Origin of the sequence: Roseomonas aeriglobus (assembly GCA_016937575.1) — a bacterium.
Taxonomy (GTDB): domain Bacteria; phylum Pseudomonadota; class Alphaproteobacteria; order Sphingomonadales; family Sphingomonadaceae; genus Sphingomonas; species Sphingomonas aerigloba.
On record JAFHKN010000002.1, the window covers coordinates 1245648 to 1302625 of the forward strand.

General features: G+C 66.5%; 52 protein-coding genes and 1 tRNA gene (2 of these 53 cut by a window edge). 19 read left to right on the top strand and 34 right to left on the bottom strand.

The window, feature by feature from the left end; genetic code table 11:
- The 3 genes from addA to JW805_06450 all read left to right on the top strand — a co-directional run.
- Positions 1 to 1941, top strand: partial view of a double-strand break repair helicase AddA gene (gene addA, locus JW805_06440; GenBank protein ID MBN2971653.1) — the 3' portion only. The gene continues 1464 nt to the left of window position 1, outside the view; only the last 1941 of its 3405 coding nucleotides appear in the window; its start codon lies off the left edge, out of view; its stop codon occupies positions 1939 to 1941.
- Positions 1942 to 2007: 66 nt separating this feature from the next.
- Positions 2008 to 2331, top strand: coding sequence for a thioredoxin (gene trxA, locus JW805_06445; protein ID MBN2971654.1), 324 nt, complete (start codon positions 2008 to 2010; stop codon positions 2329 to 2331).
- A gap of 61 nt (positions 2332 to 2392) precedes the next feature.
- The gene (locus JW805_06450; GenBank protein MBN2971655.1) at positions 2393 to 3979 is read left to right on the top strand and encodes a hypothetical protein; all 1587 of its coding nucleotides are present in this window, start codon (positions 2393 to 2395) and stop codon (positions 3977 to 3979) included.
- A 5-nt stretch (positions 3980 to 3984) separates the two neighbouring features.
- Here the strand turns inward: JW805_06450 and argJ are convergent, their stop codons facing one another.
- Positions 3985 to 5214, bottom strand: a complete 1230-nt coding sequence (gene argJ, locus JW805_06455) for a bifunctional glutamate N-acetyltransferase/amino-acid acetyltransferase ArgJ (protein ID MBN2971656.1) — start codon at positions 5212 to 5214, stop codon at positions 3985 to 3987.
- 154 nt (positions 5215 to 5368) lie between these two features.
- Between argJ and JW805_06460 the strand changes: the two genes are divergently transcribed.
- The 3 genes from JW805_06460 (at position 5369) to secA (ending at position 9353) form a co-directional block, all read left to right on the top strand.
- A complete protein-coding gene (locus JW805_06460; protein MBN2971657.1) occupies positions 5369 to 6151 on the top strand; it encodes an energy transducer TonB in 783 nt (260 codons plus the stop codon).
- An 88-nt stretch (positions 6152 to 6239) separates the two neighbouring features.
- Positions 6240 to 6491: a hypothetical protein gene (locus JW805_06465; GenBank protein MBN2971658.1), complete on the top strand. Its 252-nt coding sequence runs from the start codon at positions 6240 to 6242 to the stop codon at positions 6489 to 6491.
- Positions 6492 to 6596: 105 nt separating this feature from the next.
- Positions 6597 to 9353 (top strand): preprotein translocase subunit SecA, encoded by a 2757-nt coding sequence (secA, locus tag JW805_06470; GenBank protein ID MBN2971659.1) that lies wholly within the window; start codon positions 6597 to 6599, stop codon positions 9351 to 9353.
- Positions 9354 to 9632: 279 nt separating this feature from the next.
- Here the strand turns inward: secA and JW805_06475 are convergent, their stop codons facing one another.
- The 6 genes from JW805_06475 to moaA all read right to left on the bottom strand — a co-directional run bounded on the left by JW805_06475 (position 9633) and on the right by moaA (position 13983).
- The gene (locus tag JW805_06475) at positions 9633 to 10250 is read right to left on the bottom strand and encodes a hypothetical protein (protein ID MBN2971660.1); all 618 of its coding nucleotides are present in this window, start codon (positions 10248 to 10250) and stop codon (positions 9633 to 9635) included.
- Between the two features lie 145 nt (positions 10251 to 10395).
- Positions 10396 to 10917 carry a hypothetical protein gene (locus JW805_06480; protein MBN2971661.1) on the bottom strand — a complete coding sequence of 174 codons (522 nt, stop codon included), beginning with the start codon at positions 10915 to 10917 and terminating at the stop codon, positions 10396 to 10398.
- On the bottom strand, positions 10914 to 11930 hold the full coding sequence (locus JW805_06485) for an adenosine deaminase (protein ID MBN2971662.1): 1017 nt from the start codon (positions 11928 to 11930) through the stop codon (positions 10914 to 10916). Before JW805_06485 ends, JW805_06480 begins: the two co-directional genes overlap by 4 nt.
- Positions 11931 to 11992: 62 nt before the next feature.
- Positions 11993 to 12067 (bottom strand) — tRNA-Asn (locus JW805_06490).
- Between the two features lie 150 nt (positions 12068 to 12217).
- Positions 12218 to 12994, bottom strand: coding sequence for an NAD kinase (locus JW805_06495; protein MBN2971663.1), 777 nt, complete (start codon positions 12992 to 12994; stop codon positions 12218 to 12220).
- Positions 12991 to 13983: a GTP 3',8-cyclase MoaA gene (moaA, locus tag JW805_06500; protein MBN2971664.1), complete on the bottom strand. Its 993-nt coding sequence runs from the start codon at positions 13981 to 13983 to the stop codon at positions 12991 to 12993. The genes JW805_06495 and moaA overlap by 4 nt, the downstream gene beginning before the upstream one ends.
- A gap of 241 nt (positions 13984 to 14224) precedes the next feature.
- Between moaA and JW805_06505 the strand changes: the two genes are divergently transcribed.
- Complete coding sequence (locus JW805_06505) at positions 14225 to 15739, top strand: EAL domain-containing protein (GenBank protein MBN2971665.1); 1515 nt, start codon at positions 14225 to 14227, stop codon at positions 15737 to 15739.
- On the opposite strand, the gene JW805_06510 is transcribed toward JW805_06505, so the two are convergent.
- The 3 genes from JW805_06510 to JW805_06520 form a co-directional block, all read right to left on the bottom strand.
- A complete protein-coding gene (locus JW805_06510; GenBank protein MBN2971666.1) occupies positions 15727 to 16278 on the bottom strand; it encodes a GAF domain-containing protein in 552 nt (183 codons plus the stop codon). The two genes, JW805_06505 and JW805_06510, sit on opposite strands and share 13 nt — an antisense overlap.
- Positions 16279 to 16375: 97 nt before the next feature.
- Positions 16376 to 19825 carry a transcription-repair coupling factor gene (mfd, locus tag JW805_06515; GenBank protein ID MBN2971667.1) on the bottom strand — a complete coding sequence of 1150 codons (3450 nt, stop codon included), beginning with the start codon at positions 19823 to 19825 and terminating at the stop codon, positions 16376 to 16378.
- A gap of 123 nt (positions 19826 to 19948) precedes the next feature.
- Positions 19949 to 20215 carry a succinate dehydrogenase assembly factor 2 gene (locus JW805_06520; GenBank protein ID MBN2971668.1) on the bottom strand — a complete coding sequence of 89 codons (267 nt, stop codon included), beginning with the start codon at positions 20213 to 20215 and terminating at the stop codon, positions 19949 to 19951.
- A gap of 73 nt (positions 20216 to 20288) precedes the next feature.
- Here JW805_06520 and recG point away from each other — a divergent pair, with 73 nt between their 5' ends.
- Positions 20289 to 22349 (top strand): ATP-dependent DNA helicase RecG, encoded by a 2061-nt coding sequence (recG, locus tag JW805_06525; GenBank protein ID MBN2971669.1) that lies wholly within the window; start codon positions 20289 to 20291, stop codon positions 22347 to 22349.
- A 48-nt stretch (positions 22350 to 22397) separates the two neighbouring features.
- Positions 22398 to 22835: a DMT family transporter gene (locus JW805_06530; GenBank protein MBN2971670.1), complete on the top strand. Its 438-nt coding sequence runs from the start codon at positions 22398 to 22400 to the stop codon at positions 22833 to 22835.
- Here the strand turns inward: JW805_06530 and JW805_06535 are convergent.
- Both JW805_06535 and JW805_06540 read right to left on the bottom strand, forming a co-directional pair.
- Complete coding sequence (locus tag JW805_06535) at positions 22832 to 23143, bottom strand: PilZ domain-containing protein (protein ID MBN2971671.1); 312 nt, start codon at positions 23141 to 23143, stop codon at positions 22832 to 22834. The genes JW805_06530 and JW805_06535 overlap by 4 nt on opposite strands.
- Positions 23144 to 23244: 101 nt before the next feature.
- Positions 23245 to 24474 carry a tyrosine--tRNA ligase gene (locus JW805_06540; protein ID MBN2971672.1) on the bottom strand — a complete coding sequence of 410 codons (1230 nt, stop codon included), beginning with the start codon at positions 24472 to 24474 and terminating at the stop codon, positions 23245 to 23247.
- 117 nt (positions 24475 to 24591) lie between these two features.
- On the opposite strand from JW805_06540, the gene JW805_06545 reads away from it, so the two are divergent.
- The 5 genes from JW805_06545 (at position 24592) to JW805_06565 (ending at position 30150) form a co-directional block, all read left to right on the top strand.
- Complete coding sequence (locus JW805_06545) at positions 24592 to 25119, top strand: DOMON-like domain-containing protein (GenBank protein MBN2971673.1); 528 nt, start codon at positions 24592 to 24594, stop codon at positions 25117 to 25119.
- Positions 25116 to 26312: a DUF1343 domain-containing protein gene (locus tag JW805_06550; GenBank protein ID MBN2971674.1), complete on the top strand. Its 1197-nt coding sequence runs from the start codon at positions 25116 to 25118 to the stop codon at positions 26310 to 26312. Before JW805_06545 ends, JW805_06550 begins: the two co-directional genes overlap by 4 nt.
- Positions 26313 to 26454: 142 nt before the next feature.
- Positions 26455 to 27630 carry a hypothetical protein gene (locus JW805_06555; protein ID MBN2971675.1) on the top strand — a complete coding sequence of 392 codons (1176 nt, stop codon included), beginning with the start codon at positions 26455 to 26457 and terminating at the stop codon, positions 27628 to 27630.
- A 37-nt stretch (positions 27631 to 27667) separates the two neighbouring features.
- Positions 27668 to 28783: a DUF2336 domain-containing protein gene (locus JW805_06560; protein MBN2971676.1), complete on the top strand. Its 1116-nt coding sequence runs from the start codon at positions 27668 to 27670 to the stop codon at positions 28781 to 28783.
- On the top strand, positions 28780 to 30150 hold the full coding sequence (locus JW805_06565; GenBank protein ID MBN2971677.1) for a HAMP domain-containing histidine kinase: 1371 nt from the start codon (positions 28780 to 28782) through the stop codon (positions 30148 to 30150). Before JW805_06560 ends, JW805_06565 begins: the two co-directional genes overlap by 4 nt.
- A gap of 107 nt (positions 30151 to 30257) precedes the next feature.
- On the opposite strand, the gene JW805_06570 is transcribed toward JW805_06565, so the two are convergent.
- From JW805_06570 to JW805_06580, 3 genes are read right to left on the bottom strand one after another with little or no spacing between them, the layout of a single operon-like run.
- Complete coding sequence (locus JW805_06570) at positions 30258 to 30461, bottom strand: hypothetical protein (protein ID MBN2971678.1); 204 nt, start codon at positions 30459 to 30461, stop codon at positions 30258 to 30260.
- Position 30462: 1 nt separating this feature from the next.
- Positions 30463 to 31743 (bottom strand): citrate synthase, encoded by a 1281-nt coding sequence (locus JW805_06575; GenBank protein ID MBN2971679.1) that lies wholly within the window; start codon positions 31741 to 31743, stop codon positions 30463 to 30465.
- Positions 31744 to 31770: 27 nt separating this feature from the next.
- Positions 31771 to 33279: a glutamate--tRNA ligase gene (locus JW805_06580; GenBank protein MBN2971680.1), complete on the bottom strand. Its 1509-nt coding sequence runs from the start codon at positions 33277 to 33279 to the stop codon at positions 31771 to 31773.
- On the opposite strand from JW805_06580, the gene JW805_06585 reads away from it, so the two are divergent.
- On the top strand, positions 33278 to 35398 hold the full coding sequence (locus tag JW805_06585) for a ComEC/Rec2 family competence protein (protein MBN2971681.1): 2121 nt from the start codon (positions 33278 to 33280) through the stop codon (positions 35396 to 35398). The two genes, JW805_06580 and JW805_06585, sit on opposite strands and share 2 nt — an antisense overlap.
- Positions 35399 to 35778: 380 nt before the next feature.
- Here the strand turns inward: JW805_06585 and lexA are convergent, their stop codons facing one another.
- From lexA to JW805_06620, 7 genes are all read right to left on the bottom strand, one after another.
- Entirely contained in the window at positions 35779 to 36462 is a 684-nt protein-coding gene (gene lexA / locus JW805_06590) for a transcriptional repressor LexA (GenBank protein MBN2971682.1), read from the bottom strand.
- 54 nt (positions 36463 to 36516) lie between these two features.
- Positions 36517 to 37698, bottom strand: a complete 1182-nt coding sequence (locus JW805_06595) for a molybdopterin molybdotransferase MoeA (protein ID MBN2971683.1) — start codon at positions 37696 to 37698, stop codon at positions 36517 to 36519.
- A 3-nt stretch (positions 37699 to 37701) separates the two neighbouring features.
- Positions 37702 to 38637 carry a DUF91 domain-containing protein gene (locus tag JW805_06600; GenBank protein MBN2971684.1) on the bottom strand — a complete coding sequence of 312 codons (936 nt, stop codon included), beginning with the start codon at positions 38635 to 38637 and terminating at the stop codon, positions 37702 to 37704.
- Positions 38634 to 39110 carry a cyclic pyranopterin monophosphate synthase MoaC gene (gene moaC / locus JW805_06605; protein ID MBN2971685.1) on the bottom strand — a complete coding sequence of 159 codons (477 nt, stop codon included), beginning with the start codon at positions 39108 to 39110 and terminating at the stop codon, positions 38634 to 38636. Before moaC ends, JW805_06600 begins: the two co-directional genes overlap by 4 nt.
- Before the next feature lie 83 nt (positions 39111 to 39193).
- Entirely contained in the window at positions 39194 to 39997 is an 804-nt protein-coding gene (gene trpC, locus JW805_06610; GenBank protein MBN2971686.1) for an indole-3-glycerol phosphate synthase TrpC, read from the bottom strand.
- Positions 39994 to 40989: an anthranilate phosphoribosyltransferase gene (trpD, locus tag JW805_06615; GenBank protein MBN2971687.1), complete on the bottom strand. Its 996-nt coding sequence runs from the start codon at positions 40987 to 40989 to the stop codon at positions 39994 to 39996. The genes trpC and trpD overlap by 4 nt, the downstream gene beginning before the upstream one ends.
- Entirely contained in the window at positions 40986 to 41582 is a 597-nt protein-coding gene (locus tag JW805_06620) for an aminodeoxychorismate/anthranilate synthase component II (GenBank protein ID MBN2971688.1), read from the bottom strand. The genes trpD and JW805_06620 overlap by 4 nt, the downstream gene beginning before the upstream one ends.
- 131 nt (positions 41583 to 41713) lie before the next feature.
- On the opposite strand from JW805_06620, the gene JW805_06625 reads away from it, so the two are divergent.
- Together JW805_06625 and JW805_06630 are read left to right on the top strand one after the other, a co-directional pair.
- Positions 41714 to 42097, top strand: a complete 384-nt coding sequence (locus JW805_06625) for a hypothetical protein (protein ID MBN2971689.1) — start codon at positions 41714 to 41716, stop codon at positions 42095 to 42097.
- An 8-nt stretch (positions 42098 to 42105) separates the two neighbouring features.
- On the top strand, positions 42106 to 42345 hold the full coding sequence (locus JW805_06630) for a hypothetical protein (protein ID MBN2971690.1): 240 nt from the start codon (positions 42106 to 42108) through the stop codon (positions 42343 to 42345).
- Between the two features lie 43 nt (positions 42346 to 42388).
- Here JW805_06630 and JW805_06635 read toward each other — a convergent pair whose 3' ends face one another.
- The 11 genes from JW805_06635 to serS form a co-directional block, all read right to left on the bottom strand.
- The gene (locus JW805_06635) at positions 42389 to 43774 is read right to left on the bottom strand and encodes a leucyl aminopeptidase family protein (protein MBN2971691.1); all 1386 of its coding nucleotides are present in this window, start codon (positions 43772 to 43774) and stop codon (positions 42389 to 42391) included.
- Positions 43771 to 45168 carry a beta-lactamase family protein gene (locus tag JW805_06640; GenBank protein ID MBN2971692.1) on the bottom strand — a complete coding sequence of 466 codons (1398 nt, stop codon included), beginning with the start codon at positions 45166 to 45168 and terminating at the stop codon, positions 43771 to 43773. Before JW805_06640 ends, JW805_06635 begins: the two co-directional genes overlap by 4 nt.
- Positions 45169 to 45206: 38 nt before the next feature.
- Positions 45207 to 46148: a hypothetical protein gene (locus JW805_06645; GenBank protein MBN2971693.1), complete on the bottom strand. Its 942-nt coding sequence runs from the start codon at positions 46146 to 46148 to the stop codon at positions 45207 to 45209.
- Positions 46149 to 46268: 120 nt separating this feature from the next.
- On the bottom strand, positions 46269 to 47606 hold the full coding sequence (gene rimO / locus JW805_06650) for a 30S ribosomal protein S12 methylthiotransferase RimO (protein ID MBN2971694.1): 1338 nt from the start codon (positions 47604 to 47606) through the stop codon (positions 46269 to 46271).
- A 64-nt stretch (positions 47607 to 47670) separates the two neighbouring features.
- On the bottom strand, positions 47671 to 47952 hold the full coding sequence (locus JW805_06655) for a hypothetical protein (GenBank protein ID MBN2971695.1): 282 nt from the start codon (positions 47950 to 47952) through the stop codon (positions 47671 to 47673).
- Positions 47953 to 47964: 12 nt separating this feature from the next.
- Entirely contained in the window at positions 47965 to 49437 is a 1473-nt protein-coding gene (locus JW805_06660) for a sel1 repeat family protein (GenBank protein ID MBN2971696.1), read from the bottom strand.
- A gap of 104 nt (positions 49438 to 49541) precedes the next feature.
- The gene (locus JW805_06665) at positions 49542 to 49880 is read right to left on the bottom strand and encodes a DMT family protein (protein ID MBN2971697.1); all 339 of its coding nucleotides are present in this window, start codon (positions 49878 to 49880) and stop codon (positions 49542 to 49544) included.
- A gap of 16 nt (positions 49881 to 49896) precedes the next feature.
- Positions 49897 to 50907: a potassium channel family protein gene (locus JW805_06670; protein ID MBN2971698.1), complete on the bottom strand. Its 1011-nt coding sequence runs from the start codon at positions 50905 to 50907 to the stop codon at positions 49897 to 49899.
- A 100-nt stretch (positions 50908 to 51007) separates the two neighbouring features.
- Positions 51008 to 52099: a M23 family metallopeptidase gene (locus tag JW805_06675; GenBank protein MBN2971699.1), complete on the bottom strand. Its 1092-nt coding sequence runs from the start codon at positions 52097 to 52099 to the stop codon at positions 51008 to 51010.
- A 13-nt stretch (positions 52100 to 52112) separates the two neighbouring features.
- On the bottom strand, positions 52113 to 52880 hold the full coding sequence (gene surE / locus JW805_06680) for a 5'/3'-nucleotidase SurE (GenBank protein ID MBN2971700.1): 768 nt from the start codon (positions 52878 to 52880) through the stop codon (positions 52113 to 52115).
- A 129-nt stretch (positions 52881 to 53009) separates the two neighbouring features.
- Positions 53010 to 54284 carry a serine--tRNA ligase gene (gene serS / locus JW805_06685; protein ID MBN2971701.1) on the bottom strand — a complete coding sequence of 425 codons (1275 nt, stop codon included), beginning with the start codon at positions 54282 to 54284 and terminating at the stop codon, positions 53010 to 53012.
- 85 nt (positions 54285 to 54369) lie between these two features.
- Between serS and JW805_06690 the strand changes: the two genes are divergently transcribed.
- On the top strand, positions 54370 to 54825 hold the full coding sequence (locus tag JW805_06690; protein MBN2971702.1) for a host attachment protein: 456 nt from the start codon (positions 54370 to 54372) through the stop codon (positions 54823 to 54825).
- 104 nt (positions 54826 to 54929) lie between these two features.
- Here the strand turns inward: JW805_06690 and JW805_06695 are convergent, their stop codons facing one another.
- Positions 54930 to 56201, bottom strand: a complete 1272-nt coding sequence (locus tag JW805_06695; GenBank protein ID MBN2971703.1) for a hypothetical protein — start codon at positions 56199 to 56201, stop codon at positions 54930 to 54932.
- 417 nt (positions 56202 to 56618) lie between these two features.
- On the opposite strand from JW805_06695, the gene dksA reads away from it, so the two are divergent.
- A protein-coding gene (gene dksA / locus JW805_06700; protein ID MBN2971704.1) for an RNA polymerase-binding protein DksA crosses the window boundary here: on the top strand, positions 56619 to 56978 show its 5' portion. Its footprint extends 96 nt past the window's final position; only the first 360 of its 456 coding nucleotides appear in the window; the start codon lies at positions 56619 to 56621; its stop codon lies beyond the right edge, outside the window.

A 56978-nucleotide genomic window follows, 5' to 3' on the forward strand; every position in this document is an offset into this window, starting at 1 on the left:
AGTTTCCGATCGACCCGCCCGGTGCTCGAATTCGTCGACGCCGCGATCGATACACTGCCCCCGCCGGCGCTGGGGACGGCGACCGAGCGGCATGAAAGCGAAGTGCCCGGCCCCGGCACCGTGACACTGTGGCCGCTCGTTGCCGCGGGCGCGACTGAGGGGGACGAGGCTGGCGAGGAAGGCTGGATCGACGACGCGACCCGCGCACTCGCGGGCCGGATCGCGAAGGCGATCAAGGGGTGGATCGGGAACCTGCGGCTCGACAGCAAGGGACGGACGCTGCGCCCCGAGGACGTCATGGTCCTGGTCAAGCGTCGCGGCGAGCTCGCTTCACTGATCGTCGCCCGCCTCTACGCGGAGGGCGTGCCGGTAGCGGGCGTGGACCGGCTTCGGCTGAACGCACCGCTGGCGGTGCAGGATCTCCTCGCCGCGATACGCTTTGCCCTTCAGCCCGACGATGATCTGACACTGGCGTCTCTGCTCGTTTCGCCACTGATCGGCTGGAGCCAGGATGAGCTGATGGCCGCCGCGTTGCGCGAGGGGCGGCGGAGCCTGTGGCGGCATCTGCGCGATACGCAGGAAGAGGCGCGGCTGGCGCCGTTGCGCGCCCTGTTGGCGCGCGCCGACCTCACCACGCCCTATCGCTTCCTCGAAGACATATTGTCGGGCGCGATGGACGGACGTCGCAAGCTGCTCGAACGGTTGGGCGAGGAAGCCCGCGATCCGATCGAGGAACTGCTCGGTGCTGCGTTGAATTTCGAGGCGACCTCGACGCCCTCGCTGCAACGCTTTCTCGACTGGTTCGATCGCGGGGATGTGGAGATCGTGCGCGATCCATCGGCGCCGCTCGATGCCGTGCGGGTGATGACCGCGCATGGTGCCAAGGGGTTGCAGGCGCCGCTCGTAATCCTGGCCGATGCGACCGCCGACCCTGCCAACGCGCGGCGCGATATCGTCAAGTGGCCGGTCGATGGTGTCGAATTGCCCGTGTTCCGTCCGCGGGCGGCGGAGCGGGCCGGGTCGCCGCTCGACCCGGTCCTCGCTGCGGCGGACGCGCGCGAGCTGGAGGAGCATTGGCGGCTGTTCTACGTCGCGGCGACGCGGGCGGAGGAACGGCTGGTCGTGGCGGGTGCGCTGGGCAGCCGGCCCTTGTCGCCGAACAGCTGGTATGCGGCGTCCTCGGCAGCGCTCGACGAACTAGGCGTGCCAGCAGCGGAGGGAGAGGAGCGTGTCTTTACCGGCGCGACGCCGGCGGAGCCGGTCGCTCTCAAGGTCGAAGCGCGCGACAGTGTCGAACCGGTGACCCTCCCGGCCTGGGCACGGCAGCCGGCGCCCGAGGAGTCCCGCCCGCCACGCCCGCTCGCGCCGTCGTCGATAGGCGAGGACGAAGTCGCCGATCCCCCACCGACGGCAGCCATGCGCGCGGCAGCCGAGCGCGGTCGACTGCTTCACGCGCTGTTCGAGCGGCTGCCGGCACTCGACCCCGACCGGCGGCATACGGCGGCGCTGCGTTGGCTCGAGGTGTCGGGCGGTGTCGAGGACGAGCGGACGCGTGAGGAAATCGCGCGGGCGGCGTGCGCGATCCTGCGCGATCCGGCACACCGCGACATTTTCGGCCCTACGGCGCTTGCCGAAGCGCCGATCGCCGCGACCGTCGGCGGCGCCGTGATTGCCGGCACGGTCGATCGGCTGGTGGTGACGGCGGACCGGGTGCGCGTGATCGACTTCAAGACCGGGCGCCGTGTGCCTGCGTCGCTGGACGACATCCCCGCGTATCACCTCCGTCAGATGGCAGCCTATGCCGCGGCGTTGCGCGTCGTTTTTCCCGGCCGCACGATCGAAGCGGCACTGCTCTACACTGCCGAGCCGCGGCTGTTCGATCTGCCCGACGACGTTCTCGATGCGTACAAGCCCCGCTTGGCCGCCACGGAGCAAAGCTAGGCGTCGCGCGCTTGAGCCGGTGAGACGCTCACCCTAGATACCATGCAACTCAAGGAGACAGGCGCAATGGCCACCAAGCAGATCACCGACGCGAGCTTCCAGGACGACGTCATCAATTCCGACAAGCCGGTGCTCGTCGACTTCTGGGCGGAATGGTGCGGGCCCTGCAAGATGATCGGCCCGAGCCTCGAAGAGATCAGCGACGAACTGGGCGAGCAGGTGACGATCGCCAAGTTGAACATCGACGACAACCCCGATGCTCCCGGCCGCTACGGCGTGCGGGGCATTCCGACCATGATCCTGTTCAAGGGCGGCGCGCCCGCAGCGACCAAGGTCGGTGCCGAGCCGAAGGGCCGGATCAAGGCATGGCTGGAGGGCGAGCTCGCCTGACACCATCGTTAACGCGCTATTAGCGGATCGGGAATAGGAACGGTTTCCCGTGAGGGGAACCGTGGCCGATCGTTATCAGTCCTTGATCCATATCCTTGGCCTTGGGCGTGGCGCCTTTGCGCTGCCCAAGGCTCTGGTCGAAGCGCAGATGCGTGCAGCGCGATCGGGATACATTGCGACTTTCGCGTCGACGATCATTGCAGCCGCGACGGTCCTATGGGCCGCGCCGCGGACCTGGCAGGTGGATTGCGCTGCGGCGGCACTGTTGCTGATTGCGCTGTTTTCGCTCGTTCGCTGGCGCGGCGAACGGCGCGTGAACTGGATATTCGACGACCCGCGTGGCGCAATTCTCGTCTACGCCAAGCTCTCATTCGTAACGGCACTCGCCTGGGGTGCGCTGATGGCGGTCGTCATCAGCGTCTCTCCCCCGAGCGAACAAATCGTTGCGGCCTTCACGCTTGTCGGCGTGATGTCCGTGGGAGCGCTGACGGCGGCGCCCGTTCCTCTGGCCAGTCTGGCGTTTCTCGCGGGGTCCTTGACCGGCGGTCTGCTGACGATGGTCGTCGCTGACATCCCGCCGACCGTCATGATCGTCCTGGCGGTCTTCATCGTCCTGCTCGGTCGATCGATCCTCAAGCAGGGTAAGCTGTTCGTCGATAATTATCAGAAGGCGAGCGATTTGGATGAAGCGGCCGAGGCACAGGCGCGTGCCGAGGACTTCGCACGGGCCGAGCGCGACCGCGCACAGCTGGCAGAAGCGCATGCCGCTCAGCTGGCGCGCGAGCGGGCGATCCAGGACCGGCAGGCCGGCATGACCGCGCTGGCCGAGCGGTTCGAACGCAGCGTCGGTCAGGCGCTCGGCTCCCTTGGCCTCGTCGCGCAGGGCGCTCGCAGCGCGGTCGATACCCTCGTGGCGATCGGCGAACGCAAGACGAGCGAAGCCGGATTGATCGGTGTATCGACGCGTCGCACCGACGAGGCGGCGAACGCCATGCACATGACCGCAGAGGCACTGGCGGAGGCCCATCGGACGATCGTGAACCGGGTCACCGAACAGGCAATGCTGACGACGACCGCTGCGTCCAACTCGCGCGAGGGCGAACGCGTTATCGGCGAGCTTGTCGAGACGGCGCAGGAAATCGGGACGATCGTCGCGACGATTGCCAATATCGCCGGCCAAACGAACCTCCTCGCTTTGAATGCGACGATCGAGGCCGCTCGGGCGGGCGATGCCGGGCGCGGCTTTGCGGTGGTCGCGACCGAAGTGAAGACGCTTGCGACTCAAACCCAACGCGCAACCGCCGACATAGAGGGGCAGATCAGCGGAATGCAGACGCAGGTCGCGCGCGTTGCCCAAGTCATCGACGCGATCCTGTCGCAACTTGGGGACATTTCGTCGCTTGCCCGCGAGATCGCGACCGTCACCGCCGATCAGACGAGCGTCACGGGTACGATAGTCGATGAAGCGCGGCTGGTGGCGACGGTCGCCGCTGAGGTTCACGCCAGCGTCGAGCGGTCGATTACCGCATCGGCCGAGATGCAGACGATCACCGACAGTGTCGCGTCGTCCAGCACTGCAGTGGCTCGACAGGTCGAGGCCTTGGCGGAGGCCGCACAGTCGTTCGTCGCGGACCTGCGCGCCGCGTAAACCGGTCAGCTACGATAATCGGCGTTGATGCTGATGTAGCCGTGGGTCAGGTCGCACGTCCAAACCTTTGCCCGGCCTTCTCCCATGTTCAGGTCGACGCCGATTTCGATCTCACGACCCTTCAGGTGCTCGGCGACGGGTGTCTCGTCGTAACCGACGACGGCTAGCCCGCCCTCTGCAACCTGCGTCGTCCCGAACCGTATCGCCAGCTTGTCGCGCTCGGCGGGCTCGCCGGCCTTGCCGACCGCCATGACGACGCGGCCCCAGTTGGCGTCCTCACCGGCGATGGCGGTCTTTACCAGCGGCGAATTGGCGATGCTCATCGCTATGCGGTGAGCGGACCGGTCGCTCTCGGCGCCCTCGACGGTCACTTCGATCAGTTTCTGCGCGCCTTCGCCGTCGCGAACGACGAGGTGGGCCAGTTGCATGCACAGGTCCGCCAGCGCCGCCACGAATGCGTCCGCGCCGTCGCCGTCCGCGCTCTCGATCGGCGTGTTCCCGGCCTGGCCGGTCGCGAAGGCAAGCACCGTGTCGCTGGTCGAGGTATCGCTGTCGACCGTAATGCACGAAAATGTCTTCGCGTTCGCCGCCGACAGCGCGTGCTGCAGAAATTCGAGCGTGACCGCCGCATCGGTGAAGATGAAGCCGAGCATCGTCGCCATGTCCGGCGCGATCATGCCCGATCCCTTGATGATCCCGACCAGCTCGACGCGGCGCCCATCGACGATTGCGGACGTCGTCGCGACCTTGGCGAAGGTGTCGGTCGTCATGATGGTCTCGGCCGCGGCGACCCAGCTGCACGGCTCGGCGATATAGGCGGCATCCAGGCCGGCCTCGGCCTTGTCGATCGGCAGGGGGACGCCGATCACGCCGGTCGAGGCGATGAACACGTCGGACGGATCGCAGCCGAGGTGCGCAGCGGTGCGCGCGGCAATCGCCTCCACCGCTTCGCGCCCTCGATTTCCCGTGAAGGCGTTGGAGTTACCCGCGTTCACCACCAGCGCCCGCGCGCGGCCGAGCACCAGCGCGCGACGGCACCATTCGACCTCGGGGGAGGGGCATTTGCTCTGTGTCGTGACGCCGGCGACCGCGGTGCCGGGGGCCAGCTCGACATAGGTCAGGTCGCACCGATCCCATGCCTTGTACCGTGCGCGTGCCACACGACGGACGACACCGAGGATCTCGGGGAGGTCGGGCAACGTGGCAGGGGCGAGGGGGGAGCGGGTTTCGGACATGGGAGGCGCTTAGATCGCTCCGCGGATCGGGCCAAGTCGAAACCTTATCCGGCTTGGCGGCCGGGCCATTGACGGTTTAGTCTCGAAGGAAGATGGGATGGGGTGGACTATGAAGACGCTGGGCGTGTTGATGATGGCGTCGCTGCTGGGTGTGATGATCTCGCCACCCGCCGATGCGCAAAAAGCCGATGCTAAGAAAGCAGGCTTGAAAGGCAATCCCGGCGAATTCTTCGGGCCCGATTCCTATCCGCCCGAGGCGCGCCGGGCCGGGCAGGAGGGGCGGGTCGCGACGCTGCTGACAATCGATGCGGCTGGCGGCGTGCGTGCGTGCACCGTCACTCAAAGCAGCGGCAGCACAGTGCTTGATGAAGCAACCTGTACCATCGCCCGAGACAAGGTGCGGTTCACGCCTGCGACGGATCGGCGCGGCAAGCCAATCGCAAGCGAATATCCGCTGGCGGTGCGTTGGGCGCTCGGCGAAATCGACCTGACCGAAAAAACCAGGGCCGTCGAAGTCGAGGTATCGACCGACGGCAATGCGGTCGCTTGCCATCAGGCCGACGACGATTCGGATCGACGCTGTACGCCGGACATCGCCGGTATCGTGGCGATGTTGCCGAAGGACGCCCGTCCGCATATTCTCGATGTCCGCGAGACTACGCGCTTCGGCGAAGTGCCGGGCAAAGATCAGCTGCCGCCGCCAGGCGCTGACGTGCTGTTTCTTCGCGCGGCAAAGGTGTTCGTGAACGAATTCGGCAAGATCATCGAATGTGCGCCGATTGATCGCAAAGGGCTGGATATGGCCCCTGACTGCCCCAGCTATGCGAACAGTGTCGGCGTTCTGCGAAACGAGACCGGTGAGCCGCGCACGACCTGGGCGGTCATGGCGTTCTACATCACCAAGCGACCGGAAGCCGCCGCGTCTCCCGCGAAATGATCGCCGGTTGGCTCGCGCGGAACACGAAAGCGTTGGACGGGTTCCCATTCGATACCTATGTCGTCGCCAATCTGACGGAAAGCCGCGCTTGAACCTGTTCCTCCTCCTGACTGCCATGTTGTCGGCGCTGACCGGTGTCGGTCGCGCGGTCGACGCGCGTGCGCGGGCAGGCGTCGAGGCGAGCCAGGTCATCGCGGCAGTGCAGGCGGTGGCGCCTGCCGCTGTCCGTTCGGTCGCGCCGCGGCCCGACGGTTATGTCGCGCCGACGCCGCTGATCCTCGATCTCACCCGTGCGCTCGCTGCCCTGCGTCCGGTCGCACCGGAGCGTCGGCGCGAATAACGCGCCCGGCCGCCTGCCATTCGTCGGTGCAGGCTGCCTCCTACCATCCCCGTCCTTCCTGCGGCCCCAGCGTGCGGCCGCGCACCTATGTTCAAGGATACAGCCATGTTCGGCGGACTTGCCAAGTCGCTCTTCGGGTCGTCCAACGACCGCTACGTCAAATCGCTGAAGTCGATCACCGACAAGATCGCCGCGCTCGAGCCGCAGATGCAGGCGATGTCGGACGCGGAATTGTCGCAGCAGACCGTCCGCTTCCGCGAGCGTCTGGCGGCGGGCGAGAAGCTCGACGCGCTGATCCCCGAAGCCTTCGCGACCGTTCGCGAGGCATCGGTCCGGACGCTCGGCATGCGCCATTTCGACGTGCAGATGGTCGGCGGCATCGTGCTTCATCGCGGAGAGATCGCGGAGATGAAGACGGGCGAGGGCAAGACGCTGGTCGCCACGCTCGCCGTCTATCTCAATGCACTGCCGGGCGAGGGCGTCCATGTCGTCACGGTCAACGACTATCTCGCCCGCCGCGACGCCGAGCAGATGGGCAAGCTCTACGGCTTCCTGGGGCTGACGACGGGCGTGATCGTGCCGAACCTGGCCGATCACGAACGCCGCGCGGCCTATCACGCCGACATCACCTACGGCACGAATAACGAATTCGGCTTCGACTATCTGCGCGACAACATGAAGTACGACCGCGCGTCGATGGTCCAGCGTCCGTTCGCCTACGCCATCGTCGACGAGGTCGATTCGATCCTGATCGACGAAGCGCGCACGCCGCTGATCATTTCGGGGCCGACCGACGACAAGTCCGAGCTGTATATCCAGGTCGACGCCGTCGTGAAGCAGCTGGGCGAGGATGATTACGAGAAGGACGAGAAGCAGAAGTCCATCATCCTGACCGAGGACGGCACCGAGCGGGTCGAGCGCATGCTGGAGGCCGCCGGGCTGTTGCAGGGCGCGAACCTCTACGACTTCGAGAACACCCAGGTCGTCCACCACACGAACCAGGCGCTGCGCGCGAACAAGATGTTCAAGCGCGACACCGATTATATCGTGAAAGACGGCAAGGTCGTCATCATCGACGAATTCACCGGCCGCATGATGGACGGCCGCCGTTGGTCGGATGGTCTGCATCAGGCGGTCGAGGCCAAGGAAGGCGTCCAGATCGAGCCCGAGAACCAGACGCTCGCGTCGATCACCTTCCAGAACTATTTCCGTATGTATCCGAAGCTGTCGGGCATGACCGGCACTGCCGCGACCGAAGCGCCGGAATTCTACGACATCTACAAGATGAACGTCGTGTCGATCCCGACAAACGTGCCGGTCCAGCGCATCGACGAGGAAGACGAGTTCTACAAGGACACGCAGGACAAGTTCCGCGCGATCGCCAAGCGCATTCGCGAACATTCGGAGAAGGGCCAACCGGTGCTGGTCGGCACCGTGTCGATCGAGAAGTCCGAACTGCTGAGCGAATTCCTGAAGCAGGAAGGCGTGGCGCACGAGGTGCTGAACGCCCGCTTCCACGAAAGCGAAGCGCATATCGTCGCGCAGGCGGGCCGCCTGGGGGCGGTGACCGTGTCCACCAACATGGCCGGTCGCGGCACCGACATCAAACTGGGTGGCAATGCCGAATTCCGCATCGAAGACGAATTGCGCGACATGCCCGAGGGGCCGGAACGCGACGCCGCGATCGCGAAGATTGAGGCCGAGGTCGAAGCGGAGCGCCAGCAGGTGATCGCCGCCGGCGGCCTGTTCGTGCTGGGCACCGAACGCCACGAAAGCCGCCGCATCGACAACCAGCTGCGCGGCCGTTCGGGCCGTCAAGGCGACCCGGGCCTCAGCCGCTTCTACCTGAGCCTGGACGACGACCTGCTGCGCATCTTCGGGCCGGACACGCTGTTCGCCAAGATGATGCGGTCGAACATCGGCGACGGCGAGGCGATCGGCAGCAAGTGGCTGACCAAGGCGATCGAGACCGCGCAGAAAAAGGTCGAGGCGCGCAACTACGACATCCGCAAGCAGGTCGTCGAGTACGATGACGTGATGAACGACCAGCGCAAGGTCATCTACGAACAGCGCGCCGACATCATGGACGCCGACACGGTCGGCGACGTCGTGGTCGACATGCGCGTGGCGACGGTCAACGCGATCGTCGGCGGCGCCATCCCGCCCGACACTTATCCCGAACAGTGGAATCTCGAAGGTCTGAAGACGCAGGCCGCCGAGATGCTGAACGTCGACGTTCCGGTCGAGGAATGGGCGAAGGAAGAAGGCATCGAGCCAGAGACGATCGAGGAGCGTCTGCTGGCCGCGGCCGACGTGGTCGTCGAGGAGAAGGCGAAGGAACTCGATACCGAAACCTGGACGGGCATCGAGAAGTCGATCCTGCTCCAGAACCTGGACCATCACTGGAAGGAGCATCTCGCGATGCTCGACGCGCTGCGCCAGGTGGTGCACCTGCGCGCCTACGCCCAGAAGACGCCGATCAACGAATATAAGCAGGAAGCGTTCGCAATGTTCGAGCGCATGCTCGACAACATTCGCGAGGACGTGACGCGCACGCTCGCCTACGCCCAGTTCCGCATGGCGCCGCAGGAGGACTTCGGCGACTTCTCGCAGCTACCCGAGCTGCCCGACTTCATCACCAGCCACATCGACCCGTTCACCGGCGAGGACAATTCCGCCGACTGGGATGCGGGCACGCGCGGTCTGATCAATTCGACCCTGCCGCCGCTGTCGATTCCGCAGCCGACCGGTGCCGAAGTCGGCGAGGACCCGGAAAGCTGGAAGGGCGTGGTCAACCGCAACGCGCCGTGTCCGTGCGGATCGGGGCTGAAATACAAGCATTGCCACGGGGCTTTGGTCTGAAGCGACACTGCCGGCGTTGTGAGCTAGCGGGCGTGTCATTAGGCGCGCCCCCCTACCGGCTCAGGGTGAACCGAGTCCCGGAACCGCTCAATCCGACGCTGGCTCGCCCTGAGCATGGAGGAGGGGCATATTACGAACCGCCCGCTCTAAGATGACGGTTCGACGAATGGTGCCGCGACGAGGTCGGCGCTAACGGGCTTCAGTTGCCTCAGGCTCGCAAAAAAAGGCCGCGCACCCCCGGGGGTACGCGGCCCTTTTGTTCTTGGCGGAGCGGCTCCGTTAGCGGCGCCGATCCTCCGGTACGCGAATGGTCGGACCGAGGCGGTCGATCACGTCGCGGGCATCGAAGGCGCGGACATTGTTCGTGGGCTTCGGGCCGCGGCCGACGATGATTTCGGCCATCGCCTCGTAGCGTTCGACGGTGCGGACGTCGACGCCGCTATCCCAGAACGGGCTGCCCCAGAACGGATCCCATGACCGCCAGCCGAAGCCACGACCATAATAGCGCCACGACGGACCCCAGTAACCGAAGCCGCCGAACCCGCCATAGGGGCCCCAGCCGCCGCCGATACCCGGCGTCGTGTAGGTGCGCGTCTGCTTATCGGTGTCGCGATCGGCCATGACGAAATAGTCGTTGCTCGACTGCAGCGTCAGTTCGGCCGCGCGGAACAGCAGGTAACGCTCGACCGTGTCACGCGAGGTATAGCTGTTGCCGGCAAACGATACGCGGAAGCGGTCGCGTTCGATCTGCTGGTCGAAATACCCCGTGCGGTTGAAGCCATAACCGGTAGCCGGTCGATACAGGGTCGGGCTGGCGCACGCCGCCAGCGTGGTCGCGCCGGCCAGCACCGCGGCCATCATCGCCCGGCGTCGAGAAAAGAACGTCTTGGTACGCATTGGAACCTCCACCGGGTCGGTCCCAGACGGACGACCCGCTTGCCTTTTGAAACGTCCCGTCCGGTCATTGGCTCCGCACGGTACGTCTTGGTGCAAACTGTACGCCAGCTTCGCTTTCGCGCGGCTGAACGTGGCGCATTCGCGATCAGGCGATGCGTTCGGGAACCTCCGCCGCGTCATCCAGGATCGCGGTCTTCGGCGCGACGGCCTCCCACGGGAATACGAACCAGTCCTTGGTCACCGTACGGTCGATTCGGCGCCAGGAATACTCGATCCGCTGGTCGGACACGGCATTGTCGACCATCACGGCAAAGCGCACATGTTCGGCATCGGCGCCCGCATCGGCCAGTTGCTGGCGGATCGCGGCGATGGTGCGGCCGGAATCGTTGATGTCTTCGACGAAGACGAGCCGTTCGCCGTCGCGCGTCCGCTTGGCCAGGGTTGCGATCAGCGCGGCGTTGAATTCGGGGATTGGTGTCGAGAAATCGATCGACACCATCGGCAGCCCCGTCGCGTGGCTCAGGAACACCGCCGGCACTAGCCCCCCACGGCCGACACCGACCAGCAACTGCGCCTGCCAGCTATCGGATCGCAACGTCCCTGCCAGCGCAGCGACCGCCGTCAGAAAGTCGTCATGGGTAATCGGCGTGAGGGTCGGCGCGCTCATGCATGCGCCTCCACATAGGCGTCGATCTTCGCCAGATGCTGCGCGACGGTTGCATCGTCTAGGAACGAGCCGAGGAAGCTGTTTCGCGCCAACGTCGCCAACTGGCGCTTGTCCAGAGCACGCCCCTGCGCAGCCGCCCGGAAATTCTCGCCGATGTAGCCGCCGAAATAGGCAGGGTCGTCCGAATTGACTGTGGCGCGCAGGCCAAGGTCCAGCATGCGGTCGATCGGGTGGACGTCGATGGACGGCACGTTGCACAGCTTGACGTTCGACAGCGGGCAGACGGTCAGCGTCATGCCCTGCCGCGCCAGGCGGGCGGTCAGCGCGGGATCTTCCAAGCTGCGGTTGCCGTGGTCGAGCCGGTCGATGTGGAGGAGGTCGAGTGCCTCGACGACATAGTCGGGCGGTCCTTCCTCGCCGGCATGGGCGACCAGTTTCAACCCCTTCGCCCTGGCCGCGGCGAAGACGCGTTCGAACTTCGCCGGTGGGTGGCCGACCTCCGACGAATCGAGCCCGACGCCGGCGATCCGGTCCAGCCAAGGTTCGGCCGCGGCCAATGTCTCGAACGCCGCCTCCTCGCTCAGGTGCCGCAGGAAGCAGAGGATCAATTTGGAGGTGATGCCATGGGTGGCTTCGGCCGCGGCCATGCCGTCGCAAAGCCCCTCGATTACGTCGGCAAAGGGGATGCCGCGATCGGTATGCGTCTGGGGATCGAAGAAAATCTCAGCATGGACGACGCCGTCCGCCGCGACGCGATCGAAATAGGCGGTGGCGAGATCGCGGAAGTCGGCGCGGGTCCGCAAGACGTCGGCGCCGGCGTAGTAGATATCGAGAAAGTCCTGCAGGTTCGAGAAGTCGTACGCCGCGCGAACGTCCTCCACCGAGGCATAGGGAATCGCGACGCCGTTGCGCTTCGCCAGCGCGAACATCAGCTCGGGCTCCAGACTGCCTTCGATATGCAGGTGGAGTTCGGCCTTGGGCAGGCCGGCGATGAAGGAATCGAGGTCGGTCATCCCACGTCCATCGCAACCGCGACGTGTCCACGCAAGTCCGACGATGTGGGGGCATCCCACGCTGGCTCCCTGAGTAGGATTCGAACCTACGGCCGCTCGATTAACAGTCGAGAGCTCTACCGCTGAGCTATCAGGGAACAGCGTGGAGGCGCGCTAATAGCAGTCGTTTCGGGCTTTGCAACCCCGGAATTTCTGCTTTTCGACTTCCGCAGAGCCTCACGTCGTCGGTCGTCGTATTCGCGACGCCAGACGCGCGCGCAAGCGCGGTGAGCATGTCACCGGCCGCGCTACGCGACGAACTGCTCCATCGTGATCCGGTCGTCGAGCGCATGTTCGGGATCGAACAGCAGCGTCAGATCGCGGTTATGGTCGATCGCGATATCGACGCTGGCGACGTCGCGGATCTCGCGCTGGTCGGCGACCGCACTGACAGGGCGCTTGTCCGCCTCCAGCACGGTGATGCTGATCCGCGCCTTTTCGGGCAGGATCGCGCCGCGCCAACGCCGCGGACGGAAGGCGCTGATCGGGGTAAGCGCGATCATCGCCGAACCGAGCGGCAGGATCGGGCCGTTGGCCGAAAGGTTATACGCGGTCGAGCCGGCCGGCGTTGCCGCCAGGATTCCGTCGCAGACCAATTCGGGCAGGACGATGCGATCGTTGACGGTGACTTCCAGCTTCGCTGTCTGACGGGTTTCGCGAAGCAGCGACACCTCGTTGATCGCCGGCAGCACCTTCGTCTGTCCGTCGATTGTCGTTGCCGTCATCGTCAGCGGGGAGACCTTGAACGGCTTGGCGCGCGCAAGACGGCGATCGAGCCCGTCGAGGCGCCATTCGTTCATCAGAAAACCGACGGTGCCAAGATTCATGCCGAACACCGGCACGCTGCGCCGCGATTCGAGCATGGTGTGAAGCGTCTGGAGCATGAAGCCGTCCCCGCCCAACGCGATGATCTGATCGGCGTCCTCGACGGCGACGAATTCATAGGCGTCGGCCAGATCGGCCGCGGCGGCCTGGGCGGGGGCGGTGGGCGACGCGACCAGCGCGCGCCGGACGGGGTCGCTCATCCGCCGGTCACGCTCATGTGGCGACCGACCGCGGGGGCGGCGGCGTCGATGCGGAAGTCATGGCGCGCCGGCTTCAGGGCAAGCGCCGAATCGATCGCCGCGTCGAGCGCATCCACACCGCCGTCACGTAGGGCGGCCTTCAGATCGACTTGGTCCTCATGCCCCAGGCACATGTAGAGTTTGCCCTCGGTGGTCAGGCGGACGCGGTTGCATCCGTCGCAGAAATTGGCCGTCAGCGGCGAAATGAGGCCCAGCCGGGTGCCCCACGGCGTCTGCCAATAGCGCGCAGGACCGCCGGTGCGGTGGTCGTCGCGGGTCAGCGGATAGCGGGTGGATAGTCCGTCGAAGACGCGGGTGAGCGGGACGAAGCGATCGGTGCGATCCTCGTCGATCACGCCCAAGGGCATCGTTTCGATCAGGCTGAGGTCGAAGCCCTGCTCCCCGCACCATTCGAGCATTGCAGGGATCTCGTCCTCGTTCAGCCCGGCGAGTGCGACCATGTTGATCTTGACCGCGATCCCTGCGGCCTTGGCCGCGGCGATGCCTCCCAAAACTTGGGTCACGTCGCCGTGCCGCGTGACGAAGCGGAAAACGTCCGAATCGCGACTGTCGAGGCTGACGTTGATTCGTCGGATGCCGGCGTGGAACAGACGCGGCGCGACGCCAGCCAGCCGGGTCGCGTTCGTCGTCATCGTCAGTTCGTCCAGGCCTGTGCCGACATGCCGCCCCAGCCGGTCGACCAGGTCGACGACGTCACGCCGCACCAGCGGCTCGCCACCGGACAGGCGGATCTTGGTCACCCCGCGCGCGATGAAGCGTTCGGCGATGATCGCGATTTCGTCAAGCGCCAGCAACGCGGGACGGGGGAGGAACGTCATCTGCTCCGCCATGCAATAGCGGCAGCGCAGGTCGCAGCGGTCCGTCACCGACACGCGCAGATAGCTGATGGCGCGACCGAAACGGTCGATCAGGGGGGCAGGGGTGGCCATCGTGGTAACGAAGCTAGGCCTTTGCGAGAGGAGCAACAAGGGGCGGATGCCGGTCGACCTCGCCGTTCGTCATCTCTGAAGGGGCAAGGGAAATTCGAGCTGCGGCAGACAGGTCGTACAGGTTTTCAGGGACGGACAGCGTCCGCGTCCGCGGCGATGACGGATCGGGGGGAGCCTTTCGGAAAATCTCGGATCGGCCGGGTGTCTTTCTTCATCAATTTCGCCGAAGAAGACGAGCGACGTGCCCGATAGTTTCGCCAAGCCCCTTTTCATCCTGTCGTTTCGCCAGCGCGACGAACTGGCGGCGATGGCCGCGCGTGCCGGTTGGCGCCCGATCGCGGCGCGACGGGACGAGGGGCTGGCTGGTCGTGTTACCGCAAGCGGTGCGCAGGTCATCGTGATCGATGCTCGCGGAGCGGCGGATGACGGACTGACGGCGGTCCGCGCGATCGGCGATGTGGCGGACGCCGCCGGCCAGGCCGTTCTGCTGCTGGTATCGCGCAACGACGTCGGGGTGCTGGACGCGGCGCGCGATGCCGGCGCGACACACTTCCTGGTGAGCCCCATCCCTGAAATCGAATTCGCCCAAGCGGTGCGGTATGCCGAGCGATTTGCCGAGCGCGTGTCCGGCGGGCGACCGGTGCGGGAGGCGCGGTGGGTGGCGCCGCTCGGGTGGCGTTATGATCACGCGCGACGCTCGTTACAGGTAACGGGCGAACTCGCCCGTGTGGCCGGCATCGCCGAAGAGGGGCCGGCATCCGCGGCATGGATGCGTCAGTCCCCTGACGTCCGCGTCCGGTTGCGCAACGCCCTCCGGCGCCTGAGATCGAGCGAGTCGACGGCCTTTGCCCACGACCTGCCGGGCCTAGGGCGTGTCGTCGCGCACCTGCAGCGCGACCCGCATACCGGGCGGCTGCACGGACTGGTCGAGCCGATCGGCGAGCCGGACGCGGGCGCCGCGATGCGCGACCTGTTCGGCCGGCGCTCGCGGTCGGTCGCAGCCCTCGCACGCGAACTCCCATCGGCGTTGGCGTCGGGGGAGATCGACGTCGTGTTCCAACCCCAGGTCGATCTGGCGAGCGGGCGGATCACCGGCGTCGAAGCTCTGGCGCGGTGGAACCACCACCGTCTGGGTGAAGTCGGCGCAGAAATCCTGCTCGCCGCAGCCGCGCGAGGTGGTCGGTCGGGCGAGGTGTCGGCTTATCTTCAGGCGCGCGCGCTCTCGGTCGCAGCTGGCTGGCCGAACGCGCTGCGCGCGATCCGGGTCGCGGTCAACGTCGCTGCTGACGATATCGCCGAGGACGGATTCGTCTCTCGCCTGCTCGAACGGATCGACGCGAGCGGTATCGCCCGCGACCGGGTGACGGTGGAGGTGACCGAAAGCGGCCTGATCGAGCGGCTGGACGTCGCTGCTGCCTTGCTGGCGGAGGTTCGGGCGGCCGGGTGCCAGGTCGCGATCGACGATTTCGGGACGGGTTATTCGAGCCTCGCCTATCTGAACGCACTGCCCGTCGACTATCTCAAGCTCGACAAGACGCTGACCGCCGGGATCACGGGCAACGCGCGCGACCGAGTCGTCGTGCGCGGCGTCATCGACATGGCGACGACGCTGGGACTCGACGTGATCGCCGAAGGGGTCGAGACGACCGAGCAGCGCGACCTGCTGGCCGAGGCCGGGTGTCGGCTGTACCAGGGCTATCTATGTGCGCCGGGCGTCGACAGCGCGACGCTGGCGTCGCTGGTTCAGGCGACCTGACGCCCCGCCGACCTGTCGGCAGTCGAATCGATGACCGTCGCGACGGCATCGGCCAGCAGCATCATCCGTTCGATCGCGATCGGGGCGATCGGCTGGGCATCGCGCCAATAGGCGCCCAGGGCATATCGGGGGTCGTCGCGGCCGATCGGTACCACCCCCATGCTGCGCACGAAGGTCGCGAGATAGGCGTTGAGCGGCACGCGCTTGTCCTCGGCGATATCGGGGATGAAGATCGGTGCCCGCGCAAGCAGCGCCTGCCCGGAGACGCAGTTGCGGATCGGAAAACACTGTCCGGCCCAAAGCGGGCTGATCGCGTCCTCGGTCACATAGGCGACCTGATCGCCGTCGCGTCGCACGATCGTGATGCCGTCGCTGCCGATGACGGCGCGGGCGGCGGCCGCCAGCCGCACCAGCGCCTCTTCAGGGCCGGATGCCGTCGCGATGCTCCGCACCGCATCGGCCAGATGCGTGTCCGTGGCGCTTGCTGCCGGTCCGGATGGCGCGGCGTTACGACGGAACGGGTTCCTCACGATCGTCACTCAGTCCCAAGCTAATCCCTTGGGCCCGAAATATATGAAATCGCGACCTTTTGTGCAGAATCATACTGATATCTGTCAGGTGTCGTCCGACGCAGGCCTAGCCGCCTGCGGCCTTCGCCAACCCGCGCGACAGTTGCAGCGCGCCGTGCAACCGCGCCTTGGGATCGGCCCAGACGCGGTTGATGACCAGCTTATGGTCCGGGCGCAGCTTCGCAACCTCGCCCAGCTTGCCGACATAGGCGAGCAGGCCGTCGATGTTCGGGAAGGTGTTTTCATGGAAGGCAACCAGAGCGCCCTTTGGCCCGACGTCGAGCTTCGCGACGCAGGCGCGCTTGGCGTTGAGCTTGATCTCCATGATCCGCAGCAGATTCTCGGTCTCGTCGGGTAGCTTGCCGAACCGGTCGATCATCTCGGCGGCGAACGCTTCCAGCCCCGCGGCCACATCGATCTCGTTGAGGCGGCGATAGAGGCCCATGCGCAGGTCGAGATCAGGGACATAGTCCTCCGGGATCAGGATCGGGGCGTCGATCGTGATCTGCGGGCTGAAGTCGGTCGGCCGCGAGAGCTTGCCGCCAGCCTTCGCCTCCAGAATCGCCTCTTCCAGCATCGACTGGTAGAGTTCGAAGCCGACCTCCTTGATATGGCCCGACTGTTCGTCGCCGAGCAGATTGCCCGCGCCACGCTGATCGAGGTCGTGGCTGGCGAGCTGGAAGCCGGCGCCCAAAGATTCGAGGTCGCTCAGGACCTTCAACCGCTTCTCCGCCGCTTCGGTCATCAGCCGCTCGGGCGGCGAGACCATATAGGCATAGGCGCGCGTCTTCGACCGGCCGACGCGGCCGCGCAGCTGGTACAGCTGAGCGAGGCCGAAGCGGTCGGCGCGGTTGACGATCATGGTGTTGGCGCTCGGAATGTCGATGCCGCTTTCGATAATGCTGGTCGAGACGAGCACTTCGAATTTCTTGTCGTAGAAGGCGGACATCCGCTCCTCGACCTCGCTTGGCGCCATCTGGCCATGGGCGATGACGTAGCGGACTTCCGGAACATGCTCGCGGAAGAATTCCTCGATATCGGGCAGGTCGGCGATGCGGGGGGTGACGAAGAAGCTCTGCCCGCCGCGATAATGTTCGCGCAGGAGGGCTTCGCGCAGCACGACCGGATCCCACGGCATGACATAGGTGCGCACCGCGAGGCGATCGACCGGCGGGGTCTGGATGACCGACAGTTCGCGCAGGCCCGACATTGCCATCTGAAGCGTGCGCGGAATTGGGGTGGCGGTCAGGGTGAGGACGTGGACGTCGGTCTTCAGCGCCTTCAGCCGTTCCTTGTGGGTCACGCCGAACCGCTGTTCCTCGTCGACGATGACCAAGCCGAGGCGCTTAAAATCGATGCCTTTGGCCAGGATCGCGTGGGTGCCGACCACCACGTCGATTTGACCGTTGGCCAGGCCTTCCTTGGTCGCCTTCGTCTCGCTGGCGGTGACAAGGCGACTGAGCCGGCCGACTTTGATCGGGAAGCCGTCGAAGCGGGCGGCGAAGTTATTGTAGTGCTGGCGTGCGAGGAGCGTCGTCGGGCAGACGACCGCGACCTGCATCCCCGCCATCGCCGCGACGAACGCGGCGCGCAGCGCCACTTCGGTCTTGCCGAAGCCGACGTCGCCGACGATCAGTCGGTCCATCGGCGATCCCTTGCCGAGATCGCCCAGCACGTCGTTGATCGCGCGGTCCTGGTCGTCGGTTTCCTCATAGGGGAAGCGATCGACGAAGGTCGCGAAGCCCGATCCATCGGGTTCGGCCACTTCGGCGGGGCGCAGCGCACGTTCGGCGGCGGTGGCGATGAGCTCACCCGCGATTTCGCGGATGCGCTCCTTCATCCGGCTCTTGCGGCGCTGCCACGCCTCGCCGCCCAGCTTGTCCAGCGTCGCGCCGTCCTCGCCAGAGCCGTAGCGGCTGAGGACTTCAAGGTTCTCTACGGGCACGTACAGCTTGTCGCCGCCCGCGTACGTCAGCGCGACGCAGTCGTGCGGGCTCTTGCCGACGGGGATCGAGGTCAGCCCCTCATACCGTCCGATGCCGTGGTCGACGTGGACGACCAGATCGCCGGGCGACAACGTCGCGAGTTCGGCGAGGAAGGCGTCGGCCGACTTGCGGCGCTTGGCGCGGCGGACGAGCCGGTCGCCGAGCATGTCCTGCTCGGTCAACAGCGTGACGTCCGGGGCGGTGAAGCCGTGATCGAGCGGCAGGACGATCAGCGCGGTTGCGCTATCGACGACGCCCAGCGCTTCCTGCCAGGTGTCGACCATGCGCGCGCCGGACAGGCCATGATCCTCGAGCAGGCCCTTCAACCGCTCGCGCGAGCCGGTCGAATAGCTGGCGAGGATGCGCTTGCCCTTCACCGTCTTCAGATGCGCGACGACAGCTTCGTAGACGTTGGCGCCGGCCGATCGCTCGGGCGCGAAGTCACGCGGGCCGTCGATGTTGAATTCCAGGACCGACGCGCTTTCGGGCTCGTGGAAGGGCGTCGTAACGTGTGCGGGCGCGTCGTGCAGTGCCTGCGCCCATTCGTCGGGCAGCAGGTAGAGCGACTTGGTCGGCAGCGGGCGGTAGCTTCCCGGCTCGGCGCCCGAAGCTTTCAGGCGGTTGGCATGATAGTCGGCGATCGCTTCGAACCGCCCCTCCGCCGCGCCCGCGACGCCGGCATCGCGGACGACGACCATGTCGCCAGGCAGATGATCGAACAGCGTTTCCAGCCGCTCCTCGAACAGCGGCAGCCAATGTTCCATGCCGGCCAGACGCCGGCCGTCACTGACCGCCTGATAGAGCGGATCACCGGTCGCGGTCGCGCCGAAGGTCTCGCGGTAGCGGGTGCGGAAGCGTTTGACGCTCTCCTCGTCGAGCAGCGCTTCGGACGCGGGCAGCAGCGTGAAGCCCTTGATGCTGCCGGTCGTCCGCTGATCATGTGGGTCGAAGGTGCGGACCGTCTCGATCTCGTCGCCGAAGAAGTCGAGGCGAAGCGCAGAGTCGGAGCCCGAGGGGAACAGGTCGACGAGCGAGCCGCGCACCGCGAATTCACCCGCATCTGCAACCGATTCGGTGCGGACATAGCCGTTGGCCTGGAGCAGCGTGGACAGCTTTTCGCGGCTGATCCGTTCGCCCGGCGCCAGCGTCGCGACGAGCTGGCGGATGCGGAAGGGCGTCAGCGTGCGCTGGGTCGCAGCATTGGCGGTGGTGACGAGCAGGCGCGGGCGGGCGGCCTTCGCCTGGAGCGCGTGGAGCGTCGCGAGGCGTTCGGACATGACGCGTAGCGTGGGCGACGCGCGATCGTAGGGCAGGCAGTCCCAGGCGGGGAAGGCGAGGACGTCCAGTTCCGGCGCGAAGAAGGTCGCGGTCGACTGCACCGCGCGCATTGCCGCTTCATCGGGCGCGATGAAGCATGCACCGTCGGTCGCCGCTCTCGCGAGGTCGGCCAGGAGCGCGGGAAGGAATCCCGTCGCGACGCCCGCGAGGGTCAGGGGGCGGGGGGCGGAAAGGATCTTGGAGAGGTCGGGCATCGGGTCTCGCTTAAGCCCTCTCCCCTTGAGGGGAGAGGGTTTGGGAGAGGGGGAGGTGTCTCACCGAGACTGGGGCTCGCGGACAGGCCCCTCTCCCAACCCTCTCCCCTGAAGGGGAGAGGGCTATTGTTGAATCGGCACGTACGTCAGCGTCTTCAGGTCATCCATCATCTGGCCCTGCCAACGCTCCGGGACGGCGGCCGCTCCCATCGCCCAAGCCATGATGTCGACGTCCTGTTCCTCCAGAAACGCCTCGAACCAGTCGATCTGCTCGTCCGACCAGCGCGCGCCGTAAGCGTCGAAGAAGCCGCCGACCATCAGGTCCGCTTCCTTGGTGCCGCGGTGCCACGCGCGGAACGCCAAGCGTTTCAGTCTCGTCTCGCGCTCCATGCCCGCGGCTCCATGCAATATTGGCCGACGGCGCTTCAATGCGCGGTCGGCTTGGGGTAGCGGGGACATAGTCATGCGTCCTGACATCCTCAACCCGCTGTTCGCCGAGGTCACCGCGCTGAAGGGCGTGGGGCCGGGGCTTGCCAAGCCGATGGAAAAGCTAGGGCTGCGCCGGGTGGTCGACATCGCCTTCCACCTGCCGACCGGCTACATCGACCGCCTGCCGCGCGAGGAACTGGACGCCGCCGACGCTGGCCGCACGATCGCGATCACGCTAACCCCGGTCGAACACCGCACGGGCAGCAGTCCGCGCAGCCCGACGCGGGTCAGTGCGGTCGACGCGAAGGGCAATTCTGTCTCCCTCGTCTATTTCGGCGGGTCGTCGGGGTGGGTGAAGAAGCTGCTTCCCTTGCACGAGCCGCGGCGGGTGTCGGGAAAGCTGGAGACGTACGGGCAGGACCTCCAGATCGTTCACCCGGACTATGCCGTGCCGCTGGACGAAGCGCCGACGGGGAACGGGCGCGAGGCGATCTATCCGCTGTCGGAAGGGCTGACGTCGCGTCGGCTGGCGGCATTGGTGGCGCAGGCAGTCGAGCGGGCACCGGACCTGCAAGAGTGGGTCGAACCGAGCGTCATCGCGAAGCACGACTGGCCCGCGTGGCGCGAGGCGCTGGCGCGGCTCCATGCCGACCCGTCGGATGCGAAGGCGCGGACGCGGCTCGCCTATGACGAGGTGTTCGCCAATCAGCTCGCGCTGCTGCTGGTCCGTGGTGATGTGCGAGCAAAGCGGGGGCGGGCGCTGGCCGGTGACGGGCGGCTGAGATCGAAGCTCGACCTGCCTTATGCCCCGACCGGTGCGCAATCCCGCACGATCCGCGAGATCGAGGGCGACATGGCGCAGGTGCGGCCGATGTTGCGGCTGCTGCAGGGCGACGTCGGCTCGGGCAAGACACTGGTCGCGCTCAATGCGCTGCTGATCGCGGTCGAGGGCGGGGCGCAGGGCGCATTGCTCGCACCGACTGAAATCCTGGCGCGCCAGCATTACGAGACCTTGTCGCGGCAATTGGCCGGCATCGCGACCGTCGCGATCCTGACCGGTCGCGACAAGGGGCGGGCACGAGAATCGACCCTGATGGGCGTCGCGTCGGGCGAGATCGACATATTGATCGGGACCCACGCAATCTTCCAGCAGGGAGTGACCTATCGGGACCTGGGGCTGGCAGTGGTTGACGAGCAGCATCGCTTCGGTGTCGCGCAGCGGATGATGTTGCAGGCGAAGGCGGAGCGCCCGCCGCACCTGCTGGTTATGACCGCGACGCCGATCCCGCGCACGCTGACGCTTGCCAACTATGGCGAAATGGACGTCAGTCGGCTCGACGAAATGCCACCGGGGCGTGAACCGATCGAAACGCGCGTGATCTCCGAGGACCGGCTCGACGACGTGGTCGACGGCCTTGCACGGCATTTGTCGGGCGGAGGGCAGGCCTATTGGGTGTGTCCGCTGGTCGAGGAGAGTGAGAAATCCGACCTGGCTGCCGCCGAAGCGCGCGCGGAATCGCTGCGCCAGCGCTTCGGTGAACGCGTCGCGCTGGTCCACGGACGGATGAAAGGGCCCGAAAAGGACGCCGAGATGGCGCGTTTTTCATCGGGCCAGGCAGGGGTCCTAGTCGCGACGACGGTGATCGAGGTCGGTGTCGATGTGCCCAACGCGACGCTGATCGTCATCGAACATGCCGATCGTTTTGGCCTGGCGCAGCTCCACCAGTTGCGCGGGCGGGTCGGGCGGGGCGGCGGTCGGTCGGTATGCCTGCTGCTACGTGGGAGCCACCTGAGCGAGACGGCGCGGGCGCGCCTCGCCCTGATGCGCGAGACCAACGACGGTTTCCGTATCGCAGAGGAGGATCTGCGATTGCGCGGGGCGGGCGAACTGCTCGGCACGCGCCAGTCGGGCGAACAGGGGTTTCGCATGGCCACGCCCGAGATGCTCGGCGAACTGCTGCCGATCGCCAACGGCGACGCCCGGCTGCTGATCGACCGCGACGGCGGGCTCCAGGGATCGCGCGGGCAAGCGGCGCGGACGGCGTTGTACCTGTTCGAGCGCGACGCCGCGGTCGGGCTGTTACGCTCGGGATAAAGCCTGATGCTCCCCTTGCCGAGGAGGATTTTGGGGGTAGGCAGCCATATGCACCTCGTCCTTCCCATCCTGCTGACATTCCTTGCCGGTATCGGCGTCGCGGCGCAGGCGCCGACCAATGGCATGCTGGCCAAAGTGTCAGGATCGACGTTGCTCGCCGCGCTGATTTCCTTCGGCGTCGGGACTGTCGCGATCGCCATCGCCTGGGCGGCGAGCGACCGGACGTCGCCGGCAATCCTCCGCGAGGCGCCGGCTTGGGCGTGGCTCGGTGGCATCTACGGCGCGGTCTATGTCGCGACCGCAGCCTATGCTGCGCCGCGGTTAGGCGTCGCGACGATGCTGATGGTCGCGATCGCCGGGCAACTGGCGGCGGCGGTCGTGATCGATCATTTCGGACTGTTCGGCATCCGCGCCGAACCGGTGTCGGTGAGCCGGATCGCAGGCCTGGCGCTGGTGATCACCGGTGTCGTGCTGGTGCGCCGTTAACGCATCAAGGTCGCGAGCAGCTCGTAATAATCGCCCAGCCGGATCGGTTGGGCGAGCTGGCAGCCGATGCGACCGCCCAGCGCCCAACGCACTTCGGCCGGCTGGGTGCCGATGCCCGGCAGCGCAATGCGCAGCGTGTCGCCTTCAGCCATGGCGGAGTCGCAACGTGCCATGAAACCGTTGGGTGAGACGTTGACGATCAGCAGCGGCAGCGTGCGGCCGTCGGCGTGCATCGCGCGAGCGCGGTAATGCACCTCGTCGCGGTCTTCCCGTCGTCCATCGCTCCGCGCCACATTGCCGAAAGGCATCGCCGATCTTCCCACTTCCGCCGTTTCGGGTAGCAGGGGATTAGTAAAGAAGGTCTGTAGAAAAACAGATTTAAATCAGCATTTTGGCACGCCGTCGCGGATCAGCTTGCGCGAACGATACCGTGGTGCTTCTTGCCCGCAGACAGCCGCATGTCGTCAACGACAGTCAGGACAGTGGCTTCGTCCACGATCTTCTCACCATCGACCCGCGCGCCGCCGCCCGCAATCAGCCGCCGCGCCTCGCCCTTCGACTTGGCGAAGCCCAGCGCGATCAGTGCATCTACCACCGAAATGCTGCCGCCCGGCGCATCGACCGTCGGCAGGGCCGCGCCGGAGGCGCCTTCCTCGAACGTCTTGCGCGCGGTTTCGGCAGCTTCGTCGGCAGCCGCGCGCCCACGGCACATCGCGGTGGCTTCCGTCGCCAGCACTTTCTTCGCCTCGTTGATCTCGGCGCCTTCGAGCGATTCGAGACGGGCGATCTCATCGAGCGGCAGGTCGGTGAAGAGGCGGAGGAAGCGGCCGACGTCGCGGTCGTCGGTATTGCGCCAGAACTGCCAGTAATCGAAATGCGACAGCTGGTCTTCGTGCAGCCACACCGCACCCGACACGGTCTTGCCCATCTTCACGCCGTCCGCCGTCGTCAGCAGCGGCGTGGTAACGCCGTAGACCTCGGTCCCGTCCATCCGGCGCGCGAGTTCGACGCCGTTGACGATATTCCCCCACTGGTCGCTGCCGCCCATCTGAAGCCGAACGCCCTGGCGCTTGGCGAGCTCGCGGAAGTCGTAGCCCTGGAGGATCATGTAGTTGAACTCGAGGAAGCTGAGCGACTGTTCGCGGTCGAGCCGCAGCTTCACCGAATCGAAGCTGAGCATGCGGTTCACGCTGAAATGCTGGCCGACCTCGCGCAGAAAGGGGATGTATTCCAGCTTGTCCAGCCAGTCGGCGTTGTTGACCATCACCGCGTCGCTGGGGCCATCGCCGAAGGTCAGGAAGCGGTCGAAGATGCGCTGAATGCCGGCGATGTTGGCGGCGATGACGTCGTCCGACGCCAGCTTGCGCGCTTCGTCCTTGAACGACGGATCGCCGATCTTTCCGGTCCCGCCGCCCATCAGTACGATCGGTTTGTGCCCCGCCTGTTGCAGGCGGCGCAGGAGCATGATCTGGACCAGGCTGCCAACGTGCAGCGACGGCGCGGTCGGATCGAAGCCGATATAGCCCGGCACGACCTGCTTCGCGGCCAGCGCGTCGAGCGCGGCGGCATCGGTCACCTGATGAATGTACCCGCGTTCTGACAGGAGGCGGAGCAGGTCGGAGCGATATTCGGTAGCCATAGCGGAGCGCCCTCTAACCGTTCGGATTGCGCTTGTCGAAGCCCTGTCCTTCGGGTGCGTGCGTTGGCAGAAGGGGCGGGGCAACACTTCGACAGGCGCAGTACGAACGGGGCTGGTGTGATCTACGAACTCAACTGTCATCCCGATACGCCCGCCAGGAACGTCCGGGCGCTCAAGGTCGAGTGTACGATGACCGATGCGTCGGACGTACTGCTGGCTTTCGCCGTCGATGGCTTCGATTGGCTTTATCTTCCCGAGTTGACGACACCGACGCGGGCTGACGAGCTCTGGCGTACCACGTGTTTCGAGATGTTTTGGAAGCCGATTGGCGGGACGGCGTATTACGAGTTCAACCTGTCGCCTTCGTTGCAGTGGGCAGCCTATGCGTTTGACGGTTATCGCGACGGCATGATGGATTTGCCGCTCGCGATCGATCCGGTGATCGCGCGTATGGCGGACGGCATCGAGGCTGACGTTGATCTTTCGACCGTGCCGCCCGGACCCGCGCACATCGCCCTGACCGCCGTTATCGAGGAAATCGACGGCACCAAATCCTACTGGTCGCTCGCGCATCCGCCCGGCGGGCCGGATTTCCATCATCCCGATTGCTTTGCGCTGAAAGTCCCGGCAGGCAGAAGCGCATGAAATTCGGCATCGATCGCCTCCTGTCCGACCCTGAGCTGTTGAAAACGCTCGATGGCCGCCGCGTGGCGCTGCTTGCACACCCCGCGTCCGTTACTGCGGACCTGACGCATTCGCTCGACGCGCTGGTCGCGAGCGGGGTGCAGGTGACTGCCGCCTTCGGGCCGCAGCACGGCCTGCGCGGCGACAAGCAGGACAATATGATGGAATCGCCGGATTTCGACGATCCCGTCCACGGCATCCCCGTCTTCAGCCTTTATGGCGAGGTGCGCCGGCCGACTGGGCAGTCGATGCACACGTTCGACGTGATGCTGGTCGATCTGCAGGATCTCGGCTGCCGCATCTACACCTTCATCACGACACTGCTCTACGTGCTCGAGGCGGCGGCCGAGCATGGCAAGGAGGTTTGGGTGCTCGACCGGCCCAACCCCGCCGGGCGGCCAATCGAGGGTCTGACGCTGCTGCCGGGTTGGGAGAGCTTCGTCGGGGCGGGGCCGATGCCGATGCGGCACGGGCTGACGCTCGGCGAACTCGGGCGCTGGTTCATCGATCACTACAAGCTCAACGTCGCGTATCGTGTGATCGCGATGGAGGGCTATGCGCCCGACGCCGCGCCGGGCTTCGGGTGGCCGACCGATCGCATCTGGATCAACCCCAGCCCGAACGCGCCAAACCTCAACATGGCGCGCGCCTATGCGGGTACGGTGATGCTCGAGGGCACGACGCTCAGTGAAGGGCGGGGGACGACGCGGCCGCTCGAGCTGTTCGGCGCGCCCGACATCGATGCGCGCGCGGTGCTGGCCGAAATGCGGCGGACGGGGCCGGAGTGGCTTAATGGATGCGTCCTGCGCGACGTGAGCTTCGAGCCGACGTTCCACAAGCATGTCCACCAGCTGTGTGCCGGCCTGCACATCCATGCCGAAGGGGCGGCCTATGATCACGACGCGTTCAAGCCGTGGCGGTTGCAGGCGCTCGCGTTCAAGGCGATCCGCACGCTCTACCCGGGTTACCCGCTGTGGCGCGACTTTCCGTATGAATATGTGTTCGACAAGCTGGCGATCGACGTCATCAACGGCGGACCGGGGTTGCGGGAATGGGTCGACGACGCGGGGGCGCAGCCGGGGGATCTCGATGCGCTGACGCAGCCGGACGAAGCGGCGTGGGAGGACGCGCGGCGCGCGTATCTGCTGTACTGATGCGCGCATCACCCCCTCGTTCGTCATTCCCCCGGAAGCGGGGATCAATAGTCGCTGGTTTCGCGGATAGAGCCTTGAGCTCAGCCACAATCTATTCCCGCGTTCGCGGGAATGCCGATGGTTGGTGCGCGGGAGGCGCCCCATGTTGACCGGCCTGATCTTCGCGACCGAAGATGCCGAGGACCGTCCCGATGCGCTTGCGGCGACGCTGCCGTTCGGCGGGGCGACGCTGATCGAATATCAGGCGCGGTTGCTGGCGGCGGTGGGCGTCAGTCACCTGCTGGTCGCCGTGTCGCGCGTGACCCCGGCGTTGCTCGGCGCGACGAGCCGGATCGCCAGCCGCGGCGTGACGGTCGACGTGGTGCGGTCGGCGGAGGAGGCGACCGCAAAGGTCCATCCGCTGGCGCAGGTCATCGTCGTCGCCGACGGTCTGGTCACGACCGACGCCGTCATCGAATGGCTGGCGTCCGAAACCCACGAAGCGCTGCTTGTCACTCGCGATGGCGACGGCAGTGGCGGGATCGAGCGTGTCGACAATTCGCACAGCTGGGCAGGGCTCGCGCGTGTCCCGGCGGGGCGACTGGCCGATGTCGCCTCGCTTCCCGCCGATTACGACTTTCAATCGACATTGCTGCGCCAGACGGTTGCGGCGCGGGCGGTGCAGTTATTGCTGCCGCCTGCGACCGGCCGGACGCGTCACGGTGTCGAGCGGAACTCGGCGGCGTTGCTGCGACGGTCGAAGTCGGTGCTGGCGGCCCTCGGCGATCGGCGAACGGCATGGACCGACCGGTTCATCTTTACGCCGATTACCGGCTGGACTTTGCCGTATCTGGTTGCTCGGGGCGTTCCGGCCTGGGCGGTCACGGCGGCGGGTGGGGTCGCGGGCATCGCCGCAGTCGCACTGCTCGTAACGATGATGCCCGCGGCAGGGATCGCGGTCAGCCTGATCGGCATGGCAGCCCTGTCGACGGGATCGATGCTCAGCTGGCTGCGCGGCGAGGACCGGTTGGCGCGCACGCAGGAGCGCTCCATTCAGGGGCTGGCGGCAGCGGTGGTGCTGCTGGCCGGTGTCGACGCGATGCGCACGAGCGGCGACGGCACCGGACTTGCCCTTGCGCTCACGACGATTGCCTTGGCCGTGCTGTTGGAACGCGCGCCCGTTCCGCGGCGACGCTGGTGGGCGACGCCCGCAGCGCATCCACTGATCCTGCTGCCGTCGGCGGTTGCCGGCTATCCGGTCGTCGGTCTGGCTGTCTCCGCGCTGTATGCGCTGATTTCCCTCGGCGCAGCGATTGAGGCGATTCGCGAAAAGCCTTAGGGCCGCTTTAACGACGGCGCGGCTAGACCGGGAAACAATGACGGACGCTTCCGCCATCACGCATAAGGCGCAGGGCGCCGGGGTGCGGGCTTTGCTGGCCCGCGCCGCCGGGGCCGATTCGCGCGCCCGTATCGCGCTCAATGCGTCGATCACCGATGCCTTCCTGCCAGCCGAAGGGCGGTTGGACGACCGGACCCGCGCCGCTCTCGCCGCGCTGGTTGAAGCGATGGTCGGCGTGGTCGAAGGCGAACTGACCGAATATTCGATACGCTTGCTCAGTACGCGCGGCGCGCGCACGGCGGCGGAGCGTCTGACCGACAAGCCGGCGCCGGTCGCCGAACGCCTGGCCGCGGCGGGCCTGCTGCGCGATCCGGATTTCGCGGCTGAGTGCCTGTCGCGGGTACAGCTCGAACTGCTGACCATGGGGTTGCCCGCCGACGCAGGTGCCGACGCCGATGCGCCGAGCTTGCTTGCGCGCCTCGCCCAAAGCTCAGACCGTGTCGTTGCCACCGCGGCGGCAGCAACGATGATCGGCGAAAGCCAGAGGCGACAGGTGAGCGAGGGCCGGGGGCTGACCGGCACCGGTCTGCCGGCCGCGCTCCACGCGCGGCTCGTCTGGTGGGTGGCCGCCGCTCTGCGCGATCGTGCTAGCGACGGCCTGGCCGATCCGGCGCCGCTCGACCGCGCGATTGCCGAAGCGGCGCTGCGCAACATCGCGGCACATGATGGTGACGATCGTGTCGAAGCCACAGCGATGCGATTGGCCGAGGCGGTCGATGCTCAACCGGCCGAGCTGCCTGCGCTGCTCGATGAGATCCTGCGCGACCGACGCCTGACCGTGCTCGCGGCCTTCATCGCCCACGCGCTCGGGGGGCGCTATGAGCTCGGCCGCGAGTTGCTGGTCGATCCCTTAGGTGACCGGCTATGGCTGGTGCTGCGTGCGCTGAACGTGCCGCGCGAGACGATCGCGCGCCTCGGTTTCCACCTCTGCGAGGCCGATCCCCGCCGCGATGTCGATGCCTTTGCCGACGCGCTCGACCTGGCGGCGAGCATTGATCCGGCTACTGCGCGACTGGCGGTGGCCCCGCTGAGCCTGCATCCCGATTTCCGTGCGGCGCTCCTGGCGCTCGATGCGTTGAAGGACGTGCGATGAACGCCGTCGACCCGCTTCTCCATCCGATCGTCGCGCGCTGTGATGCCGAAGGACGCCTGATGCAGGCCGACCCGCGCTTCCTTGCGCTCGTCGACCGCGCGGGCGGTGCGATTGGCGGCGATATCGCGCTGCCCGAAGTCGCGGCCCTGGCGCGACTCGCCCGGCGACTGGGGATCGCGATCGCGCGTGCCGTCGTCGTCGCCGACGGGGACGATGATCTGGAGCTGTCGGTCCGCGCCGAGCCCGATGCCGAGGGCGTGACCCTGATCATCGGCGGCTGGCAAGCGCGGCCATCCTGGCGACCGTCGGACGAACGCGGGTCGTTTCGTGGCGTCGAGGCGGACTGGCTGTGGGAAAGCGACGCTGCGTTGCGCCTGACCCATGTCACGCCAGACGCGGGCACACGCTACGGTTTCGACGCCGCGGCGATCCTCGGCCAGCCGCTGGTCAAGCTTTTTGCGCTCGCCGAAGACGGTGAGGGCGCCTTTCCGATCCTGGGCGCCGTCGCCGCGCAGATGCGGTTCGACGCGCAGGAGGCGGAGATCCGCGGAACGGGACGCCGCGTGATGCTGTCTGCCGAGCCCCGAATCGACGCTCGCGGTCGCTTTGCCGGCTTCGCCGGCGGCGTGACGATGCTCGACGCGTCCCCGGCCGAGGCGGCAGAACCCGTCACCGATGCCGAGCCAGCCACGGCTTTCGCCGCCGGCTTCGGCGAACAGCTCGACAAATCGCTGCGCCGGCCACTCGAGCGGATCATCGCCAACGCCAGCAGCATGAGCGCGGGCGTCGATGGACCGATCGCCGAGCGCTACTCGGGCTATGCCGACGACATTGCGAGCGCCGGACGCCATCTGCTCGGTCTGGTCGACGATCTGGTCGATCTGGAGGCTGTCGAACGTGCCGACTTCATCGTCGATGCCGAACCGCTCGACCTCGCCGACGTCGCGCGCCGTGCGGCGGGTCTGCTTGCCGTGCGCGCCTCCGAGGGTGATGTGCGGATCGATCGCCCTGCGGCGGACGAAAGCCAGCCGGCTACCGGCGACTTCCGTCGCTCGCTGCAAGTCCTGGTCAACCTGATCGGCAATGCCGTGCGCTATTCACCGCGGGGGGGAAGCGTGTGGGTGCGGATCACGCAGGATGACACCCACGCCTGCGTGATCGTCGCCGACCAGGGCAAGGGCATCGCGGAACCCGACCAGGCGATGATTTTCGAGAAATTCGGTCGCGTCGACCCGACCGAGCCGGGTGGCAGCGGCCTGGGTCTTTACATCTCGCGGCGTCTGGCGCGGGCGATGGGCGGAGATATCACGGTCGACAGCGCGCCCGGCGCGGGCGCGCGGTTCCTGTTCACGTTGCCGTTGGGCTAGAGCGTACGCCTAATCCCTAACCGCTAAACATTCGTCCCGATCCAGGTCGGGGGGGGGCGTCGTTCGCAGGCTTCTCGGCTTTCCCCGGAACGCGTGGAGGCAAGGGATCAGCGCCGTACTCTACGCCGCGCGTAGAGTATCAGTATCAGACCAAGTACCGCCAGCACCGATCCGCGCGTGATCCATGGCCGCTGGTCGATCATGAAGCTTGACTGCGGCCAGCGGACCCATCCGAGTCCCTGGCCGACCCACAGCATCCCCATCGCGAAGGCCATCAGGCCGATGGCGATGAGGATGCGGCGTCGCGTCATCTCAGCGCTGGCCGATCGGAACGTAGGGACGCTCGGTCGGGCCGGTGTAGAGCTGGCGCGGACGGCCGATCTTCTGCTCTGGGTCCGAGATCATCTCGTTCCACTGTGCGACCCAGCCGACGGTGCGGGCGAGCGCGAACAGCACGGTGAACATCGTCGTCGGGAAACCGATCGCCGACAGGATGACGCCCGAATAGAAGTCGACGTTCGGGAACAGCTTCTTCTCGATGAAGTAATCGTCGCTCAGCGCGATCTCTTCGAGGCGCAGCGCGGTTTCGAACAGCGGATCCGACACGTTCAGCGCCTCGAACACTTCGCGCACGGTCTTCTGCATCACCGTCGCACGCGGGTCGTAGTTCTTATAAACGCGGTGGCCGAAGCCCATCAGGCGGAACGGATCGTTCTTGTCCTTGGCGCGGGCGATATATTCCGGAATCCGATCCGGCGTGCCGATCTCGCGCAGCATGTTGAGCGCGGCTTCATTGGCGCCGCCATGCGCCGGACCCCATAGGCAGGCGATGCCCGCTGCGATGCACGCGAACGGATTGGCGCCCGACGAACCGGCGAGACGCACGGTCGAGGTCGATGCGTTCTGCTCGTGATCGGCATGCAGGATGAAGATACGGTCCATCGCGCGTTCGACCGCCGGGTTGACCTCATATTCCTCGGCCGGAACACCGAAGGTCATGCGCAGGAAGTTGCCCGCGTAGGACAGGTCGTTCTTCGGATAGAGGAACGGCTGACCGACGCTGTACTTGTACGCCATCGCCGCGATCGTCGGCATCTTGGCGATCAGCCGGTGCGACGCGATCATGCGCTGATGCGGATCCGAGATGTCGGTCGAATCATGATAGAAGGCCGACAATGCGCCGACCACACCGCACATCACCGCCATCGGGTGCGCGTCGCGACGGAAGCCGCGGTAGAAGGTCGCCAACTGCTCGTGCAGCATCGTGTGGCGGCTGATCGTGTAGGTGAACTTATCGAGTTCGTCCTGGCTCGGCAGTTCGCCGTTCAGCAGCAGATAGCTGACTTCCATGAACGACGAATGTTCGGCCAGCTCGCCGATCGGGTAGCCGCGGTGGAGCAGCACGCCCTGGTCGCCGTCGATGTAGGTCAGCGCCGATTCGCACGACGCGGTGCTGGTGAAGCCGGGGTCGTAGGTGAACATTCCCGACTTCGCGTACAGCTTGCGAATGTCGATGACGTCCGGACCGACGCTGCCCGACAGCACCGGATAGTCGCCGTCGCCGATCTTGATGCTGGTATCGGTCACTCGCAAAGCTCCTCGTTATCTTTGTCAGCCCGGTCAGGCCATCTGGTCGGCGATCCGTCCCAAACTCTCGTCGCGCCCGAGGAGTTCGAGCACATCGAAAATTCCCGGCGAGGTCTTGCGACCGACAAGTGCGGCGCGCAGCGGCTGCGCGACGGCACCGAGCTTGACGCCCGCGGCCTCGGCGACCTCGCGGACCGCCGGTTCGAGCGCTTCCGTATCCCAGCTGTCGAGCGCGTCAAGCGCGGCGTGCAGGCGGGTCAGCAGCGACCGTGCCTCACCTTCTAGCAGACCCTTGGCGGCATCGTCCATTTCGAGTGGGCGACTGCGAAAGAGAAAGCCTGCGCCATCGGCCAATTCAAGGATGTTCGCGGCGCGCGGCTTCAGCGACGCCATGCTGCGACGCAACAGGTCGCGCTGCTCGACCGTGAGTTCGAAACCGAGATACGGGGCAGCGAGATCGGCCAGTCGCGCATCGTCGGCGGCACGGATGTAATGACCGTTCAGGTTTTCCAGCTTCTTGGTATCGAACCGGGCTGGTGATTTTCCGACGGCGTCGAGGTCGAACCATTCGATCGCCTGTTCGCGACTGATGATCTCGTCATCGCCGTGCCCCCAGCCCAGCCGGAGGAGGTAATTGAACAGCGCTTCGGGCAGAATGCCGAGTTCGTCGCGATATGCATCGACGCCCAGCGCACCGTGGCGCTTCGACAACTTGGCGCCATCGCCGCCATGGATCAGCGGAATGTGCGCATAGACGGGCTCCGGCCAGCCCATCGCGCGGATGATCGTCAGCTGGCGGAACGCGTTGTTCAGGTGATCGTCGCCGCGGATGACATGGGTCACGCCCATGTCGTGATCGTCGACGACGACCGCGAGCATGTAGGTGGGCGTGCCGTCCGAACGGAGCAGGACCATGTCGTCAAGTTCGGCATTGGCGACGGTGACGCGACCCTGGACCAGATCGTCGATCACCGTCTCGCCGTCGCGCTCGGCCTTGATCCGCACGACGAAGGGCTGATCGGCGGGCGCGGTCGACGGGTCGGCGTCGCGCCAGGGCGAGTTCAGACGAAACGGGCGACGTTCGGCTTCGGCTGCGGCGCGGGCAGCGGCGAGTTCGTCCTGCGTCATGTAGCAGCGGTATGCGCCACCGCGGGCGATCAGCTCGTCGACGACTTCGGCGTGACGGCCGGCGCGGGTCGACTGGAACACGGGTTCCTCATCCCAATCCAGCCCCAGCCAGTTCAGCCCGTCGAAAATGACGTCGATCGCCTCCTTGGTGGAACGCGCCTTGTCGGTATCCTCAATCCGCAGCAGCGCCTTGCCGCCATAGTGGCGCGCGTACAGCCACGCGAACATGCCGGTTCGGGCATTGCCGATGTGCAGATAACCCGTCGGGGACGGGGCGAAGCGGGTGACGACGGCGGAATTGGTCGCCGGTGAAGACGCGCGATTGGCCGCGCCGGTTTCGGTGGTTGCGCTCACGCGCCGCTGCTCCCAGGATCGAGGACGAATGGCCAGTCCAGCCGATCGGCGCCCTAGCATGGCCCTTACCGGGCTTCAAATCGCCCGGCCGCGATGGCGTGGCCGGACGGTTGAGCGTTGGCTAGAGGCGGAGCGCGACGCGCTGGTGTTATGGCTGCCGGTCGCGCTGGGGGCCGGGATCGCGGCGTGGTTCGTGCTGCCGGACCGGGCGGCGTGGATCGGGTGGATACTGGCGAGCGCCGCGGTGGCTGTCGCTGGGCTGGTCCTGGCGGGTGGCACGCGGGCGGGGCGCGTGCTGCTCGTCGGCGGCCTGACCGGTGCGCTGGGCTGCACGTTGGTGTGGTGGCGGGCGGAGCAGGCGGCTGCGCCCGTACTCGCACGACCGGTCATCGCAGCGCTCGTCGCGCGCGTCGAGCGGGTCGAGCCGTTGCCGGCGCGCGCGCTGACCCGGCTGACGCTGGCGACCGAGCCGGGATCGTCCCTGCCGCCTCGCATCCGCGTCAATCTGGCCGACGCGGACATGCCGGCCGGGCTGACTCGCGGCGCGCGCGTTTCGCTCCGGGCGCGACTGATGCCACCGGCGAGCGCGGCCGTGCCGGGCGCGTACGACTTTGCCCGCGCCGCGTGGTTCGCAGGCATAGGCGCCACGGGACGCGGCTTTGCGCCGGTAACGATCGTCGTACCGGGGGAGCCGGCGGGAAGCGCCGTGCGGCAGCGGCTGTCACAGCATATTCGGTCGCAATTGCCTGACGCGGAGGGCGCAGTGGCGGCGTCGTTGGCGACGGGCGACCAGGGCGCGATCCCCGAACACGATGCCGAGGCGATGCGGCGATCGGGGCTCGCGCATCTCTTGTCCGTGAGCGGGCTTCACATCACGGCAGTCGTCGCGGCGACGATGACGCTCGTGCTGCGGATCCTGGCCCTCAGCCCCTGGCTCGCGCTCAATCTGCGGCTGCCGTTGATTGCCGGTGCCGCCGGTGCGGTCGCCGCGATCGGCTATACCTGGTTGACTGGCGCGGAGGTGCCGACGCTGCGATCGTGCATCGCGGCGCTGCTGGTGCTGGCCGCACTGGCGTTGGGGCGCGAAGCGATCACATTGCGGCTGGTCGCGGCCGGAGCATTGGCCGTACTTCTGCTCTGGCCCGAGGCGCTGGTCGGGGCGAGTTTTCAGCTGTCGTTCGCTGCCGTGACGGCCATCGTCGCCTTGCACGAGCATCGCCGGGTGCGAGACTTCTTCGCGCCTCGCGACGAAGGATGGGCGCAGCGGTTATTGCGATCCCTCGCGTCCTTGCTGCTGACCGGCATCGTCATCGAACTCGTGCTGATGCCCATCGCCTTGTTCCATTTTCATAAGGCCGGGCTGTACGGGGCGCTGGCGAACATCGTCGCCATTCCGTTGACGACCTTCGTCGTCATGCCGCTCGAAGCGGGGGCGCTGTTGCTGGACACCTTCGGTCTCGGCGCGCCTTTGTGGTGGCTGTGCGGCAAGGCGCTGATGCTGTTGCTGTGGATCGCCCGGACGACCGCAGACGCCCCCGGTGCGGTCGCGTCTTTGCCGATGATGCCACGGGCGGCGTTCGGGCTGATGATCGGGGGCGGCTTGTGGACGCTGTTGTGGCAATCGCGAGCACGGTGGTTGGGTCTGGTGCCGGTCGGCGTCGGCGCGATCTGGGCGCTTGCGACGCCTGCTCCCGACCTGATCGTGACCGGCGACGGACGGCACCTGGCAGTGCGAATGGACGACGGGCGGCTGGCGGTCTTGCGTGAGCGAGCCGGGGACTATGTCCGCGATCTCCTGGCCGAAGGCGGGGGAGCGGATGGGGTCTTGCCGGCGCTGGACGATATGCCGACGGCGACGTGTAACGCGGATCTGTGTCTCGCGCGGTTGTGGCGCGACGGGCGATCATGGCGCATCCTGGCAACGCGGAGTGGCTATCACCTCGACGCCGGGGCGCTGGCCGCGGTGTGCCGATCGGTCGATGTCGTGATCAGCGAACGGCGCTTGCCGCGAACGTGCCGGCCGGGGTGGCTGAAACTCGATCGACCCGCCCTGCGACGATCGGGCGGGGTCGCCGTCGGCTTCGTCGGGCCGTGGTTACGGCGAGTCGCGGACGATGCCGGGGCGCACCCATGGGGGCAGCCGGCGACGGTGATGCCGGCGCGCGAATCAGGGCGCTGAGCTTGATATCAATGCCGCGTCTATCGTCACGAACAGTCGCGAGATGTGCGACCCTGCCGCTCAGCGAGCGACAGCGTCTCCGGCAAGCAGCCTGTCCAGGTTATTCTCCGGCACTCAGTAATTTTTACGGTGCCCCGAGGGAGGTCGGGACGACGGTTTCCGCCTGCCGTCCGACCCCGTATTTGTCCCACCTGGGTCCCGGCCTTTCTTGGCGGTGCAGGTCCTTCTGCGACGCTTGCTTCACCGCAGCGGGACTAGGGCCCGAGAAAGCCCCGCGCCCCCGCTAGCGGATTGCTCTGTCCGTCGCCCTCACCCGCTCGAAAACTGTCGGCCGCAACGCTCACGGCCTTGGCCTCATCCGAACGAGACGGTTGCGCTGCTCAATAGCGACGCAGCAGCCCCGCCAGCTTGCCCTGCACGCGCACCTGACGCGAGTCGTAGCGCTGGGGATCATATGACCGGTTCGCCGGATCGAGCCGGACCATGCTGCCCTCGCGGTAGAAGGTCTTCAGCGTCGCCTCATTCTCGTCGATCAGCGCGACGACGATGTCCCCGTCCCGTGCCGTTTCCGTCCGGCGGATCAGCGCATAATCGCCGTCGAGAATACCCTTCTCGACCATCGAGTCGCCCGACACTTCGAGCGCGTAATGCTCGCCCGAGCCGAGCAGCGCGGCAGGGACGGGCAGCATCGTCGCCCCCTCCATCGCCTCGATCGGGACACCCGCGGCGATGCGACCGTGAAGCGGGATTTCGATAACGTCGTTCGCCGGCGCCGGTGATGCACGATCGGCGAAAGTTGACGAAGTTGAGGCCTGCGGCGCGACCTTCGGCGCGACCGGCGCACCCTTGCGCTCCGGCATCTTCAACACTTCCAGCGCACGCGCACGGTTGGGCAAGCGGCGCAGAAACCCGCGTTCCTCCAATGCCGAGATCAGGCGGTGCACGCCGGACTTCGACTTCAGGTCGAGCGCTTCCTTCATCTCCTCGAACGACGGCGACACACCACTTTCGTTCAGGGAATCGTTAATGAAGCAAATAAGCTCGTGCTGCTTCTTCGTGAGCATAGGGCCTCCGTCCGGGAACAGACGACGAACGTATGCGGTTTGTTCCCGGCACTGTCAAGCGATCATCAGGATTTCCGCCGAGTCGCCGGTGCGCGCGGCGGGCGCATGGGGCGGTCGCACGACCAGGCACGTCGAGCGTGCCAGCGTGCGTAACATCGAGCTATCTTGAATGGTCGAGGCAAAGGCGGCCCCGTCGCGCAGTTCGGCGCGCAGATAGTCGGTGCGCTCACCATTGGCCGGCAGATCTTCGCCGAGTGGCGCGCGCACGGTGGCGGCGAAGGGATCGATCGCACCCGCCAGGTGCCGGATGAGCGGCTTCACGAACAATTCGGCGGTCACGAAGGCGGACACGGGGTTCCCGGGCAACCCAAGCACGACAGTCCGCCCAAGGCGTCCGGCCATCATTGGCTTGCCCGGCCTCAGGGCGATCCGCCAGAAATCGATGCTGGCGCCGGCGGCCTCCAGCGCCGGCCGCACGAGATCATGATCGCCGACCGACGCGCCCCCGGTCGTCACCAGCACATCGGCGGCGACACTTCGAAACGCCGCCTCGAGCATGTCGGCACGGTCGGGCAGGATCCCGAGGTCGATAATCTCGACCCCCATCGGGGAGAGCATCGCGGCGAGCATGACGCCGTTCGATTCGGGCAGCTGGCCGGCGGTAAGCGGCGCACCGGCCGGAACGAGCTCGTCGCCGGTCGCGGCGATGGCGACACGGACCCGCTGGCGGACTGGCAGGTGCGCATGGCCGCCGATCGCCGCGACCGCCAGGCGGGCCGGCGTTATCGCGGCGCCGGCGGGGATCAACACATCGCCCTCGGCAAAGTCGAGCCCGCGCCGGCGGACGTTGCGGCCCGGGTGGCCCGGGCCCTCGCCGGCAAGGTGCACGATCGGCCCTTCGATCCGCGCCTCCTCCTGCACCAGCACGCAGTCCGCGCCCTCCGGCATCGCGGCGCCGGTGAAAATGCGGACCGTTTCGCCTGCGCCGACCGTCCCGCCGAACGGACGACCGGCAGCACTCTCGCCGATCAGGCGGAGCGGTCGATCGAGGTCGGCGTGTCGCACCGCATAGCCATCCATCGCCGAAAGGTCGCTAGCAGGCTGGGTGCGCCGGGCGACGACATCCGCCGCGGCAAAGCGATGCGCCGCCGCCGCGAGCGAGACGTGCTCTACGGCCAGCGGTGCGGCGAGGGAAAGGACGCGATTTTGGGCATCGACGACGGGCAGGAGGGGCAAGCGTCAAACCCCGTCGTAGGCGCGCTGGAACAACGATTGCGCGCGGGTCACATCGTCCAATGTTCGCATGACGATTTCAAGATCACCCGTTCCGAAGTGGCCGACCTTGCGCACGTCGCGCGTGAAGCCTGGTTCGAGCGTGATACTGTCCGGATCGAGCTTTACATAGGCGGTGACGCTGCGTGCCGATGGATAGATTTCGAGGCAGGCAAAATTCTTAATCCGCTTGAATGCGTGGTAGAGCTTCAGTTCGACTACCTGAACATCGTCACCGAGCGCGGTCAGGAAGCTGGTCGCCGCGTCCCAGATATCGCGCAACTGGGCATCGGCATTACCCAAGCGATAATCGATCCGCTGGCTGAGGTAAGGATCCTTGGCCGGAGCGTTACCCGTATCGACGATTTGGACAGGAGACGTCGGCCGGGGGGGCGTTGCGCGCGGGGCGTGAACCAGTTCGACCATCAACAGGTCGTCATCGAAACGACGATACCGAATGAGTTCGATATTGCGGGCAATCTGTTTGACGGCATGCCCGTCGTAACGGGTGAAATCGCCAGCGATGCAGACCAGCCGCGGCGCACTCCATTCGACGCGATCCGCAGCGTCCTTTCCGAGCTTTTCCAGAACTAGCCACTGAAAATCGCGCCGGTGGTCCATCAACCAGTCGAGATAGAACAGCCCTTGATTGATGACGTTTTCGTTCGTCGCACGTTTGTACTCGATAATGACGGGGCTGCCATCCTCGTCGATGCCGAGCGTGTCGATACGCCCCCCGTGGACCGGGCCGGTGCTGAACTCGCTGGCAAGAAAGCGAACACCTAGAAGTGCTTCGAGGTTATGCTCGAATAGCGTTTGCAGGGATTTTTCGACTTGCGGACTTTGGACGGCGAGCTCGCGAACACCAGCCTCGCTTAGACGAAACAGCTGAATGTCGCTCATGCTACGTCCTCGGCGAACCAGTCGCCCGATTTGCCGCCGGTCTTTTCCAGCAGGCGGACGTGTTCGATGACCATGCCCTTATCGATCGCCTTGGCCATATCGTAGAGCGTCAGCAAAGCGACCGTCGCGGCCGTCAGGGCCTCCATTTCGACGCCGGTCTGGCCAGTCGTCGCGCAGGTGGCGGTGACGGTGATGCCGGTGTCGTCCAGATTGAGGTCGATCGACGCCTTGGTCAGCGGAAGCGGGTGGCAGAGTGGAATCAGGTCCGACGTGCGCTTGGCTGCCATGATGCCGGCGATGCGGGCGGTGGCGAGGACGTCGCCCTTCTTGTTGCTGCCGCCGCGAATGGCGGTGATCGCGGCGGGGGCCATGGCGATGCGGCCGCGGGCGACGGCGCGGCGCTGCGTCGCGGGCTTGGCGCCGACGTCGACCATGTGCGCGGCGCCGGTGGAATCGAGGTGGGTAAGGGGCATCTATCCCTCTGCCATCGGGAGCGGGGGGGAGGCGGCGGCGGCCGGCGGAAGGGTGAGGATAGGGTCTGGCATCATCGCTGCCCTTATCCTTCGGAGGGGAGCGGGCCGACCAGCGCCCGCGTCGCCGCCTCCACGTCCGCCTGTCGCATCAGCGACTCTCCGATCAGGAAGCAGCGAATACCGTGATCGGCCATCGCATCGAGCTCGGCTCGCGTGTTGAGGCCGCTTTCGGCGACGAAGGTGCACCCCTCCGGTGCCCGACCGACGAGTTCGTACGTCCGTGCGAAGTCGACCGTGAAGTCCTTGAGATTGCGGTTGTTCACCCCGATCAGCCGAGATTTCAACGCCAGTGCGCGGTCCAGTTCGTTCGCATCATGAACCTCGACCAGTACGTCCATCCCCAGGCCGATCGCCGTATCCTCGATCTCAGCCATCGCGCCGTCGTCCAGCGCGGCGACGATGATTAGAATCGCATCCGCCCCGATCGCGCGCGCCTCTATCACCTGCCAGGGGTCGACCATGAAGTCCTTGCGGATGACCGGCAGGCGGCACGCCGCGCGGGCGGCGATCAGATAATCTTCGTGGCCTTGGAAATAGGGCGCGTCGGTCAGGACCGAGAGACAAGCAGCGCCGCCGGCGTCATAGGCCCGCGCGTGAGCCGGCGGATCGAAATCCTTGCGGATCAAGCCCTTCGATGGCGAAGCTTTCTTGATTTCTGCGATCAGTCCGTACCCGGTCGCAGCCTTGGCGTCGAGTGCGCGGCGGAAACCCCGCGGCGGGGTCTGGGCCATCGCCAGCGCCTGGAGGTCGGCAAGCGACGTCGTGCGGCGACGCTCGGACACCTCGCCACGCTTGGTGTCCAGGATAGTGTCGAGCATCGTCGTCATGCGTAGGCGATCCAGGCATCGAGCAGCGCATTGGCGCGGCCGTTGTCGAGGGCTTCGGCCGCCAGCGCGGCGCCTTCGGTCAGGTCGGGGGCGGCGCGGGCGATGACCAGCGCGGCGGCGGCATTCAGCAGGACGGCGTCGCGATACGGGCCGTGCTCGCCGGTCAGCAGGCGGCGGAGCGCCAGCGCGTTGTAGGCCGGGTCGCCGCCGCGGATCTCGGACAACGGGCTGCGAACCAGGCCAGCGTCCTCTGGCACGATCCGCTCGGGCAGGTCGCAGTCACCGACGCGAACGACAATCGTCGGGCCGGCGCTGGAGATTTCGTCGAGGCCTTCCTCGCCCGAAATGACCGCGGCGCCCTCCGCGCCCAGGCTGGCCATCGCCTCGGCATAGACGGGCGCATAGTCGGGGCGAGCGATGCCGATCAGCTGGCGGGTGACGTGCGCCGGGTTGGCGAGCGGGCCCATCAGGTTGAAGATCGTCCGGCGCCCGAGCCGCTGCCGGATCGGCTGGATGCGCTTCATCGCCGGATGGTGGTTGCCGGCGAAGAGGAAGCAGATGCCGAGGTCGGCGAGCGTCGCTTCCGCCATTGCCCCTGCGCGAGCCATGTCGAGGCCCAGCGCTTCGAGCGTATCGGCGGCGCCGGCCTTCGACGACGCGGCGCGGTTGCCGTGCTTCGCAACGGGCACGCCACACGCTGCCACGACCAGGCTGACCGCGGTCGAGACGTTGAGCGTATGGTGGCCGTCACCACCGGTACCGCAGACGTCGATGGTGCCGGGCGGCGCCTCGATCGGGATCAGGCGCTCGCGCAGGGCCCGCGCGGCCTCGGCGATCTCGATCGAGGTCTCGCCGCGTTCGGTCAGACCGATCAGGAAGGCGGCGATCGCGTCCTCCGACGTTCGGCCATCGAGGATGTCGGCGAACGCCTGTCGCGCGCTTTCATGGGCGAGCGGCGAGGATGGATCGGGGAGGGGGGCGTGGGTGGTCATGCCGCAACCTCCTCTCCGCGAGCGGGAAGGATTTGTGCGATCGCCAGGAAATTCGCCAGCATCGCATGACCATGTTCGGTCGCGATGCTTTCCGGGTGGAACTGAACGCTGTGGATCGGCAGCGCCGTGTGGCGGAATGCCATGACGCTGCCATCGGGCGCGGTCGCGTTGACCGCCAGGCAGGCCGGCACGTCCTCGACGATCAGGCTGTGATAGCGGGTCGCTGTGAAGGGAGAGGGGAGCCCGGCGAACAAGCCGGTGCCGTCATGGGTCAGCGGGCTGGTCTTGCCGTGCATCAGACCGCCACGCACCACGCGCCCGCCGAAATGCTGGCCGATCGCCTGATGGCCCAGACATACGCCCAGCAAAGGCGTGCGCGTGTCGGCACAGGCGGCAACCATGTCCAGACTGATGCCGGCCTCGTTCGGCGTGCACGGGCCGGGGGACAACAGGATGGCCCTGGCGCCGGTCGCTAGCGCTTCGCGAGCGGTCATGGCATCGTTGCGCTCGACCCGGACCTCGACGCCCAGCTCCATCAGATAATGGACCAGGTTCCAGGTGAAGCTGTCGTAATTGTCGATGACGAGGATCATTATGGGCCCGCCATAGCGGAGCCGCAAGCCGGCGCAACATTCGCCGCATTCAGCGCGTTGAAAGACAAAATTGTCGATTAGCCTGCGTGAGCCCCAGGAGTCTGATTATGTCGATGCGTTTGATCCTCGCCGTGGCGATCGCCGCCACGCCCACCATCGCTTTTGCCCAGCAGGACGCCGCGCAACCGCCGCAGCGTATCCGCAGCATCACTATTCAACCGGGCGAGGCCTGCCCGGAGTCGACGGCGAACGAAGTCGTCGTCTGCGCATTGCCGGATCAGGAGCAATATCGTATTCCCAAGGCGCTGCGCGACGAACCGAAAACCGATGTGAAGAGCATTTCGCAGTCGGTGCGGATGGAACGCGTGATGGAAGACAATCGTCGAATCCTGCCGGGCAGCTGCTCGCCGATCGGCATGAACGGCCAGAGCGGTTGCGCGCAGAAGGCTGCCGAGGCGTGGTTGGCGGAGAAGCGCGCGGTCGCCAACGGCCAGTCGGTTACGCCGAACGATTGAGGTCGTCCGTGGACGAGGTGACGCGCCAGGGCCATGCGCTGGTCGCTGCCGTGCGGGCGGCGGCGCGGGTTCACGCAGCGAGCTGGGAAGCGCTCGTGCCCGACAGCTTCACGGTGAACTTCGCCGCAGAAGCGGTCGAGGAGGCAGCGTTTGCGGACATGGCCGAGGCCAAGCGGCGACTGCGCGACCATATCTGCGCGGTCTACGGGGTTTCCGCGCGGGAATTGGGCGATCTCGCGGTCGTGTAGGCAATAGCCCTCTCCCCGTCAGGGGAGAGGGTTGGGGATGCGGCTAACCGGCAAAACGGTCCTTCAGCACCCACCACGCTGCCCTGAGCGCATAAGCCTCGCCCCCCTTCGGGCGTCCGGCTTTTGCCGCCGGCCGCCAGGCAAACACGTCGAAATGTGCCCAGGGCACGCCCTTCGGCACGAAACGGCGCAGAAAGAGCGCGGCGGTCACGGCGCCGGCGAAGCCGCCGTCGGGCGCATTGACCATATCGGCGATGTCCGACTTCAGCATGTCGTCATAGCCATTCCACAGCGGCATCCGCCACATGGGATCATGCTCCGCCGCACCCGCCGCCAACATTTCGGCGGCGAGCGCTTCGTCGTCGGTGAAGAGCGGCGGTAGGTCGGGGCCGAGCGCGACTCGCGCAGCGCCGGTCAGGGTCGCGAAATCGAGGATGAGGACCGGATCGCTCTCGCCGGCCCTGGTCAGCGCGTCGCCCAGGATCAGCCGACCTTCGGCATCGGTATTGGTGTTCTCGACGGTCAGCCCCTTGCGGCTCTTCAACACGTCGCCGGGGCGGAAGGCATTGCCGGAAATCGCGTTCTCGACCGCGGGGATCAGCAGGTGGAGGCGGACGGGCAGGCGTTCGGCCATTACCAGTCCGGCGAGCGCCAGGGCGTGGGCGGCACCCCCCATGTCCTTCTTCATCAGCCGCATGCCGGCCGACGGCTTGATGTCGAGCCCCCCCGAATCGAACACCACGCCCTTGCCGACGATGGCGATGCGCGGATGGGCCGGGTTACCCCATTCGAGCTCGATCAGCCGCGGCTCGCGCCCGCGCGCGGCGGCCTGGCCGACGGCTTGGATCATCGGATAGCCGGTTTCGAGCTCACGGCCCTTCGTCACGGTCAGTGTCGCGCCGTGCGCTTCGCCCAGTGCAGCGACCTCGTCCTCCAGTTCCTGCGGCCCAAGATCCGACGCGCCGGTGTTCACCAGGTCGCGGACACGGGCGATGGCCGCAGCCATGCGGACGGTGGGCTCGATCCGGCCGGGTTCGCCGGTCAGCATGACGCGGGGGCCCTCGGCCTCCTCCTTGCGATAGCGCTCGAACCGGTGCTGCGCGAGGGCCCAGCCGAGCATCCCCGCGCCGGGTTCGCCCTCGGCCAGCCGATACGTCCCCGGTGGCAGTGCGGCGCCACGGCTGGCGATACGCCAGGGCGAGGTTTCGGCTTCATTGCAGACGAGCAGCGCGGACCAATCCTCCGCTGCCTCGCCCGGGAGGACCGTGGCGTTGCCGGGCTTGCCCGTCAGTCCCGCCGCGGCGACCGCAGTGCGGATGCGCGGGGGCTGATTCGCGAGCCAATCGGTCCACCGATCCGGATGAACGACGTGGAGCGTCGTCGCCGGCTGGCCGCGGTCGGGGCTGAGGAAGTCGGAAAAATCGGTCATTGCGTCGGAGCCACCAGGAATTGTTCGAACCGGCCGTTGGCGCCGGGCTCGCTGAACGTGCTGATCATCAGCGCGCGGTCACCATATTCGACGCGGTAGCGCCGGGCGACAAAGCCCCCGCGGGGCTGTGACGTCCCGGTCTGGACGATCCGCACCGGCTTGCCGAGGGGGCCGAGGCTCGCCTTGTAATCGGCCTGCGCCGTCGCATCGAAATAATAGTTCGCGTTCTCGGTCAGCAGCGCGCGGTCGAGCGTGCCGCCGGCCAGCTGGTCGAACACCGTCTGCGCCTTCGTGAGATAGGCGGCATCCGCGGGATCGGCCGCGGGCGCGGGCAGGACGGTGCGGGCGATGCCCTGCGCCATCTGGACGAACGCGTCGCTGAACCAGCTATTGGTCAGGACGGTCACCGACGTCTTTTCGGTGGGAAAAACCATGTTCTCGGACAGGAAGCCGACCGATTCGCCCGAATGTTCGATCATCGGCTTGCCGGCGAACTGACGGACGGAGACGCCAAGACCGTAGCCGGTGTCCTTTCCATCGACGAGCTTGGTCGTCGTTTCCTGCGCGGCCCAATCGTCGGCGGGCAGCAGACTGCGGTTCATCCGCGCGATATTCCATTTGGCGAAGTCGGTTGCCGACATCGACAGCTCGCCCGCGGCGTAGAGCCAACCGGGCGCGGCAGGGGTGTCGGGGCGGACGGGGCCGAGGGCGAAGCGCTTGTACCCTTGTGGGAAGGCCGGGCCGATCGCCTTGTCCTGGTCGATCACGCTGGTCATGCCGAGCGGCGTGAAGATGCGCGCCTTCAGGAAGTCGAACAGCGGCTGGCCGGACAGTTTTTCGACGATCTGGCCCGCGACGACATAGCCGGTATTCGAATATTGCCACTGGGTGCCAGGCGCGAAGTCGAGCGGCTTCTTGGCCCAGCGATCGATGATACCCTGAGGACGAACCGGTTTCGACATCGCGACGAAACTATAGTCGTGCGGCCAGTAATCCTGCAGGCCCGAAGTGTGATCGAGCAGCTGGCGGATCGTGATCCTGTCGCCGCCGGAGATGTCGGGCAGATATTTGGATACGTGATCGTCGAGGCTGAGTTTGCCCTCATCCTCCAGCAGCAGGATCGCTGCGGCGGTAAACTGCTTGGAATTGGACGCGACCTGATACGGCAGCGCGGGCGTCGCTTGCGGAATCGTCTCGGATGCTTTGCCATAGGCCTTCGCCAGCACGATCCGCCCGCCGCGCACGACCGCGATCGACGCGGAGGGGACGCCCGACTTGGCGAGCGCTTCGGTGACGATCGCGTCGATCCGCTGGCTTTCGGCCGGCGTCAGATCCTGGGCGATGACGGCGGTGGGGGCGGCCGAGAGCAGGGCCGCGAGGAACAGGCTTCGCATGGGGGATGTGAAGCACTCTCCGCTTCCGCGTGCAACCGTCAGCGAAAGCGGATCGTCACACGCGGCGGGCGCTGATCGGGGCGCGCGCAGAGCGTCATCGCGCGGTCGATCATCCACGTCAGCCGGTCGCGGGCCTCGGCCAACGCGGCGGGTTCGGTGCCGGTCTCCAGCGTCTCAAAGTTCAGATAGTCGAGATTATGGAGCACGGCATAGTTGCTGAGCGAGCCGTCCGAATTGACCACGCGTTCCTGCACGACATTCCAGTCGTCGCCGACCATCGCGTCGCGGCAGAAAGCGGCCGCGGGCGTCTGCGTCGCGCGATAGGTGGCGAAGGCGACGACGTCGTCGAGGTCGAATGGCCAGCGGCGGGCCTTGGATGCGGAAGGCGTCAGCACCGCATTGCAGAAGCGGATCGAGATGACGCCTTCGCCGCTCGCATCGCCCTCCAGCGGGCAACGCGATTTAGCGCCTTCGTAGCCGGGCGAATTGGTGTGGAGCGCGATGATCGGCCACGCGCCGGTGTTGACCGCGGCGAGCACCTGGCTCGGATAGCGTGGCAGGCCATCGTGGAAGTTGCGATTGGGGTCGATCGAGCGTCCGAAGGTGACGTTGCGATTGCGGCGTCCACCGCCACCATCGACCGCGATCATCGTACCGCCGTATTTGCGCAGGGCCGTCAGGGCCGCTTCGAAGCCCGCGTTTTCGTCGTCATGGGGCACGAACCATAGGGGGCCATGGGGGCGCTTCGGGTCGGCGATGTGGTAAAGGCGCCAGCGGGCGCGTTCCTCGGCGAAATCGATCTGCTCGACGGTCAGACCGCGCCAGGTGGCGGGGTCGCGATGACGCGCGAAGTCGTCGGTGGGGATGGTCAGCGGGTCAAGGCGGGTGCGGGCGATGGGGCCGGGGTCATAGGCGCCGAGGAGGAAAGCCGTCGCCGCCGTGAGCCAGCACTTGCGCCCAGACATACGACACATCGCCATCACCTTCCCTTCGTCATTCCCGCGAAGGCGGGAATCAATTCTGGCTGGACGCTATGAGACTCACACCGTTCAGCGACTATTGATCCCCGCCTTCGCGGGATGACGGTCGGTGGGGCGGGGTCAGGCCGCCCCGACCGGCACCCCGTACAGGTCATGCTCGTCGGCATCCTCGATCAGCACCTTCGTTATGTCGCCGACCGAGAGCGCCCCCCCATCGCGCAGGAATACCTCGCCGTCGATCTCCGGCGCGTCCGCCTGAGACCGCGCGGTGGCACCGCCATCCTCGTCGACCGCATCGACGATGACCTCCAGCGTCCGCCCGACCTTGGCCGCGAGCTTCGCCGCCGAGATCGCCGCGGTCTTTTCCATCACGCGGGCGAAGCGTTCTTCCTTCACCGCCTCCGGCACCGGGTTCGGCAGGTCGTTGGCCGGCGCGCCTTCGACGGGTTCGAAGCGGAAGGCGCCGACGCGGTCGAGCTGCGCTTCATCGAGCCAGTCGAGGAGATATTGGAAATCCTCCTCCGTCTCGCCGGGAAAGCCGACGACGAAGGTCGAGCGGATCGCAATGTCGGGGCAGACCTCACGCCAGCCCTTGATGCGGGCCAAGACCTTGGCGTCGTTCGCCGGACGCTTCATCGCGCGCAGGACATTGGGCGCGGCGTGCTGGAAAGGAATGTCGAGATAGGGGAGGACGAGCCCTTCGGCCATCAGCGGAATGACCTGGTCGACATGCGGATAGGGATAGACATAGTGGAGCCGCACCCACGGCGCGATCTGGCCCAGTTCGCGCGCCAGATCGGTCATGTGCGGGCGCACCTCACGTCCCTTCCACATCCGGTTTTCACCGCGGATGTCGATACCGTAGGCCGACGTGTCCTGACTGATGACCAGCAGCTCGCGCGTGCCGGCTGCCACCAGCTTTTCCGCCTCGCGCAGGATCGCGTCGGGGCGGCGGCTGACGAGATCGCCGCGCAACTGCGGGATGATGCAGAAGGCGCAGCGGTGGTTGCACCCTTCCGAAATCTTCAGATAGCTATAGTGGCGCGGCGTCAGCTTCAGGCCCGCATCGGGGATGAGGTCGACGTACGGGCTGATGCCGGCCGGGGCGGCCTCGTGAACCGCCTCGACGACCTGCTCATACTCATGCGCTCCGGTGATTGCGAGGACGTTCGGGAAGCGCTGACGGATGACGTCGGCTTCCTTGCCCATGCACCCGGTCACGATGACGCGGCCGTTCTCCTTGATCGCCTCGCCGATTGCCTCCAGCGATTCCTCCTTCGCGGAATCGAGAAAGCCGCAGGTGTTGACCAGCACGACGTCGGCGCCGGCATAGTCGGGCGACATCTGATACCCGTCGGCGCGCAGCTGGGTCAGAATGCGTTCGCTGTCGACCAGGTTCTTGGGACAGCCGAGCGACACCATGCCGACACGCGGCGGGGAGGGGAGGACAGTAGCCATGGGATGCGCGGCCACATAGGGGAAAACGCAAGCGCTTTCTAGGTGGCTGTGGCGATAACGCCGGTTACCGCCATCTCGCCAGACCACGTTTGACCGCCGGCGCAAGCATCACAACGCCGAACATGGCGTACATGATTGTCAGCCAGACAGAGCCCTCAGACCAAGTCAGACTGGCGTGGAGGAAAGCCAGGCAACCAACGGCCGCCTCCATCATCCACATTCGTGCGATCACTTGGTCCTCGACCTGCCGCCAATGCGTCACGACCAGGATGATCAAGGCGGCAAAGAAAAGACCAGCGAAAGCCGCCCACAAAATGGGTGTAGAAACGTCCAAATCAGGGCTCATCCAACGTAGCGACTAACCCTTGTTGCCCATCATCGCCTGCACTTTCGTGATCGCCGCCGGCGCCTGCGCATGCCCGCCTGCCGCCGCGCGTTTCAGCCACGTCAGCGCACCGGGCAGGTCGCGCGGGCCGCCGCTGCCGTTGGCCATCAGCGCGGCGAGGTTGAACATGCCATCGACGTCGCGGTCCTTCGCGGCCGATTCGAACCACTTGCGGGCGGTCGCTTCGTCCTTGGCCACCAATGTGCCCTCGTGGAAATAGGTGCCCATCGCGACCTTGGCTTCGGGCAGGCCGGTAAGCGCCGCCGCCTTGTAAAGGCTGAGCGCGCGCTGCGCGTCGGCTGGAACGCCCTGGCCCAGGTCATAGGCGCGGGCGACGGCGAACAGGGCGGGACCATTGCCGTAGCGCGCCGCCGCCTGATAGAGTTCGAGCGCCTTGGCGGGATCGCGCTTCAGGCCAGCCTGACCCGTATCGATCAACCGGGCGAGTGCAACCTGAGCGGCTGGCAGACCATAATCGGCGGCCTTGCGGTAATAGCGGGCGGCTCGTGCTGGGTCGGCAGCGACGCCGTCGCCGGTCAGATAAATGTCGCCGAGCGTCTTGGCGGCGGCGAGGTGCCCGACGTCATACGCCCGCTCATACCATTTGCACGCCTGCGCCATGTCGCGCGGAATGCCGCCGAAGCCGGTGCGATAGATGTTGGCGAGCAGGATCGCCGCTTCGCCGATCGCTGTCGTGCGGTCCGGCGCGTCGGGATCAAAGATCGGTGTTTCGAGAACCGGATTGAACCGCAGTTCGGCAACGGTCCGCAGTTTCTTGATCGCCTCGACCGGCGTCGCGCGATCGCCGAAGCCGTGCAGGGTCAGTTTGGCGACGAAAAGCTGCGCTTCGTCCCCGCCGTCGCGGTCGGGCAGTTTGCGAGCCGCCTTTTCGAACCAGGGCAGGGATTCGGCAAAACGTCGCTGGTCGAAGAGCGCAAGGGCCGTCGGCAGCGTTTCGTCGTTGCGCGCGACAGCTGATCGCGCACCGACCGGACCGGCGTAGAGCGCGCGGCACAGGTCGACCGTTTGTTCCTGCTGGGTTGCGGTGGTCGGGCTGGCGTCCCGGCCCGTGGCACCGTCGATGCTCTCTGCGGTGTCGGCGATCCCCGTGCCGGGGGCGGTGGCATAGACGGGCTCGCCGACGCCGAACCGCGATTTGGACAGCGTCGGAAGCGGTGATCCGACAGGCACGAGCGGCGGCGCGCGATAGTCCGGGTTTCGCGGCAGTCGAGTCGGCAGATAGGGCAGCCGGGCCATCAGCGGGTCACCCTTCGCCGCCGCGATCTGCGCACGGAAGAATGGATCGGCGGCGATGGCTTCGCAGGTCGCCGATTTCGGCGCCTCTGCCTGCGGCATGCGGGTCGTCGTAACCGTGACGTCGGGCCGAGTCTGCGCCGCTGCGGCCCCGCCGGTTGCGACGAGTGCCACGCCCAGGGCCGTCCCCATGCTTAACCGTACCATCCGACCTCTCCCGTCATCTGTACGGACGCGAAACTATCCCTGTCGCGCGCGTCCCACAAGCGACGGTCGGTTCGGAATGACCGCTATTGTCAGGCTCGGAAGACGAAAAACGCGCCCACCGCGATGAAGGCGAAGCCGATCAGGTGGTTCACCGTGATCTTCTGCCCCAGATACAGGATCGAAAAGCCCGCGAAGACCGCGAGCGTGATGACTTCCTGCATGCCCTTCAGCTGGGCGGCGGAATAGACGTTGCTGCCCATCCGATTGGCCGGGACCGCCAGACAATATTCGAAGAAGGCGATGCCCCAGCTGACGATGACCGCCGCCCACAGCGGCGCCGACTTGTGCTTGAGATGGCCATACCAGGCGAAGGTCATGAAGACGTTCGACAGGATGAGCATCATCGGCGGCGCGATGCGATCGATCATGCGAAGCCTTCCCGTGTCAGGTCGCGACGATTTCGAGGACGGTGTCGCCGGCCCGTAACGCGCTTGATTCAGATTGGTGCCGCCCGAACGACAGGCCGTCGCGGTAGACGCGCAGGCCGGTTCCCGTTGCCAGATCGGTCAGCGACATTCCGACCTCGTGCGCGGCCACTTCACGTTCGCGCAGGGCCACCGTACCGTGAATCGAAGCGAGGTCGGTCAGATATTCCGTGACGCGACCGCCGCGCGAGGAGGTGGCGAGCAGCAGCCCTGCGAAGCTCACGGGGTTGATCACGACGGTCGCCCCGGCGGCACGGGCCGGCAGCTCATTGTCTTCGTTGCGCACGACGGTGCTGATCGGAACATCGGGCGCAAGATGCCGGGCGCTCAGCGTAATGAGCACCGATGTATCGTCGCGGCCGGCGGTCACGATCACCAAGCGGGCGGTCGGGAGGTGAATGTCCGACAGCGTCTGGTCGCGGGTCGCGTCCCCCTCAAGCACCAGGCAGCCGAGTGCCTTGGCCTCGGCGATCCGCTCCGCATCCGGGTCGACGACGACGATGCGATCGGGCGCCTCCCCACGTGCGATCAGTTCCGCGACGGCTTCCGCGCCGGTGTGGCCATAGCCGGCGACGACGATGTGCCCCTTCAGGGTCTTTTGCAGCACGGCCATCCGCCATTTGTCCCAGGTTCGCTTGAGCACGAAGTCGTAGGCGGTTCCGATGAACAGCAGAACCACGAAAACGCGGATCGGCGTGACGATCAGCGCATCGAACATCCGCGCGCGCTCGCTGACCGGTGCGATGTCGCCGTACCCGGTCGTGGTGATCGAGATCATCGTGAAATAGACGACGTCGAGGAAGCTGACATGCTGGTCGTAATTGTCGCGCAAGCCATCGCGGTCGAGCCAGTGTACCGCGATCGCCAGACCGACCAGACCCAGAACCGCGGTGACGCGCCAGCCGATCGACAGCCAGATCGGCAACTGCGACTTGCGTTGGAGGGTGCCGGGGTGGGCGGGGCGGGTCACGGGGCCGTGCTCCTGCGCAGGCGGGAGCACGCCGTTGTCGGGGACGCCGCTGCTGCTTCCCGGCTCCCGCCTGCGCGGAAGCATGGTGGACGTTCCGATCTCACAGCGACGGCAGGTAGCTCGATGGGTTCACCGGGGTGCGGCCGTTGCGCACCTCGAAATGCAACTCGGGCCGATCCGCGAAGCCGGTGTTGCCGGATAGGGCGATGCGCTGCCCCTTCTTGACCGCCTGGCCGCGGGTGACGAGCAACTGGCTGGCATGGCCATAAACGGTGGTCAGCCCGCTGCCGTGTTTCAGGATGACAAGCCCGCCGAAGGCCGCGACGTCGCTGCCGGCATAGGCGACGACCCCATCGGCCGCGGCCAGCACCGGCGTGCCGAGCGGCACCGCGATCTTGATGCCGTTGTTTCGCTCGCCCGACTGACCGGGCCCGAATCGGCTGACGATCTGCCCGCGGACCGGCCAGACGAATCGTCCTGGCGCGGTGGTCGGTGCGATGACCTGCGCGACGGTCGGGACCGGGCGGCTGGGCGTCGTCGTCGGCCGTACCGGGCGCTGATTGCTGGCGATCGCGGGTTCGCTGCCGGTAACCAGGTCGTCGATGTCGAGGCGGAAGGCCGCAGCGCGCTCGGCGGCGGTGACCGGACGTTCCGCCGGGCTGCCACCGGGGATCAGCACGCGCTGGCCGACGCGGAGGATATAGGGTTCGGCAAGCTGGTTGTCGGTGACGATCCGTCCCCAGTCGACGCCATAGGCGCGGGCGATGGCGATGCCGGTCTCGCCGGCGCGGACCAGATGGTAACGCCCACCGGGGATCGTCAGACGCTGGCCAGGAACGATGACATAGGGGGGCGTCAGGCCATTGGCCCGTGCGATCGCCTCCGACCCCGCCCCAGTACGCTCGGCAATACCGCGCAGGGAATCACCCGGGCGAACCTCGTAGGTCGACGCGGGCACCGTGCGCGCATCCGGAGTGACGGGGCGCGCCTTCCACGCCGGTGGTGGCGCGGCGGGTGCGACGACGCCGTCGCTCAGCGTTTCGCGGCGGTATTCGGTCTGACGTTGCGGAGCGGGGCGCTCGTCTGCGCGCGGCAGCGGCAGCGGCTGGTCGTATCGCGGGCCTTCCATGCTGGGGATGCAGCCGGCCAGCGCACTCGCCCCGGCGGTCATCCATAGCAGTCTCGCCCGCATCGCCGTCCCCCCTTCAGTCTCCGTAGACAGCCGCCACCCTAGCAAGCGAATCGCGATGCGTCATGTCGAGGTGGAGCGGCGTGACGGTGACATAGCCCGCCTCGATCGCCTCCAGGTCGGTGTCGATCACGGGCGAGAAGGGCACGGTGCCGAGACCGTACCAATAATAGTCGAACCCGCGCGGATCGCGACGTTTGTCGATCTTCAGACGGCCATAGTCGCGCAGTCCCTGCGCGACGGCCTTGATCCCGGCGACGGCGTCGGCAGCGATGGGCGGAAAGTTGATGTTGACCAGGGTACGCGGCGCCCATTCCATGTCGATGAGGGGCCGAACCGACCGCTCGAACCACGCTTCCGCCGCATCGAAGCTGACGCGTTCGCCGGGTGCCGGCGTCGCATAGCGCTGGCTGAGCGCGATCGAGCGGATGCCGGCAAGCGCACCCTCCATCGCCGCGGAAACGGTGCCCGAATAGCTGACATCTTCGCCGAGATTTGCGCCGCGGTTGATCCCCGAGAGGATCAGGTCGGGCCGCGCATCCGCCATGATCTCGCCCAGCGCCATCATCACTGCGTCGGTCGGCGTGCCGGTGACCGCCCAGCGTTTTTCGCCGAAGCTGCGCAGGCGGACGGGTTCCGTCAGGGTCAGGGAACGACCCTTGCCGGATTGCTCGTCCGCCGGCGCGACGACGGTGACGTCGTCGGACAGCGTGCGCGCCAGACGTTCGAGTATGCCGAGGCCGCGAGCGTGGATGCCGTCGTCGTTGGTGAGCAGAATGCGCACGACCCTAAATCCTCGCCTGTAAGGGGAGGTGGCAGCCCGCAGGGCTGACGGAGGGGTTTTCCGCTATCCGGATAGGGTGACACCCCTCCGTCGCGCTGGCGCGCGCCACCTCCCCTTTCAGGGGCGGGTTCATCGCGTCGGCTCCACCACCGTAAGACCGCCCATGTACGGATGCAGCACCTCCGGCACGACGACGCTGCCGTTCTCCTGCTGATAATTCTCCATCACCGCGACCAGCGTTCGGCCGACCGCCAGCCCCGAACCGTTCAGGGTGTGGACGAACCGCGTACCCTTTTCGCCCGCGGGGCGGTACCGCGCGTTCATGCGGCGGGCCTGAAAGTCGCCGGTGGTCGAGCAACTCGAAATCTCGCGATAGGCGTTCTGGCCGGGCAGCCATACTTCGAGATCGAAGGTGCGACGCGCGCCGAAGCCCATGTCGCCGGTGCACAGGAACATCCGGCGATAGGGCAGGGCGAGCGCTTCGAGGATGCCCTCGGCACAGGCCGTCATCCGTTCATGCTCGGCGTCGCTGTCCTCGGGGCGGCAGACGGTGACGAGTTCGACCTTCTCGAACTGATGCTGCCGGATGAAGCCGCGGGTATCGCGGCCGGCAGCGCCCGCTTCGCTGCGGAAGCACAAGGTGTGCGCCGTCATGCGGATGGGCTCGGCAAGATCGTCGAGGATGCGACCGGCGACCGAGGCGGTCAGGCTGACCTCCGACGTGGGGATCAGCCAGCGGCCGTCGGTCGTCTTGAATGAATCCTCGGCGAACTTCGGCAGTTTGTCGGTGCCGTACATCGCGCCGTCGTTGACCAGCACGGGCGGATTGCATTCGATATAGCCGTTCTGCGTGACATGGCGGTCGAGCATGAACTGCGCGAGCGCGCGGTGCAGCCGCGCGATCCCGCCACGCAGGAAGGTGAAGCGCGCGCCCGACAAACGTGCGCCGGCGTCGAAATCCATGCCCAGCGCCGGGCCCAGGTCGGCATGTTCCTTCGGCTCGAACGCGAAGCTGCGGGGCGTGCCCCAGCGCTTCTGCTCGACGTTGCCGGCTTCGTCGTCGCCGGCGGGAACATCGTCTGCCGGCAGATTGGGGATGGTCGCGAGCCGCGCCGTCAGCTGCTCGGCCACCGCCTTCTGCTCGGCTTCGATCTGCGGCAGGCGTTCCTTCAGCTCGGCGACTTCCGCCATCAGGTCGGTCGGGTCATCGCGACGGGCCTTGGCCGCACCGACCGCCTTCGAGGCTTCGTTGCGGCGGGCGAGTACCGCCTGCACTTCTGTCGTCAGCGCGCGCGAGCGTTCGTCGATCGCCAGCAGCTCGGTGCTGAGGGGCTTGAGACCGCGGCGGGCGAGGCCGGCGTCGAAAGCTTGCGGATTTTCGCGGATGAAGCGGATGTCGTGCATGGCGCCGCGCTATGACGGGCCCTCGTCAGCGGCGCAACCCGCAGGCGCCCGGCACGTTGTCCGAGCGAAACCAAAGGAGAGAAGAATGCGGGTTCCGCACAACGCCATGGTGGTCGTCGCCGACGGTCGCAAGATGCTGTTCCTGAGGAACGAGGGCGATGGCCTTGCCCCCAATCTCCAGGTCGAACACGCCGAGGAACAGGCCAACCCGGCCGATCGCGACCAGAAGACCGATCTGGCCGGCCGGGCCGCCTCCACGCGTGGCGGCAGCTTTGCGGCCGGCGGCGGGACGATGGGCGAAGTGGATTTCCACCAGCAGGAGGAAGACCGGTTTGCTGCGTCCGCCGCCGATCTGCTCAAGAAGCGTGCTCTGGCAAACGACTTCGAACAGCTCATCATCGTTGCCCCGCCCAAGACGCTGGGCGAGATGCGCAAACATTATCACAAGGAGGTCATCGACCGCCTGGCCGGCGAACTGGCCAAGGATCTGACGGGGCATCCGATCCCGGATATCGAGAAGGCGCTGATCGCCGCCGAGTAAGGCCGTCCATATCGCCGGGAACAGGCAGGCTTCCCAGACACAGAAAAGGCCCGGCTCCCTCCCCAGGGAACCGGGCCTTTTCTCCATTCTGCCGGCAGGTAGGGTCAGGCCGCGGTATCGTCCTTCTTCTTCGACAGCCGCTTGCGAACGACCAGAGCGGCCGCGGCGCCACCGAACAGCAGGAGCATCGGCGGAGCGGGAACGGGGGCGGGGCCGTCCGGGCCCGGCGGGGTGTCGCCGCCGCTCGAGCCGCCGTTGGAGCCGCCGTTCGACGACCAGCCACCGTTCGACGACCAGCCGCCGTTCGATCCGCCGTTCGACGACCAGCCGCCGTTGGATCCGCCGTTCGACGACCAGCCGCCGCTCGACGAGCCGCACTTATACTTGCAGTCCGAACCGCCAGACGAACCCGGCTTGCCGCCGCCATTCTGACCTTGGCCCTGACCCTGACCCTGACCTTGGCCCTGGTTCTGGCCCTGGTTTTGACCCTGACCCTGGTTCTGGCTCTGCTCGTTCTTGTTCTCGTTCGAGTTCTTATTTTCGTTGTTGTTCTGATTATTGTTGTTGTTCGTGTTCTTGTTATCGATGTCGATGTTCACATCGCCACCGCTCGACGACGAACTTGAGCTGGAGCTGGACGAGCTGGAACTCGACGAGGAACTGGAGCTGGACGAGCTCGACGTCGATGTGATGATGACGCCTGCGCCGCCGCCACCGCCGCCGCCACCGAAGAAGCCGCCGGCGAAGAAACCGCCGCCACCGCCGCCACCACCGCCGCCGATCACGACCGGAGCGCCGCCACCGCCGCCACCCGAAACGACCGGCATGGGTGCCGGTGCAGCTGCTGTCGTGACCACGACCCCGCCGCCCGTCGTGCGTGTGACGCGGCGGATGGTGCAGCGAACCGTGCGACGCGACGACCCGCTGCCGACGACCATGCGGCCGTAGGTGACGGTGCTGCTGCTGCCCGACGACGCTCCGGCACCACCGCTTTCGTGCGTTTCACGCGATGAATAGCTGGCGCCTGCCCCGGCGCCGGCACCATAGCCGGTCCCGCCGACTCCAACGCCACCGCTGCTGCCGTGCCCGCCGGTGCCGTGCGTGACGACCGTGCGCTCCATCCCCGCACCGCTTGCGCCCGCGCCGGCGAACGGCACGCAGTCACCGCCGCCCTGATAGGACACGGTACGGCGAACCACCTGACGCTGGACGACCTTTCGCGGCGCAGGCCGCGCGGGCGGTCGCTTGACGTTGGGCTTGGCGGCAAAGTCCCGCTTTGCCTGGACCTGGTCGGCGACATGCACCGCACCGCCGCCGATAAGGGCACCACCGGCCGCAAAGGCGCTGAGTTTCGCAAGAGCCATCCGAACGGACATGACGACAAACTTCCCAAAGTGCCTGATCGTCCGCCAGTTTTAGCGTGCGACCTTTCGGCGATGTCTCAGGAAAGTGCAGAACAAACCGTTAAGTGCAACTGCGTTAACTATGAAAAGCTTGGCAATTTGTTGAAATGATCACCAGCCGACGATGGTGGCATGGTTAACGTATTATTTCGGGACGGAATCGAATGCTTGTCGTGGCCCGCTGAAGAAAGGATGCGTTCAAAACGGCTTGATCGAGATCGGCCGTTCAGCGCCAAGACAGCCGGACTGTGCCAAACACAACACAGTGGCCGACGGTTTCGAATCGGTCGCTTGTGGTGCCCCCGGCGCTTCCCTATAGGCGGCGCGGGCACAATGAAGCGGTCTTTCGAGAGACGCGATCTCCCGACAGAACCGAAGTGGAGAGTGGGGATGGCTACGGTTCTCGAGACGTCGGGCGACATTCCGTTTCCGGCGAACGACACAGGCGACGGATATCGGCCCAGCGCCGATGAACCCTTCATGAATCCGCGCCAGCAGGACTATTTCCGCGCCAAGTTGAATGCGTGGAAGGACGCGATCTATCGCGAGGCCGCCGGTACGCTCACACAATTGCAGACCGATTCGCTGCGCGAATCCGACATTGCCGATCGCGCGACCAGCGAAACCGACTGGGGCATCGAACTGCGCACCCGCGACCGCCAGCGCAAGCTGATCGCCAAGATCGACGCGGCGCTGCGCCGGATCGACGAGGGCGAATACGGCTATTGCGAAGTGACCGGGGAGCCGATC

What these genes read in the sequence shown, in the direction of transcription:
- trxA (MBN2971654.1), top strand. Translation starts at nt 2,008, where the DNA reads ATGGCCACCAAGCAGATCACCGACGCGAGCTTCCAGGACGACGTCATC.
- argJ (MBN2971656.1), bottom strand. Translation starts at nt 5,214, where the DNA reads ATGTCCGAAACCCGCTCCCCCCTCGCCCCTGCCACGTTGCCCGACCTC.
- JW805_06460 (MBN2971657.1), top strand. Translation starts at nt 5,369, where the DNA reads ATGATCTCGCCACCCGCCGATGCGCAAAAAGCCGATGCTAAGAAAGCA.
- secA (MBN2971659.1), top strand. Translation starts at nt 6,597, where the DNA reads ATGTTCGGCGGACTTGCCAAGTCGCTCTTCGGGTCGTCCAACGACCGC.
- JW805_06475 (MBN2971660.1), bottom strand. Translation starts at nt 10,250, where the DNA reads ATGCGTACCAAGACGTTCTTTTCTCGACGCCGGGCGATGATGGCCGCG.
- JW805_06480 (MBN2971661.1), bottom strand. Translation starts at nt 10,917, where the DNA reads ATGAGCGCGCCGACCCTCACGCCGATTACCCATGACGACTTTCTGACG.
- JW805_06485 (MBN2971662.1), bottom strand. Translation starts at nt 11,930, where the DNA reads ATGACCGACCTCGATTCCTTCATCGCCGGCCTGCCCAAGGCCGAACTC.
- JW805_06495 (MBN2971663.1), bottom strand. Translation starts at nt 12,994, where the DNA reads ATGAGCGACCCCGTCCGGCGCGCGCTGGTCGCGTCGCCCACCGCCCCC.
- moaA (MBN2971664.1), bottom strand. Translation starts at nt 13,983, where the DNA reads ATGGCCACCCCTGCCCCCCTGATCGACCGTTTCGGTCGCGCCATCAGC.
- mfd (MBN2971667.1), bottom strand. Translation starts at nt 19,825, where the DNA reads ATGCCCGACCTCTCCAAGATCCTTTCCGCCCCCCGCCCCCTGACCCTC.
- JW805_06520 (MBN2971668.1), bottom strand. Translation starts at nt 20,215, where the DNA reads ATGGAGCGCGAGACGAGACTGAAACGCTTGGCGTTCCGCGCGTGGCAC.
- recG (MBN2971669.1), top strand. Translation starts at nt 20,289, where the DNA reads ATGCGTCCTGACATCCTCAACCCGCTGTTCGCCGAGGTCACCGCGCTG.
- JW805_06530 (MBN2971670.1), top strand. Translation starts at nt 22,398, where the DNA reads ATGCACCTCGTCCTTCCCATCCTGCTGACATTCCTTGCCGGTATCGGC.
- JW805_06535 (MBN2971671.1), bottom strand. Translation starts at nt 23,143, where the DNA reads ATGCCTTTCGGCAATGTGGCGCGGAGCGATGGACGACGGGAAGACCGC.
- JW805_06540 (MBN2971672.1), bottom strand. Translation starts at nt 24,474, where the DNA reads ATGGCTACCGAATATCGCTCCGACCTGCTCCGCCTCCTGTCAGAACGC.
- JW805_06550 (MBN2971674.1), top strand. Translation starts at nt 25,116, where the DNA reads ATGAAATTCGGCATCGATCGCCTCCTGTCCGACCCTGAGCTGTTGAAA.
- JW805_06555 (MBN2971675.1), top strand. Translation starts at nt 26,455, where the DNA reads ATGTTGACCGGCCTGATCTTCGCGACCGAAGATGCCGAGGACCGTCCC.
- JW805_06560 (MBN2971676.1), top strand. Translation starts at nt 27,668, where the DNA reads ATGACGGACGCTTCCGCCATCACGCATAAGGCGCAGGGCGCCGGGGTG.
- JW805_06565 (MBN2971677.1), top strand. Translation starts at nt 28,780, where the DNA reads ATGAACGCCGTCGACCCGCTTCTCCATCCGATCGTCGCGCGCTGTGAT.
- JW805_06570 (MBN2971678.1), bottom strand. Translation starts at nt 30,461, where the DNA reads ATGACGCGACGCCGCATCCTCATCGCCATCGGCCTGATGGCCTTCGCG.
- JW805_06585 (MBN2971681.1), top strand. Translation starts at nt 33,278, where the DNA reads ATGGCCCTTACCGGGCTTCAAATCGCCCGGCCGCGATGGCGTGGCCGG.
- JW805_06580 (MBN2971680.1), bottom strand. Translation starts at nt 33,279, where the DNA reads ATGCTAGGGCGCCGATCGGCTGGACTGGCCATTCGTCCTCGATCCTGG.
- lexA (MBN2971682.1), bottom strand. Translation starts at nt 36,462, where the DNA reads ATGCTCACGAAGAAGCAGCACGAGCTTATTTGCTTCATTAACGATTCC.
- JW805_06600 (MBN2971684.1), bottom strand. Translation starts at nt 38,637, where the DNA reads ATGAGCGACATTCAGCTGTTTCGTCTAAGCGAGGCTGGTGTTCGCGAG.
- moaC (MBN2971685.1), bottom strand. Translation starts at nt 39,110, where the DNA reads ATGCCCCTTACCCACCTCGATTCCACCGGCGCCGCGCACATGGTCGAC.
- trpC (MBN2971686.1), bottom strand. Translation starts at nt 39,997, where the DNA reads ATGACGACGATGCTCGACACTATCCTGGACACCAAGCGTGGCGAGGTG.
- trpD (MBN2971687.1), bottom strand. Translation starts at nt 40,989, where the DNA reads ATGACCACCCACGCCCCCCTCCCCGATCCATCCTCGCCGCTCGCCCAT.
- JW805_06620 (MBN2971688.1), bottom strand. Translation starts at nt 41,582, where the DNA reads ATGATCCTCGTCATCGACAATTACGACAGCTTCACCTGGAACCTGGTC.
- JW805_06635 (MBN2971691.1), bottom strand. Translation starts at nt 43,774, where the DNA reads ATGACCGATTTTTCCGACTTCCTCAGCCCCGACCGCGGCCAGCCGGCG.
- JW805_06640 (MBN2971692.1), bottom strand. Translation starts at nt 45,168, where the DNA reads ATGCGAAGCCTGTTCCTCGCGGCCCTGCTCTCGGCCGCCCCCACCGCC.
- JW805_06645 (MBN2971693.1), bottom strand. Translation starts at nt 46,148, where the DNA reads ATGGCGATGTGTCGTATGTCTGGGCGCAAGTGCTGGCTCACGGCGGCG.
- rimO (MBN2971694.1), bottom strand. Translation starts at nt 47,606, where the DNA reads ATGGCTACTGTCCTCCCCTCCCCGCCGCGTGTCGGCATGGTGTCGCTC.
- JW805_06655 (MBN2971695.1), bottom strand. Translation starts at nt 47,952, where the DNA reads ATGAGCCCTGATTTGGACGTTTCTACACCCATTTTGTGGGCGGCTTTC.
- JW805_06660 (MBN2971696.1), bottom strand. Translation starts at nt 49,437, where the DNA reads ATGGGGACGGCCCTGGGCGTGGCACTCGTCGCAACCGGCGGGGCCGCA.
- JW805_06665 (MBN2971697.1), bottom strand. Translation starts at nt 49,880, where the DNA reads ATGATCGATCGCATCGCGCCGCCGATGATGCTCATCCTGTCGAACGTC.
- JW805_06675 (MBN2971699.1), bottom strand. Translation starts at nt 52,099, where the DNA reads ATGCGGGCGAGACTGCTATGGATGACCGCCGGGGCGAGTGCGCTGGCC.
- serS (MBN2971701.1), bottom strand. Translation starts at nt 54,284, where the DNA reads ATGCACGACATCCGCTTCATCCGCGAAAATCCGCAAGCTTTCGACGCC.
- JW805_06690 (MBN2971702.1), top strand. Translation starts at nt 54,370, where the DNA reads ATGCGGGTTCCGCACAACGCCATGGTGGTCGTCGCCGACGGTCGCAAG.
- JW805_06695 (MBN2971703.1), bottom strand. Translation starts at nt 56,201, where the DNA reads ATGTCCGTTCGGATGGCTCTTGCGAAACTCAGCGCCTTTGCGGCCGGT.